The organism is Alkalimonas mucilaginosa (genome assembly GCF_036327005.1).
In the GTDB taxonomy this organism is placed as follows: Bacteria; Pseudomonadota; Gammaproteobacteria; order Enterobacterales; family Alteromonadaceae; genus Alkalimonas; species Alkalimonas mucilaginosa.
In genome coordinates this window covers 1-57,671 of the sequence record NZ_JAUGZK010000001.1, presented here as the reverse complement: position 1 = coordinate 57,671, position 57,671 = coordinate 1, and the positions used below count along the sequence as shown (strand labels likewise).

Here is a 57,671-nt window from a genome sequence, read left to right as displayed (position 1 = left end):
TGCAGGTGGCGTCGGTTGAACAGTTCCGTGACAGCATGAACGCTAAAAACACCGTTTGGCAGGAAATCTCCGATGGTCAGGACATCCTGCAGATTGGTAATTTTCAGCTACAAAGCCGGGCTTATGTCGGTCGCTTTAACTTTAAAGGCAACGATCAACAAAAGTTTATCGGCGACTTATCCGGTGGTGAGCGCAACCGGGTGCATTTGGCCAAGCTACTGCGCGCTGGCGGCAACATGCTGCTGCTGGATGAACCCACCAACGATTTGGACGTGGAAACCCTGCGGGCTTTGGAAAACGCCTTACTGGACTTCCCGGGCTGCGCCATGGTGATCTCGCACGATCGTTGGTTCCTCGATCGTATCGCCACCCATATCCTGGATTACCGCGATGAAGGTCAGGTCAATTTCTTTGAAGGTAACTACTCGGATTACGAAGCCTGGATGAAAGAAACGCTGGGTGCTCAGGCACTGGAGCCGCACCGCATCAAGTACAAGAAGATCTAAGCCATCGCAGGCACAACAGCCACGCTTTACTCCGGGCGTGGCTGTTTTTTTTCCAACGCTTTCATAATATCACGCCAGCTGACAATACCCAGCGGCCGGTTAAAGCTATCGACCACCGGAATGCAAGAGACCCGCTCGCTGTTGAACAGCCTTACTGCATCCATCACCTCAGCACCAACCGACAGACTCACAGGCTGGCGATGCATCACCTGATGCACCCGCTTCTTCAGGGTGGCCAGATCCTTCGTCGTCTCAGCGGCAGTGCCCAGATTAGGGCTTAAGGCTTTAAACAAATCCCGATCAGAGATCACCCCCAGCAACTGTTGCTTTTCCACCACCAATAAGTGATGAAACTTGACCTGATCAAAGATTTCTTTCACCACTTCCAGGGTATCATCCGGCTCGACACTGACCGGGTTGCGGCTCATCAATTGGGTAATAGCTGTCATTAGCGAGGTCCCTGTAACACTATCTAGCCTAAGTGTATGATCATTTGCCGGAAAGACAAAAGCCGCAGCACTACCAATAAAGGAGTAACTGCGGCTTTTCGCAAGCCACGACAACTTACTTCAAAACGGTCGCAACTGACTTGGCAAAATAATCGATGTTGCTGTGGTTCAGGCCAGCAATACTGACCCGACTGGAACCCACCATGTAAATACTGAACTCATCCCGCAAGCGGTCGATTTGTGCTTTATTAATACCCAGGAAGCTAAACATACCATGCTGGCGGGTAATAAAACCGAAATCCTGTGCAATGCCTTCGGCTTTAAATTTATCCACAATCAACTGACGATAATCATTAATACGATTGCGCATCTCCGCCAGTTCCTGATGCCATAAACCGGTCAGCTCTGAGCTGTCTAAGATCGCACCAACAATAATGGCCCCATGTGCCGGTGGCATGGAGTAAATACTCCGCACCACACTCAGCAGCACAGAGCGGGCCGTTTCGGCGGCTTTGCTGTGCTCGGCTAACAAGGTGCAGGCACCAATGCGCTCACGATACAACCCAAAGTTTTTCGAGCATGAGCTGCACAAAATCAACTCTGGCACTGCAGCGGCCAGATGGCGCAGGCCAGCGGCATCTTCATCCAGACCAACGCCAAAGCCCTGATAGGCCATGTCCACCAGCGGGGTAAAACCGCGCTCTTTAGCAAGGGCAGTAAACCGCTGCCACTGTGCAAAGGTTAGATCCAAACCACTTGGATTATGGCAACAGGCATGCACCAGCACCACATCACCAGGTTGCACATGCGCCAACTCAGCAAACATCTGCTCTTCCAGGAGCTCTTTGCTGCTGTAATCGTAATAGCTGTATTCTTTCACCTGCAGGCCTGCAGCCTGAAACAACGAAATATGATTAGCCCAGGTCGGTGTGGTCACCCAAATGGTGGCGGCGGGGTTGGCACGCTTAATAAATTCCGCAGCTACCCGCAAGGCACCGGTCCCACCCGGAGTGTGGGCAGTAGTCAGACGCCCTGCCAGCAAGGCGGGATGATCATTGCCAAATGCCAGTTTTTCGATGTGCTGGTTAAAGTTCATATCGCCAGCCATACCAATGTAGGTTTTGCTGTCTTCTTTGGCCAGGCGCAAGGCTTCGGCTTTTTTGACACACTTGAGCACAGCCGTATGGCCTTGCTCATCTTTGTACACCCCAACCCCCAAATCAATTTTATTTGGATTTGGATCCTGCTGATACGCAGCCATCAGGCCAAGAATTGGATCTGTTGCCACCGGCTGTAACTGAGAAAACATAGCGCTCACCTGTTTTAATCACTGCATGGTTGATCTGCTGCAGGCAAATAAGCTGGTACCATCAGACAGACAGCAACCAACAAAGCCAGCACAGCAGGGTTAAAGACGTTTTTTTGAAATGCTTCGGCATCGATAATGCCAACTATTCTGCCTGAATGGTCAAACAGAGGCAAACAGGCTTCCGCCTGCACTTTCGGATCGCAGGTGTAATAATCCCCCCCACGCGCCAGATACTCGGGAATGTCATTAATCACCCGCCCAAGACCTGTTATTCCGACCGTGCTGTTGTTACTCATCCGGGCAAACTCGGCCGTTAATGGGAACTCAGGCCGGGATGGTGCCCCATAGTATGCGAGCTTAACCAGAACGGGTTGTCCTTCAGGGTTCTTTCTTGCCTGATAAATGCCAAACCATTCCATACCGGTACGCGCTTCAAAGGCCTGACAAAATAACTGCAATTGGGACAAGCGCTGCTCGTTCTGGGCAGTACGCCCATTCAGGATCAATGATAAATCATAAGGTTCATCAGCTAACTGACCGAATAAAGAGCAGGCTCCTCCCTCGCCAAGTTCCGGTATTAGATACTGCCAGCAAGCCTCGGGTAATGCAGACTCATCCAGGTAGTGTTCCAACCACAAAATTTCCCGCTGAATTTCCAGTTCATGGATCTCAAAAGTTTCAGCCAGACCACTCTGCAGTAAATACTGCGCCACCACTCCACTTCCACCAAACATTTTAGACATCCAGATTTCTAAAAAAGACACAGCCATTCTAGGCAAAAAATGGCAAAATGCCAACTGGATTTGCAGCACTGACCGCCACAGGAATCATCATGAATCGTAAAACCCTCTCCCTGGCCGATTGGCAACAGCAACAACAGAGTGATACGCCGAGGTCTGCCCCGGTCACGTCAACTTCTGAGAACCTGATTTACAGCACCGATGGAGGTAACCTGACGCAACCGAAACCAGCTAAAGCAGGCGGAGAGGCCTATGCCGATGGCAAAGTGCGCTTGCAACGACAAACCAAAAAGCGTGGCGGTAAAGCAGTGATTGTGGTTCGGGGGATAGCTAAATCGCACGATGAATTGACTGTTATTTGCAAAGCACTCAAACAATCCTGCGCCTGTGGCGGCACCGTCAAAGATGGCACCATTGAGTTACAAAATGACCAGCGTGAACGTGTAGAAGAGGCTTTGAAAAAGCTGGGCTATAGCACCCTTTGGGCCGGCGGCTAAGTCTTCGGGCAGGGTGTCGCTCGACACCCTGCCCGAGTGTTAATTACGGTATCGTTGCTGATAACGCTGATGCAGTTGCTTGTGGCGGTTATCCAGATCGACCTGGCGGCCGTCTATCCACATCTGCTCAACACTGTGTCCCAGATAATCAAAGATATCACCGTTGGACACAACCAGGCTGGCACTCTTACCCACCTCGATAGAACCCAGACGGTCAGCCACTCCGGCAATACGAGCGGCATCCAGCGTTAATGCTTTTAGTGCATCAGCCTGGCTCAGGCCATAGCGGGTGACATGGCCGCTGGCAAACACCAGATTGCGGGTGTCCCAGAAACCATCCAGGGAAAGTGCAAGCCGCACTCCGGCATCACGCAGAATTCCAGGTGCTGCAAAAGCTTGATCATAAGCTTCATCACCCCGGGTTGGCAAGCCAAAAGGAGCGGTGTAAATTACATCGACCTTGGCGGCCGCCAATTCATCCGCCATGCGCCAGCTGTCCCGACCTCCCACAATGACCAGCCGTGCCTGATACTGATTAGCCAGCAACATGGCCTGCCGAATTTGCCGTGGATCATCGGCATGCACAAACAGCGGCAGCTCGCCGGTGAAAAATGGCAACATCCGGTGCCAGCGTGAGTCCAGGCCATGATTCAAACCAGCCTGCTCCGCTATGAAATAAGCCTGAGCCTGTTCAAAGTAACGGTGCAACTGCTGCAACTGTTGTTGCTGTTGTTCCCGCTGCTTATCCGGACTTTGGCTGGCACGCCAACCGGTACGAATACTCATCGAAGGCCAGTTGATGTGCAAACCAACATCAGATTGCACCAAGGCATCCTGCCAGTTCCAGCCATCCAACTGCATCAAAGCAGAGCGACCGGTAATCATGGCACCGGAGGGATAAATCAGGCTATGACTGAAGCCATTGCTGCGAATGGTCGGGATCACCACAGAGTCGGCATTAAAAGCCACTTCTACCCGAAGATCCGGATTGGTATTGCTGGTTTCCCGATCATCTCTGGTCGCACGCACAGCTTCCACTTCAATCAAACCCAACTGGTTGATCAGCGCAATAAGCCCTGGATACAGATGTTTCCCGGTCAAATCGTGCAATTTGGCATTGGCTGGCACCTGCAATTGCAAACCAATAGCGGCGATCTTGCCATCGACCAGTAACACATCCTGCACCTTCGGCTCAGCATCAATGACCGTATGCACCAGCGCGTTTTGCAATAGGATCGGCTGTTGCTGTGATGTACCAGGAACCGGGTTAACCGCCAGTACCGGCAATGCTAATGACATTGCCAGCAAGCAACCACAAAGTTTAGAGAAAATTGTCTGCAGCTTCATTAGTGTGCTCCTGCTTGCTGGTGGTGGCCGTGGGAGTGACCATGCTGATGGTAACGCTGATGCCCAAAGCGGATTTGCAACCAGTCTTCATGATCATCGCAATGCCAGATAGGATCCTCATCTTTATATCCCTGACGGCTGCCCTGACGCGCGGACTCACCAGCGGTCAGTACTTTTTGGATCAGTTGCAGGCGCTCCTGCTCCAGCTGTTCACGAAGGGCCAGATCACTGGCGCGATCAAAGTAACGAGCTCCTTCAATCCAGGTTTGTTGCACCTGGCTATAAACAGACAGTGGATGACCATCCCACAGCACAAAGTCTGCCCGCTTACCGGCTTCAATAGAACCGACCTGATCGGCAATTTTTAACTGCATAGCCGGATTGATGGTGACCATTTTCAGGGCTTCGTGTTCATCCATGCCGCAGTACATCACGGACTTGGCAGCCTCTTGGTTCAGACGGCGCAACAAGCCCGGATCATCTGAATTCACACTGACATTCAGGCCTTGCTCATGCATCAAACAGGTATTGGTTGGAATGGCGTCGTTCACTTCCATTTTAAAGCCCCACCAATCGGCAAAGGATGACACAGAAGCCCCATGCGCTTTCATTTCACTGGCAACCTTGTAGCCCTCCAGAATATGCGTGAAGGTCTGAATACGGAAACCCATGTCTTCAGCCAGTTCCATCAGCATCAAAATTTCAGAGGCGACGTAAGAGTGGGTATGAATGTGGCGCTCACCATTGAGTATTTGTACCAGCGTATCCAACTGATAATCGCGTCGAGGTGGTGCTACCTGAGCCCTGTCACGCCGCGATAGGCGCTCATAAGCCTGCCATTTTGCCTGATACTCTTTGGCGGCCTGGAATTGATCGCGGATAAAGGTTTCCACCCCAACCCGGGTTTGAGGGTAGCGGCTACTAAATTGCGCTCCCCAGTTCGATTGTTTAACATTCTCACCCAGTGCAAATTTAATGCTGGGAGGTGCGCCTGAAAACTTCATGCCTTCGGCATCCTGGCCCCAACGTAAGCTTAGAATTTGTGCCTGACCGCCAATGGGGTTGGCACTACCGTGCAACAGCTGCACCGCAGTCACACCACCGGCTAAGCCACGGTAAATATTGATGTCATCGGGGTTCACCACATCGCCTAAACGTACCTCCGCGGTATTAGCATGCGAACCTTCGTTAACCCCCTGCGCTGTGGCAATATGGGAATGTTCATCAATAATACCTGGTGTTAAATGCATGCCTGTCGCATCAATCACACTGTACCCTCTGGGCGTCGACAAACCCTGGCCAATACGCTGAATACGACCATCCCGGATAATCACATCGGTTTCAGTTAACACACCGGCATCGGTAGCCGTCCAGACAGTGGCATTACGAATATGCAGGTTTTGCCGGGCTGGCAGCTCTGCCAAGCCAAAAGCACGATTTGGATAGGTAAGTTGTGACACCCGTGGAGCTGCCGCCAGCACCTCTTTGGCTTCCTTTTCCGCAAGCGGCTGCCGATTGGCGAGCACGGCACTGCGCGTACCATTGCCCTCAAGCCAATGCCCCGTTAACTGATTGTCGGATAGAGCACCACTGAACTGCATCACTTCGCTGCGTTGCAACAGATCGTTTAAAGCAACGCTGAACTGCAACTGGGCGCCTTGCTGCTGCAGATGTTCCAGCTTTACTTTGTTCTCCGCCAGGCTTAGCTCCCCCTGGTAAGCCCCGGAGCGACCAGTTAACGTTAACTCAACTGGCTGGCCAGCAAGTTGAAGCTGGTAGGTACCAGAGAAATCCGGTCCTGGTGCCAGATGTTGCACCGGCTGGCCTCGCAGCCAGGTCGCGACGATGGTCCCATCATCGAACACATTGCCCCGGCTCACTACGAAGTCCGCCTGATAACCAGGTTGCACCTTACCAAGCTGACTGCCAAGACCCAATAAATCAGCTGGTACTGTGGTTAAAGCCGCCAATGCTTGCTGCTCCGTTAAGCCGTACTGCATCGCCCGGCGTAAATTTGGCCAGAAATCGGCGGTTTTTGGCAGACCATGGCTGGTTAGAGCAAAGCGAATGCCAGCTTGTGCGACCGCAGCCGGGTTTGCTGGTGCCCGCTCCCAATGACGTAAATCGGCCAGATTCACGTCCAACTGAGCATCGACATAGTGTACATCCGGTGCTGCCGGGAAGCTAAGTGGCAACACCAGGGGCCGGTTACTGGCTTTGACCTGAGGCAAACGACTGTACTCATGGCCAGAACCCAGTAACACCACCTGGCCTAACTCAAACTCAGCGAATAAACCATGAGCCCGGAGCAAAGACTGCTCATCACTGGCTTCAAACAGCACTCCTTGCTGTGGCAAAGCTGCCAGGGCCGCCAGAGCAGCATTGTATTCAATCGGCTGGCTATGAAAACGCAGATCCGTTTTGCCATAAGCACTTTGGTACCAGTTGGCATCAGACAGAGTTTGCCGAATCAGCGCCATGCTGCCCATCAGTGATGAGGGATAACTCTGCGTAGAACTGCCTTTACTAAAAGACATAAACTGCTGGCCCCGGGCCTGCAAGATCACTTCGTTAGGCAAGCCTTCAGCCAGAGAGGCTACCACTGCCGTACCGCGGAAGATACCATCGTGCCGAGCCGCCTGAACGGTGGTAAAGCCCTGCTCGATCAGTGGTTTTGCTTGCTCACTATTAGGACGGAACTCATCAGCCCAGCGACGCTCAGCATGGATAGCAGCATTGCTGGCATTGCCACCTTGCCGCTCATTCTCATACTGAGGTGGCTCGCCAAAGCGAAAACCACCCGAAGCTTTCGCCTGTTCTACCCCATACTGGGTAAAAGGGTCGATAAAGCCGGCATAGACATAATGGCCGGTTAAGTCCTGCTGTTGGTATCCGGCGGGTACAGCACCACCGGAGCGCACGGACTCTATCACCCCATTCCGGATCAGGATGGTAGCATTGCTCAGGGTACGGCCAGGCTCTGTCACAACAGAAGCATTGGTCAAAGCAATCAGGTTGGGGGTTTTATCCCGAATACCCAATTGCGGGGTTGTTTGTGCGGCATAGAGGACAGGCGTCGCCAATGCAACGGCCACCATACCAACCCAGGGGAGTTGTCTCGTCATTGTTATGTTCCTGATGTTGGATCAATTTATTGTGAAGTCAAGCAGGCTAAGTTCTTGTTCAGCCAAAGGTATACTGAAATAATAACCTTGTACCAAAGTGCAGTTATGTTGCTTTAAAAACGTCAGCTGTTCGGCAGTTTCAACCCCTTCGGCGACCACCCGCAAATTCATTTGCTGTGCCATGGCAATAATGGCAGAAACAATATCCATATCATTGCGATCACCGGGGATATCCTGCACGAAAGAGCGATCAATTTTAAGCTCATCCACCGGAAAGCGTTTTAAATAACTCAGCGAGGAATAGCCTGTACCAAAATCGTCGATAGATAAAGAGACCCCCAGGCTTTTCAACTGATTTAACTGATGAATAGCCGCATCGGTATCCCCCATCAGCATGCTTTCAGTAATTTCGAAAATAATCCGGCGCGGCTCCACCCCGGTTCGCTGCAGTATACGTGCTATCGTTTCCGTTAACGTATTATCGCGAAACTGACGGGCAGACAAATTAATGGATAAGTCTACATCCAGGCCCCGGCTAAGCTGCCTGGCCAGAAAGCGGCATCCTTCCCACAATACCCATTCGCCAATACTGACAATCATACCAGTGCTCTCAGCGACCGGGATAAAGCGACCGGGCGGTACTAACGTCTGGTCTGGCAGCCGCCAACGGAGCAGTGCCTCGTACCCCACCACACTATTGGTTTGTAAATCAATTTTTGGTTGGTAGTGCAACAGAAACTGATGATCGCGTATGGCTTCACGCAGCTGATTTTCCAGCTCCAATCGATCTTTGGCCGCATCTTTTAGATCCTGACTGAAGAAGTGAAACGTATTTTTCCCGCGTGCTTTGGCTTCATACATAGCCAAATCAGCGTGTTTAAGCAACAGCTCTTCTTCCATCGCATCCTCAGGAGCCATAGTAATGCCAATACTGGCACTGATAGCTACCTCACGCGAGCCCAGCTTCACTGGCGCACTAAAGGAGTGTTGTAAGTTTTCTGCTATCAGTGCGGCCTGTTCGCGGTTTTCAATGCCACTTAAGATCACCGCAAACTCATCTCCACCCAAGCGGGCAATGGTGTCTTCTTCCCGTAAGCGGCCGATCAAGCGCTTCGCCACTTGCTGTAACAACTCATCACCGGCATCGTGACCAAGCGTATCATTGATTAACTTAAACTCATCCAAATCGAAGTACAGCAAAGCAAAGGCATAGTGACCACGCTGCGACATCGCCAAAGCCTTACGCAGTTGTTCTCGGAAATACCCCCGGTTCGCCAGCCCCGTTAGCACATCATAGTAAGCCAGCTGTTCCATCTTTTGCTGGCTTTCTTTGATAAAGGAAATATCCTGCAGAGCACAGACGTAATTAGTGACACTGCCTTTCTCGTCCCGGATTGGCGCTATTGCCATCGACATCCAATAATGCTGGGCCTGATGCGCTAACAAGATGTCACCACGCCAGTGATGGCGTGATAATATCGTTTGCTGAATATCCTCCCGGGCAAACTCCATCTCTGAGGCGATAAAATCAGTGATCAGCTTCCCTTCCGCCTCCGCAGGTTGCAGCAACAGTAAGTCTTCAAGAAAAGGGTTTAAGTATTCAATCTGCAATTGCGCATTGGTCAGCACAATACCAGAGCTGGAGAATGCGACTGCTTTCGTCAACTTTTTAGTGGAACGTTCGGCTTGTTCCTTTTCAGCAATGCGGGTATTTAAACCAGCCAACAATTCACTGATTTCATCGGACATCGCCTCTACGGCCCGATTAAGTACCCCTATTTCATCGCGGCTCTGATCCAGTTTTAATGTATGGTAGCCTCCGCGCCCCAGCCGTTGTACAGCTTCAGACAGCCGATTTAGCCGGGTCAGCACCAAACGATAAATAAAAAACTGCAACAACACTGCGACAAGCAATGCAATGAATACAAAAAGTACCATGACTTTGGAGTGAATGCTCTGAAGCACCTGAAAGACATCATCTTTTTCTCGATATACCGTTATAAACCAGTCCAATCGTTCAACGGAAGCTGCATGCAACAAATACCGCTCCGTACTGGCACTGGCAAACTGCTTGCGCTCTGGTTCTGCCAAAAACTGCTGCTTAAATGCAAGTAAATCAGGATCGGACAATGCCATGTCTTGCAGCAAAGTATTCATGCGAGCGTCCTGATCCGGTTGATGGCCCGGAGCCAGCAGTAAATTACCAGAGCGTTCAAACACCAACAATTTGTGCTGCCTGGCCAGCAATGCCACCAAGGCTAAATCGTCAAAGAGATCATCCAGCACATAGTCGGCCCCGGTAACCCCAACAAACACATCATCAATATAAACTGGGACAATCAGGCTGGTCATCCACCGCTGCCAAATGGCATCAAAATAAACCGGTGTCCAACGCGGGATCCTGGCAGGGTTGTGCTCGGGAGTGGCCAGGTTAAAAAAAACATCCTGATGGAAATTGTGTTCCGCATCAATCTCCAGTGCCCAATCGGCGGGTGAGATCCGAATAAAGTGATCGTAGCTAATAAAATAAAAATTAAAGAAATCTTGCCGCATCATGGTCGCAATGGCTTCCCAACTACCCGCCGTAGCGACAAACCAATGCTCTGCAGAAGTACCGACCTGCTGTCGGGATAAAAAAGCGCCGGAATCCGAGTACGGGTCCCTGACCCGGATGGCGCCATCATCCTGTGGCGCAGGCGCTGCGGCAGCAGGCGTATGTGCAGCCATTAATGACCGGCTAAAGAGCTGATTGGCAACCAGCGCTTTCTTTTCTTTTTGGCGAATGAGCTGCTCGATATGTTCTGCAGTACGATGCGCCAGCAGCGATAAGCTAGCCTGCTCTTGCTCCAACACTACAGCCCGCTGCAAATAAAGCACGCCCCAAAGTACCAGCCCCCCGGCACCTAAGGTACACAGAAAGACCAGCAGTGCCAGTTTCATACTCAATGAGCGTAGCCCGGTGGGTTTTTGGAAGTGCAGTTCTTTCACTACGAAGTGCCTGTGGTTGTTATCACTAATGGCCTAAACACTGGTTACGCTTTGAGCATACCATAAGATACTACACTTTTAGCGGCAAGTCCTTTAGTATGCCAACAGGACAAGACAACAGGAGTCACCATGAAAAAAAACCTGCTTTCAATTGCCTTACTCTGTTCTGGCGTAATGCTGAGCCAACCAGCTTTGGCCAATGCCTTTGAGAATGGCGAAGATGCTGTGACTTACCGTCAGGCAGCTTTCCAGATGATTCGATTTAATTTAGTCGATATCAATGAGATGTTTCGAGGCAATGTGCCTTACGATGTCGAGCGGGTACAGCGTAGAGCTGAAGCGCTGGCTACGTTAACGCAACTGCCTTGGGAAGCTTTTACTATCCCGGGAGCCGATCATGCCAGCGGCAAGGTTAAAGCCGCCTTGTGGCAAAACCTGGATGACTTTAATCAGCGCGGAGAGAAGTTTGCTGCCGATGCTGCAGCGCTGCATGAAGCTGCACAAGGTGGTGAGCGTCGGGCTATTCAAGGAGCCTTCCGTGAGTTTGCCAACAACTGCAAAGCTTGCCACGACAACTATCGGGCCGATTAAGCCTGGCTTGAGCAGCAGGGGCCTATGGCCCCTTTGACCTCTGCCCCTTTGATTAGTACGACAAGATCCGGATCAAGTCCGCCCCTTGCCACCAATAAAATGCCAGGCAAAAAAGCAAAACCAACCCAAAGAAGCTCCACCCCGTTTTCGGTGCCGGCACCTTCAGCTCGTCGGGAGCACTCAACTTGCCATGCAGCATCCCCATAATGACGTTATGATGACGCCAGCTATGCCAGATAGCAGCAACGATATGCACCAGCACTGCTATCAGTAAAATATCAATCCCAAGCTTGTGCCATCGGGTGGCCAAAGACACCATGTCGCTTGAGACATAACGCACCAGAGGGCCATCGGTAAAAATGTGATCGGTCGTCATCAGGCCCGAGACAAACTGTAACAACACCAATAGCAGCAAAGCGAAAATCATGTACGACGAAGCCGGGTTGTGCCCCATGACAGGTTCTGGCTGCCGTAAATAACGGATGGCTTTGAGCGGATTAGCCGCAAACTGGCTGAAACGGGCACTTTGGCTGCCATAAAATCCCCAACAAATTCGCGCCAACAATACTGCGGCCAGGGTATATGCCAGCAATTGGTGCCACTCCATCAATCCCTCGGTGCCGGTATACCAAAGCCCGGCCAACAGTGCTACTTGGCTCCAATGGAAAAAGCGCACCGCAGGATCCCACACTTTCTTCATAACCTTCATGCATAACTCCTGAATGTTACCCAATGGATTGCTAATTATGGCTGGATAGATACTCGCTAATGGCCACCCACTCAGTAAATGGGTTTGCAGCACAACCAACAACCTTGTGCCTGCGATTCTAGCATAAGCCATTAGTTGGCCACAGGATCACAAAAGAATATCAAACAAAGATACAACCGACAGCTATTTATTAGTTGACTTTAGCCATCCAGACTGATAAAAAAACCAGATGAAACGACGCACATTCAACACTTTCTTTTTTAGCTTCTTTACCACCCAATCCGGGAGGTAGTGTTGCGCGCGTGCTGAACACCTAAAACCTCCCACCATGGGAGGTTTTTTTTTGCCACCAAACACCGACACACTAATGCAACGAGGATGATCCGTGATGGAACTTACCGAAGTACGACAACAAATCCAACAGACTGATCAGGAGTTGCTGCAACTGCTGGCCAAACGACGCAAACTGGCTCTTGCGGTTGCTGAGGCAAAAATCAGCCAGAACAAACCCATTCGTGATCAACAGCGTGAGGAAGAGTTACTGCTGCGACTGATCGAGAGTGGCAAAACAATGGAGCTGGATGCACATTACGTCACCCGTTTATTTCATGTGATTATTGAAGACTCTGTACTGCAACAACAAGCCAAACTGCAGGGGGAGCTGCGGGGTATGCAAGGACCATCCGTCAAGGTTGCTTATCTGGGAGGTCAGGGTTCATACAGCTACTGGGCAACACAAAAATACTTTACCCGCCGTGCTGAGCAGATTATCGATATTGGCTGCGACAGCTTTAATGAGATCATCAAAGCGGTTGAAACCGGCCATGCCGATTATGCCGTACTACCGATAGAAAATACCTCTTCCGGCAGCATTAATGAGGTTTATGATCTGCTGCAACACACCCGTTTATCCATTGTTGGTGAGCTGACCCACCCGATAGATCACTGTGTACTGGGCCTGCCCGGCGCAGCCCTCAACCAAATCCGGCAAATCTGTGCTCACCCTCAGGTGATTGCTCAGTGCAGCCAGTTTTTGTTAGGCCTGACCAACATCAAGGTAGAGTATTGCGACAGCTCCTCCGATGCCTTTCAGCGGGTGCAGCAAAAACAGGACCCGACCATCGTAGCGATTGGTGGTGAAGCTGGTGGTAAAATCTATGGCCTGGAGGTACTGGCCCGGGATCTGGCCAATCAAAAAGACAATGTCAGTCGCTTTATCGTGGTCGCCCGTAAAGCCATCAGTGTGGCCAAGGCTATACCCGCCAAAACCACCTTTATTATGTTTACCGGCCAACAACCCGGTGCTTTGGTAGACGCCTTAACGGTATTAAAACGCCACGGCATCAGCATGGCTAAGTTAGAGTCACGGCCAATTCCGGGCAATCCATGGGAAGAAATGTTTTATGTCGATGTACTGGCCAATGCAGGCGACTACGCCATGACCCGGGCACTGGAAGAGCTAAACCGCATCACTAAATTTATTAAAGTACTTGGCTGCTACCCAAGTGAAGATATACAGCCAACTGAAGTACCGGCTTAGCACACAAAAAGAAGGCGCCACTCGGGCGCCTTCTATAAAACAGGGGGTGCCTACTTAGCTGTTAGCACGGGCACGAATGGATTCAATCACTGGCGAGCCAGAAAAGCCGTTGCTTTCTGCCCACTCAATATCACCAGAATTAGCAACCTGGCTGCCTGGTAACTGACGGATAATAAAGTCCGCAGTGTCGTTGGCATTGTGACGAATAGCATGACGCACCAGCGGCAAGCCATCACATACGATACCATCATAAACGTTGCGCAAGCGCAGACGGTGATCGCTAAGGGTTTTGCGTAAATCGTTACGGCTATCTGCTGCAACGTAGGAGCAAATAGACAGGGCAAGTTGTTGATCGGCCTGAGCCTGTGAGCTGAACACACCAGTGGCTGCAAGAACAGACGCTAAAGCTACAAATTTCAATTTCATTTTCTGGCTCCAAAAACAGTAATTAGTCAGAATCCATTCATCTTTGAATGGTGATTAGCTTGTGCTTGCGAAAGGTCGATATGACTACTGCTGTTTGCAGTTCACATTAAGGTCAGGACGACGCTTAATGGCAGCCCAGCTATCATGGGAAACGATGTTTCCTTTAGACCTGAAGCTTTGCGTGATCACCCTTTCGGATGTCTTGCCTTTCGAAGTGTGCACATAGTAACCAGTTCAAACGACTTTGGCAATAGCGTCATAAAAATTTCATCGTTTAAATAAGTGAACCGGTCGAACCGGTTAAAGACTTATTTGCTGGCCCTGTGAGGCTATCTCAACCTGGAGCCCGCGCTGGATCATTTCCTGCTGCAAGGCCTGTTGCGCTTTACTCTCACCGTGTACCAACCAGAATTTTGGCTGACCACCAATGGCCTCAGCCCACTGCAACAACTCACTTTGGCCAGCATGGGCAGAAAAGCCCCCTATGGTGTGGACTTTGGCTTTAACCACAATATCTTGGCCAAACAGCTTAATACGCTGCTCACCATCCACCAGCCGGCGTCCTAAAGTGCCTTGCGCCTGAAAGCCAACAAAAATCAGATGGTTCGAGTTCTTCCACAGATTGTGTTTGAAATGATGCACAATACGACCGCCATTGCACATCCCACTGCCAGCAATGATGATAGCCCCTTGTTTAAAGCGGTTAATGGCCATCGAGTCTTCCACTGTTTCCGATAGCTTCAGGATCGGTAAAAACGACGCCAGATCGCGCACGTTCTGCTGTTTTAAAACCCGGGTATCGTCAGGATCCATACTGTGGAAAAAGCGGTCGTAAATTTCAGTGATGCTAATGGCCATCGGACTGTCCAAAAACACAACTTTTTGTTTCAATTTACCCTGATGATACAACACCCCCAGGTAGTACAAGATTTCTTGCGAGCGGCCCAGTGCAAAAGCCGGAATATAAACATTACCGCCGGCCTCGTAGGCGGCATCCAGTGCCGCAGCAAACTCCGCGACGGTGTGCTCCACATCCTGATGATTGCGATCGCCATAGGTACTTTCCATCAGCACCACATCCGCATGCTCAATCTGCGCCGGATCGTGCATCAACACCGTAGCAGGATTTCCCAAATCACCGGAAAACACCAGATGCCGCATGCCTTGCCGGCCCTTCAACCAGAGCTGGACAATGGCCGAGCCCAGAATATGGCCTGCATCGTTAAACTCCAGCTCCATGCCGGGCATTGGTACCAACCGCTTGTTGTAGGGCTGAGGTTCGCATAAAGCCACTACCCGTTCAGCATCGCTTAACTGCATCACCGGCTGTATCTCTTTTTTTCCTGCCCTGGCTGCTCGTTTATTCTTCCATTCCAGATCTTTTAAATACAAATGTACTGAATCTTTTAACAACACAGGCAGTAACTCAGCGGTACCTTTGGTACAGTAAATTTTGCCATGAAAACCTTTGGCGACCAGCAAAGGCAATAAGCCACTGTGGTCAATATGAGCATGCGACAAAATCACCGCATCAATATCTTTGGGTCGGAACTGAAAACGGAATTTGTGCCACTCGCGTATCTGATCGCCCCCCTGCACCATACCGCAATCAAGCAGTATCTTTTTATCGTTTAATTCCAGTAAATAACAGGAGCCGGTGACTTGGCCAGCCCCTCCGATAAAGGTAAGTTGCGCATTAACTGGCATCGAGCTCTCCTATTTCTGTCGCTGTGCTCACGGCCTCTTGCTGCCGCTCATAGTATTGCTGGATCTGGGCAACCCCCAGCATGGCCTTGGTCAGGTGATGATCAAAACGACGCAGCTCAGCCAATCGTAACAACCACTCCCCCCCATGACCACTGTGCAAGGCTGCACTTAATTGCGCAGGGGCCACCAGTTGCTGTTTCTCCGCAGTACGCCAACGGCTAATCTCGCGATACAAGGCTGAAATCTGGCCTGTTCCGGCCGGTAAATCCAGCGCAGCTAACTGACGCCAGAATTCGGCTTCCAGCCGGATCCCGGCGCGATCATGTTCAAAGCGATGCTCCAGTTGCGGCAGCATTTGCAGCAAAAGCTCTACCCTCAGCTGGCTTTTCGCTAAAGCATTCAACAAATCGGACTCAGCAGATTGCAGCGGTTGTTGACCTAACTGGCTACTGAATCGGGCAATGGTGCGCTGCGACTGACGCAACTCATCCAATACCGACTGCTCCATCGGTTTATGATCCATACTGCCAGCCAAGCGACAAAACTGCTGCAACACATGCTGCTGCTCCATGGTCAATGTTTTAAGCGCCAGTGCCGGGATCGCCAGACTGGACTGATCCAACATCCGCAACCGATTGCTCGGCTCTCGACGAAAACGCCCATTTAACCACAACACCAGCCGGTCACTGATCGGCCACATCAGCAGTACCCCAAGCACGTTGAATAAGGTGTGAAACAAGGCCAGACTAAAAGCCGCATGGTGCACATCAAATAGCAACTGCTGCAACCACAATAACAACCACAGCAAAGGCTGCAGTAACATCAGCGCAACCACGGCAGTTATTACATTAAAAATCACATGCAACATCGCCAGCCGTTTGGCCTTGGCTGTTGCCGCCAGAGCAGAAAGAATAGCGGTCGAGGTAGTGCCCAGGTTAGAGCCAATGACAAAAGCAGCCCCCAGACTAAGGGGTACCACCCCACTGGCAACGGCGGTGATCACCAAAGCAATCACCGCCGCCGAAGCTTGCATCACAGTGGTTAGCAAAGCGCCAATCACCACAGCCAACAAGAGCCCAAGCCAACCAATATCTACCAACCAGCCAAATTCGATATTGACAAAAGCTGCATCAAAACTGTCTTTCAACAGGCCGATGCCCAAAAACATCAAACCAAAGCCGGCCAAGCCCTGGCCACTGCCTTGCCAGCTTCGCTGCTTAACAAAAGATTTCAGCAAAATACCAATGCCAATCAGCGGCAGGGCCAGCGCTTCTATTTTAAATTGCAGGCCAACCAAAGCAACGAACCAACCGGTAAAGGAAGTGCCCACATTGCTGCCATAAATCACATAAGCAGCATTGCGCAGTGATAGCAGGTTGGCGTTAACAAAACCAATGGTGGTGACAGTCACCGCAGTAGATGATTGCACCGCAACTGTGGCCCCCGTACCTATCAGCAAGCCATGCAACGGCTTGCCGGTCCAGCGTTGTAAGCCCGTCACCAGATTATTGCCAGCAGCTTTTTTCAGGCCGAGTGTCATCCACTCCATGCCAAGCAAAATAAGGCCCAGGGCGCCGAGCGCCATTAATCCATCGGTCATCATCTGGCTGCTAAAATTCCTCTACGGTAACACTGCGTCATTGTGACATAGTTCAATGCCAGTTAATCTTAGTTTAAATCAAAGCAGGTCGCACTTTTTACTGCACCGGACCGCTTAAAAAACAACCACTTATTCCGGAGGAATTATGTCCAACAACCACCACAATGCATTGCACCGGCGCCATTTCAACAGTGCACAAGACTCGGTGGATGCGATTAACCAATTGCAGGATCATGCATCCTATCGACTGGCTTTTGCGGATCATAGCTTTTTACTGCAGGATGAGCTACGCCATGTCCGATTGCAATTGGAGTATTTAAAACCACAGTTGGTGCTGGAGCAACACGGCATTGATGCCACCTTGGTTGTATTCGGTAGTGCCCGCTTCCTGGCTCCGGAAGCAGCCAAAGCAGCATTGGAGCAGGCAGAAATCGCGCTGGAGAAAATGCCGGAAGATCACCATCTTCAGCAGAAAGTTCAACAAGCTAAACGACATCTGGTAAATAGCCGCTATTATCAGGCATCGCGTGATTTTGCTTACCTGGTGGCAGAGCACAGTCAGCGTAAGCCAGAAGAAAAGTTAACCATTATCAGTGGTGGTGGCCCTGGTATTATGGAGGCTGCTAACCGAGGCGCAATGGAAGCAGGCAGTGCCAGCATTGGTCTGAACATTGTGCTACCGAAAGAGCAACACCCCAACCCTTACATTACACCAGAGTTTTGCTTTCAGTTTCACTACTTTGCTATTCGTAAAATGCACTTTTTACAGCGTGCCCGCGCTCTGGTGGCTTTTCCGGGCGGCTTTGGCACCCTGGATGAATTGTTTGAAACCCTGACCCTGCTACAAACCAAAAAAGCCGAAGCAGTGCCAGTGGTGTTGTACGATGAAACTTTTTGGCGACAACTGATCAATTTTGATCTGCTGGTAGAGACCGGGGTGATCAGTGCCAGTGATCTGGCACTAATCAGCTTTGTCGATACACCGCAACAAGCCTGGCAAGTGATCCGTGATTTTTATCAGTTGGCAAACATCTAAGCTTTGTGCAGCTAACTTCTGCCATCGGTTGCCTTTTGCAGCAATTGCCGGCTTTCATCCAGAAACTGACCAGCCAGTTCACCAAAGAAGGCTTTGCCTTTTGTGAACTCCGCCATCAGCGCCGCTTTATCGGCGCTTTGCACCAGGCCAAGTACCTGCGAAAAGCGCTGCAGATAACGCTCAAGCAATTCTGATGTTTGGGCTGACGACAGCATAATATCAGCATATAGCTCGGCATTTTGTGCAAACAAACGGCCGATCATGGCCAGCTCCAACCGGTAAATTGGCGAGCTAAGAGCCAGTAACTCACTGAGCTCTGCCTGCTCTTCCGCCAGATGAACACCATACACCAAAGAGGTAAAATGGCGCATGCCCTGGATCAACTGCATCCGCTCATCGTGCACGGCGGCACTTTGTTCGACCAGTTCCGCCCCCCACACCACCAGTTGCTGCCGCAACCAGTCGCTTTGCCCGGCAAAACGGCCATCACACACCACGATCACCTGCTTTACCAGATTGCTGACATCAGGACCAAACATCGGGTGCAGCCCAAGTACCGGGCCAGCATGCTTTGCCAGCATGCACGCCAAAGGTTGCTGTTTAATACTGGTAAGATCCGCCAACACACAATCATCCGGCAATTCAGGCAGTTGTGCAATCAACTGGCACGTCAGCGTAATGGGGGTTGCCATTAGCACCATCGCAGCATCCAGGCACAACTGTGACGCTTTGGGCCAGTCATTGGCTTCCAGCACCTCGACCTGATAGCCAGAACGCTGAAACAAACTGACAAAGCGGCTGCCAAGGGCTCCGGCACCACCGACCACCACCACTTTACCACCGCCTGGCCGGCAACAGACAAAGCTGTGTTCCTGTGTTTGGTAAGACTCGCGCATCACCCGGCGCAGTACATCCTCGATCAACTCTGGCGATAAAGCATGCTGCTCTGCTTGCGCCCGCCGGGCTTGCAATAAAGCCTGCTCACGCGCGGGCATATAAACGGGTAAGCCAAACTGCTGTTTCACCCGTCCGACCTCGGCAGTAACCTTGGCACGCCGAGCCAGCAGTTGTACCAACTCAGTATCTATGGCATCAATCTGCTGGCGCAAAGGCGTTAGTGCCTGTTGCTCCGGTGTTTGACTCATGCAGCTGCCACCTGAGTTTGCATGCGCAGATGACAGTCTGCCAGAAGCTCGGCCGTGGTCTGCCAGTCAATGCAGGCGTCTGTTACGGAAACCCCATACAAAGGCGCTTTACCATCCACAATATCCTGACGACCGGCATGCAGATGACTTTCCAGCATAATGCCAATAATGGCCGCATTGCCAGCCTGTCGCTGGGCAATCACATCTTTGGCAATCAGGCCCTGCCGATTATGGTCTTTATTGGAGTTGCCATGGCTGCAATCCACCACAATGGCAGTGGCCAAATCCAGTTTATTCAACGCCGCCACTGCCTCAGCCATGCTGGCTGCATCGTAATTGGGCTTCTTACCGCCGCGCAGAATAATATGGCCATCCGGGTTACCCTGAGTTTCTACCAGTGCTACTTCTCCATTTTGGTTCATACCAATAAAGCGATGTGGGCTGGCTGCCGATTGCAAGGCATTTAATGCAATGCTCAGGTTGCCATCGGTGCCATTTTTAAAGCCAACCGGCATCGACAAACCACTGGCCATTTCGCGGTGCGTCTGGGACTCTACTGTGCGGGCACCAATGGCGGCCCAGCAAATCAGATCCGACATGTACTGCGGGCTGATAGGATCCAGTGCTTCAGTTGCCGTTGGCAGCTCCATATCCACCAGTTTGAGCAACAAATCACGTCCCCAGGTCAGGCCGGTTTCCAGATCAAACGAATCATTCAAATGGGGATCATTGATAAAACCTTTCCAACCTACCGTAGTACGCGGCTTTTCAAAGTACACCCGCATCACAATGTAGAGGCTATCGCTGTAACGCAGTTGCAGCTCTTTTAAACGCTCAGCGTACTCCAGTGCAGACACCGGATCATGAATCGAGCAAGGCCCCGTCACCACCAGCAAGCGGGGATCCCGGCCATGAATAATATCGGCAATGGTCTGCCGCGATTGCTGTACAAACAAAGCCCCTTGCTCGGATAGCGGTAAAGCCTGTTTCAAGACATTGGGGGGACTTAAAGGTTTTTCTGCGGTAATGCGCAGATCGTCAACTCGGGTTGTCATCTCAGTAGCTCCTGGGAAAGCACCCTTAAGTGTATGGCAGACTCGACCATGTTGCCGTCTGATCGGAGCAGGCGACGCCAGCCGTAAACTTAAAGATACATTATGTACTTAATTAATTACAGAAAGTCAGTGTAACCAGATGGAAAGGCACTTTCAACCCCTGCAAAGCCATTATTTGCAAGGCACAAGCAGAATGAGCGCATCATGAATATTGTATTCTTTTATGTACAGCAGAGGAGGGAGGGAAAGTGGCTATTAGCGCAATTCCGCGCTAAGTTGCTGATAGGCCAAACGGATCTGCACAAAGTGCTCAGCATCACCACCGCGATCCGGATGATGCTTTAATGCCAAAATACGATATTGCCGTTTTAACACTGCTAACTGGCAGGGCCAGCTAAGCTGCAGTAGCTCGCAGGCCTGCTGATGACTTAACTGCGGTGTAACTACCGTCCTACTGGCAAACTGTTGCCAGAAATCATCCAGTTGCTGCGCCAGAGTGACCGCATCCATCCGGTAAAAGTTTTGCCAATCCAGATAATACTGTGCACGGCCTTGATCCTGGGCCGATAGCTGCTGGCCCTGATAGGGTAAAAGTTCAGCTTTGGCCAGACCAATATCCAGCCAGGCTACCTCTTCGGCCAGCCATTGCTGCTGAATGCAATACAACAGGTGCTGCAGCACGAAATGGCGCTGAAACAGTGCATACTGCGGATCCGAAGGTGCATTGGTCAGCTGCAGACCCAGGCGCTGCAACAACTGCTGTTCAGTCACCATGCCACTGCTTTGCAACAGAATGGTTTCCAGTTGTCCTTGCAGTAACTGTAACTGTGGGGTAGGAAGTGGTGCTTGCATAGTACGTACAGTGCCAGAGCCCTGCTGCCTGTGCAAGTCTGATAAACAAAAAAGGCCAGCCCTTGCAGGGCCAGCCTTTCTTTGATGCAGCAAAAAGTGCTTAGTTAAGCTTTTCGCGGATACGCGCTGATTTACCTGAACGATCGCGTAAGTAGTACAGTTTGGCACGACGTACCGCACCGCGACGCTTAACAGTGATGCTCTCAACCAATGGGCTGTGTGTCTGGAACACACGCTCTACCCCTTCGCCGTTCGATACTTTACGAACAGTGAAAGAAGAGTGCAGGCCGCGGTTGCGCTTGGCAATCACTACACCTTCGTAGGCCTGAAGACGGGTTTTCTCGCCTTCTTTCACACGTACCTGAACCACCACGGTATCACCCGGGGCAAACGCAGGCACGTCTTGCTTCAGTTGCTCATCTTCAAGCTGCTTGATGATGTTTTGGCTTACTTTGCTCATAACAATCTCTCGTTACCTGGAATTAACTGTCTTTCTGCTGCAGCGCCTGGTGTTCCTGTTGGAACTCAGCCAGTAACTGTCGCTGCTCCTCAGTCAGAGCCAGGGAATTTAACATATCTGGCCGTCGTAACCAGGTCCTGCCAAGGGCCTGTTTCAGACGCCAGCGTCTGATTTTGTCGTGGTGACCACTCAGCAAAACCGGTGGTACCTCTTTGTTTGCGAACACTTCGGGCCGGGTATAGTGTGGACAATCCAACAAACCGGATACAAACGAATCCTGCTCTGCCGATAAATCATGCCCAAGCACGCCAGGTACCAATCGCGACACTGCATCAATCAATGTCATGGCCGGTAACTCGCCCCCGCTTAACACGTAATCACCAATTGACCATTCTTCGTCAATTTCGGTTTCTATTACGCGCTCATCAATGCCTTCGTAGCGCCCTGCGACCAACAGCAGCTTGCTGTGTTGCGCCAACTCCTGCACCCCTTGCTGATCTAACTTCCGGCCTTGCGGCGAAAGGTAGATGGTGTGCACCTTGCCCCCTGCAGCTGCCTGGGCAGCGCGGATTGCGTCGGTGAGTGGCTGTACCATCATCAACATGCCGGGTCCGCCACCATAAGGACGGTCATCGACAGTGCGGTGTTTGTCCGTGGTAAAATCCCGCGGATTCCAGCACTGCACATCAATCAGCCCCTGGCGCAAAGCCCGCCCGGTCACCCCATACTGCGTTATTGCCTGAAACATCTCCGGGAACAGGGATACTACCCCAACCCAAAGCTTGCATGATTCCTGCATTAAAACGCGGGATCCCAGTCGACGACAATACGTCGCTCAGTCAGGTTCACTTCTTTTATTACCGTATTGGTGATAAAAGGCAGCAACCGTTCTTTCTTGCCAAATGCATCGGTGCGGTTGGCTTTCACCACCAGCACATCGTTGGAACCGGTTTCCATCATGTCGCTGACTTCACCTAAGTGATAGCCGGCTTCATTCACCACCGCCAGACCCATCAGGTCTTTCCAGTAGTAATCACCCTCGCCAAGCGCGGGCAATACACTGGTTGGTACGGCGATATCGGCATTGACCAGACGCTGAGCCTGATCGCGGTCCGAAACTCCTTCCAGCTTGGCAATCAAACCATTGCTATGGCGTTTCCAGCTGGTGACCTGCATTTGTTGTGGACGCCCCTGAACACTGACTACCCAGGGTGTATAATCAAAAATCCCTTCCGGGAAATCTGTATAGCTGTTCACTTTTAGCCAGCCGTTAATGCCGTACACAGCACCAAATTTGCCAACCAAAATCAGTTCATCATTCGAACTCAAGCGACAACTCCACAGATCAGGCTAAATTAAGCAGCAGCTTTTTTAGCAGTTTTTACCAGGTTTGCAACACGCTCACTCAAAGATGCACCTTGTGCAACCCAGTGATTCACGCGCTCCAGGTCCAGACGCAGTTTTTCTTCCGTGCCGCTGGCGATTGGGTTAAAGAAACCAACACGCTCAATAAAACGGCCATCACGGGAAAAACGGCTGTCCGCAACCACAACTTGGTAAAAAGGACGCTTTTTCGCGCCACCACGTTGTAAACGAATAGTTACCATACCGTCCTCTAAGTTTTTCGTTCAGGTTTTAAAAAATAACAGCACCTCCGACGGTTCGGAGGGCTGGTGCATTGTACGGATTTTTGCCCCGATTGCAAGGCATTTCGCGGCTTATCGGGGTGGCAGCATCCCTGGTGGTAACTTGCCGCCAAGGCCGCGCATCATCTTCATCATGCCGCCCTTACCCGACATCTGCTTCATCATCTTCTGCATCTGGGTAAATTGCTTCAGCATCTTATTGACGTCCTGCACCTGAGTGCCGGAACCTGCGGCAATGCGTTTTTTGCGGGAGCCTTTAATTAAATCCGGAAACTGGCGCTCTTTTGGTGTCATTGAATTGATGATAGCTTCCATCCGGATAAACTGTTTATCGTCCATCTGGCCGGCGACATTGGCTGGCAGGTTTTTCATGCCCGGCAATTTATCCATCATCGACATCATGCCGCCCATATTGCGCATCTGGCCCAGCTGATCACGAAAGTCTTCCAGGCTAAAGCCTTTGCCTTTCATCATCTTCTGCGCCACTTTGGCCGCTTTGTCTTTATCGACTTTTTGCTCGATTTCCTCAATCAGGCTCAGTACATCGCCCATACCAAGGATACGGGACGCCACCCGATCCGGATGGAAAGGCTCAAGCGCATCCACTTTCTCGCCCATACCGATGAACTTAATCGGCTTGCCGGTAATATGACGAATGGATAAGGCTGCTCCGCCACGGGCATCACCATCGGCCTTGGTTAAGATCACTCCGGTCAATGGCAAGGCATCATTAAAGGCTTTGGCTGTATTAGCCGCATCCTGACCGGTCATGGCATCAACCACAAACAGGGTTTCAATGGGCTTCACCGCCGCATGCAGTGTTTGGATTTCCTGCATCATCGCATCATCGACGTGCAAGCGACCGGCGGTATCGACCAACAGCACATCAAACTGACGGGTGCGGGCATGAGCAATAGCGGCATTAACAATAGCGACCGGTTGCTGCGATACATCGCTTGGGAAAAACTCTACCCCAACCTCTTTGGCCAGAGTCTCCAACTGCTTAATCGCTGCTGGCCGGTAAACGTCGGCACTGACTACCAGGACTTTTTTCTTTTTGCGCTGCGTTAAAAAACGCGCCAGCTTACCGACCGAGGTGGTTTTACCTGCACCTTGCAAGCCAGCCATCAAGACCACGGCAGGGGGCTGGGTGTTGAGCGCCAACTCTTCATTGGCTTCACCCATGGCCTCTTCCAACGCCTTGCGCACAATCTTGATAAACTCCTGACCAGGCGTCAGGCTTTTGCTCACTTCCAGGCCAACGGCTTTTTCTTTCACCTGAGCGACAAAATCGCGTACCACTGGCAAAGCCACATCGGCCTCCAGTAACGCCATCCGTACTTCACGCAGTGTCTCTTTGATGTTCTCTTCGGTCAGGCGTCCGCGGCCACTGATGTTCTTCAGTGTTCGGGTCAGACGCTCCGATAAATTCTCAAACATGGTATTCACCCATCACTATCAGTATGCTGCCAGTATACCTGAGTCGATTGCCGGCGTCAGCCACAGAGCTATTTAGGCATTGGTATTCCATCTCAGTTGCAATACAATGGCTATCCAACTGTAATTCAGGGAAAGTTTTGCATGCACACGCTGTTGTTGCCATTGGTTGCCATGCTGGCTTATGCGCTGGCAGCAGGCACTGTTCTTGGCCGTTTATTTCACCCGGCGGGGCCACTGCTTCGGCTCACTTTTAGTGCGGCTTGTGTCGGCCTGGTGTTGCATGCTATTGCCTTGTCCGGTGTTTTATTTACCCCGGCAGGCCAGAACTTCAGCCTGCTAAATGTCAGCTCTTTGGTCAGTTGGCTGATCACGGTGGCAGTCACAGTGACCGCACTGCGCTCGCCTTTGATACTGTTATTACCGGTGGTGTATGGCTGCGCCGCCCTGGTGCAACTTAGTGTGTTAATGATACCTCAGGGCACACAAATTCTGCAGATTGAGCACAATCCGCTTTTGCTGCTGCATATACTGGTTGCCTTTATCGCTTACGTTATTCTGATCCTGGCAACCTTGTACAGTGTGCAAGTCAGCTACATCAGCTATAAACTAAAACACAAAGCGCTGAGCATGCACTCGCAACTACCACCACTGATGCAAGCCGAAGTACTGCAGTTCCGGTTGTTGCTGGTTGGTACTTTGCTGCTTGGCATTACCCTGCTTAGCGGTGCGCTCTTTACCAGCGACTGGCTTGGCAAACACAACCTGCACAAAAATGTGCTGAGCCTGATAGCCTTTGTGCTGTTTGCTCTGCTTAGCTGGGGCCATGCCCGCCTTGGCTGGCGCGGTAAAACAGCCATCAGCCTGACTCTGCTTGGCAGCCTGCTGTTAACACTGGCTTACTTTGGCAGTCGCTTTGTACGCGAAGTGCTGCTAAGTGGCGCGCTCTGATGTTTTACATCTGCTTGCTACACGTACATACTATGCATTCCATTCCCTTTAGGCCACACAGGTAACCCTCTTTTGGACGCGATAGCTACCAGTACCTTATTTATTATTCTTGGTGTACTTATTTTTATCTCCGCGTACTTTTCGGGCTCTGAAACCGGCATGATGTCGGTAAACCCATACCGCTTGAAGCATCTGGCGAATGAAAAAAACAAAGGCGCGCTGCGTGTCAGTCAGTTGCTAAAGCGTCCTGATCGGCTGATTGGCTTGATCCTGATTGGCAATAACCTGGTGAATATTGCTGCTTCTGCCATCGCTACCATCATTGGCTTGCGGTTGTTTGGGGATATCGGTATCGCCATTGCCACCTTTGGTTTGACGCTGGTGATCCTGGTGTTTGCTGAAGTCACCCCCAAAACCTTGGCCGCACTGCACCCGGAGCGGGTCGCTTTTCCCAGCTCGGTTATTTTAAAGCCCCTGCTGAAAGTGCTGTACCCCATCGTTTGGCTGGTCAATCAAATTACCAACAACTTCCTGAAGCTGTTTGGCGTCAGCGCGGAGCAGCATCAAGGCAACAGCTTAAGCGCGGAAGAGTTACGCACTGTGGTACATGAAGCTGGTGCCCTGATCCCGGAGAAGCATCAAAGCATGTTGGTTGGCGTGCTGGATTTGGAGCATGCGACAGTTGAAGACATCATGATCCCGCGTAATGAAATCAGCGGCCTGGATGTCAGCGACGACTGGAAACAACTGGTACGTCAGTTGGCCAATTCACCGCACAGCCGCCTGTTGCTGTACAGAGATACCATTGATGATGCCCTCGGCTTTTTGAATACCCGGGATCTGGTGCGTCCTCTGCTGAAAAAACAGCTGACCAAAGCCACCTTGCTGCGTGCGGTGCGAGATATTTACTATATTCCGGAAGGTACTCCGCTCAGTACACAATTGTTAAAGTTCCAGGCGTCAAAAGAACGTATTGGCCTGGTGGTGGATGAGTACGGTGATATTCAGGGTCTGGTAACTCTGGAAGACATTCTGGAAGAAGTGGTGGGTGATTTCACGACCGATGTCGTTGAAGACAACCATGAAGAAATCATTGCTCAGCCGGACGGTACTGTACTGGTAGAAGGCGGTATTAACTTGCGCGACTTAAACCGCGAACTGCAACTCAGCTTCCCCACCGATGGGCCCAAAACACTGAATGGCCTGGTGCTGGAGTATTTGGAAGAAATTCCACAAGGAAGCCTGAGCCTTAAACTAGCCGGTTACAAAATGGAAATCGTCGAGGTGCAGGATAATATGATCAAAACCATTCGTTTGTTCCCGCTATCGAAAAAACGGCGTGACCACTAGCCACAGCCCGGCTGGTCCCGGGCTGCATTGGCTCGAATCAAAAACCGATTAAACGACGGAACCAGCCCCGCTGTAACTCTTTTTCACAGCTGGACAATTGCGTAGCATACATCTGAGCCCGATCATCCACCCGCCGTGCCACGGAAATCAGCCAGGTTTTATTGCGATAGGTGCCGCGCTGAAACCCACCCCAGCCATCGTGGTAATTCAGGTACTGATTGTAGGCATCCCATTTAGACACGCCATTAATACGATGGGTTTTATCAATGTACCACCCCATAAAATCCATAGCATCGGAAAAGTTGCTGCGGCTGGCAAAACGGCGGTTGGTTTCCCGCTGGTAATCAGCCCAGGTTTCGGTTTTGGCCTGTGAATAACCATAGGCCGAGCTGGCACGACCATAGGGGATAAAGCCTAAAAAATAGCGCATCGGTGGCCGGGCATTATGACGGAAGCTGCTTTCCTGAAACATCATGCTCATTGGCACATGAATAGGTACCCCCCATTTATCGCGGGTATTGGCAGCAGCCTTGTACCAGGAACGATGTTCTTTAAAGATATCGCAAATATTGCTGCTATTTTGTGGCGGGGGCGTACTGCAGCCGGATAACAACACCACTGAAAAAAATACACCACCAATTAAAAAATTATTCGTCTTCATATGAACTTTATAGATCCATTCGCTTCTAACAAAGTGCAAGGACGCAAATCAAGTTTTACGTTTCCCTGGATTTCAATCCTGTATCGCGGTCACCCCTCTCCTGGTGACCGCTTTTTTTAGCTGCTGCTTTGTAAAGAGCATGGCTTAGGCGCAAAGTAATCCTGCAGATAAGCTTCAAAACTTAACGTATCCGCCGCTTCCACCTCAGCTTGCTTTTGATGCGATTGTACTGCCATCGCAATCAATGCTTGCTCGTCGAAGTACTGGTAGCCTCGTTGCAACAGTTGCTGACGATACTGCTCCGCCATAGCCAGCGCAAAGGGGCCATTGTCTTGTTGTGCTGCCAGTAATTGCTTAAGTAAACGGCCTGAATAGGTATTGGCCGGGTCCAGCAGGCTTAGGTAAAAAGCTTTAATCGTGTCCTGATAGCAGCTGCCTCCATGGGCTTGATCCAACCAAGCCGCCACCGCGGATAAATCGGCAAAAATTTCTTCCGCCCAATCCAGCATTAAACGTGGTGCACCGTGCTGCATCAACTCCAGGTTTTGTCGCCTGCCATCCGTCACCACTTTCTTCAGGTTCTGCTCGGTCACCAGTTGATCTTCATGACTTAGCTTGGGGCTTTCCTGCAGTAGGCAATAGCACAAAAACACATCCAAAAAGCGCATTTGTTCCGCACTAACCCCAACAGAGCTAAACGGATTGACATCCAGAGCCCGCACTTCAATGTATTCGACCCCGCGCGCTGCCAGGGCGCAGGTAGGTCGCTCGCCACTTTCCGTAGTGCGCTTAGGTCGGATGGTGGAATAAAATTCGTTTTCTATCTGCAAAATATTGCTGTTGAGCTGTTGATATCCCTGCTCTGCATTGCAAGGAATAGCAGCATACTCATCCGAAGGCAGGGTAATGGCCTGATGCAAGCCTGCGATGTATTCATCCAGCGAGTTGTAGGTGACTTTCAGGCGCGATTGGGCACTGTTGGTATAACCTAAATCACTCATGCGCAGCGATGTCGCGTAAGGCAAATACAAGGTGCCTTTACCCAGTTTTTCAAATGGGTATTTGCTGTTCCTGCCCTGGATAAAAGAACTGCACAAGGCCGGTGAAGCCCCAAATAGATACACAATCAACCAGGCCATGCGTTTGTAGTTTCGCACCAATGCCAGATACTGCTCAGAGATAAAAGCTTGATCGGCGGTACTCTGGCCAAAAATAGTCGCCAAGTGCGGCCAAAAGCCAGCCGGAAACGAGAAGTTAAAGTGCACCCCGCTGATGGCCTGCATCATGCTGCCATATCGACGTTTTAAGCCCTGACGATAGAGCGTTTTCATCCGGCCAACATTGGAGCTACCATACTGCGCCAGTTGGATCTCATCTTCATGGCCAATATAGCATGGCATACTCAATGGCCATAAACGCTCCTGCCCTAACTGCTTCAGGGTGAACGTATGCACATCCGACAATTGTGCCAGCGTCGTATCGATATCGGTTGAAACCGGGGTAATAAACTCAAGCAGTGTTTCAGAAAAATCGGTGGTAATCATCGGGTGGGTTAAAGCCGAACCGAGCGCCTCTTGATGTGCTGTATCCGCCAAACGGCCATCCGGCTTGATCCGTAAAGTCTCCCGCTCCAACCCCCGCCGGATCCCGACAATACTGTTTAGATGCTCTGCAGCTGAAAGTGCTGCCAGACGTTGCTTAAGAAGTGAACTCAAAAGACACCCTTCCTTACTTGAAGGCCCGTATTACTGAGCGACAGCCTGTTACCTGTCGCTCACTCTACTTTGGAAATACTACGGCAACAAGGCTGTAGAGCTTTTTTCCGGCTATTTTTGCTCCAAATCAGTGCCTTCTCCAGTCACTGTGTTATCTACCGGAGCTGCATCTGTATCATCCGCCTCTGGCGGTGCAACGTCGCCCACTACATGCTCCAGCTTCAGCTTATTAACACTTCGAATCGTGGTAATAGGCCCCGAGCAGGCATACAGCAAGAAGATGATCAGTAGCATTTCTGCCGGCCGTGCAGCAATTACTACGAAAATCAGTACTACCAATAAAATAGTGACAAAGGAAACCTTATCCCGCCAGTTCACATCTTTAAAGGAGTGGTAGCGGAAGTTACTCACCATCAGCAAGCCGGACAAAATTGTCAGTATTCCCAGCAGATACCCAAAGTCATGGCCATCTAATTCATAATAGGCTCCGGTCCACACCATGCCGGCCATCAATGCCGCCGAAGCGGGGCTGGCCAGCCCCTGAAAAAAACGACCGTCCGTCACCGACAGGTTGGCATTAAAACGCGCCAGCCGCAGCGCCGCGCAGGCAACAAATAAAAATGCCGCCAACCAACCAAACTTACCAGTATCTGACAGCGCCCAATTGTACATCACCATAGCGGGTGCCATGCCAAAAGACAGCATATCGGCCATGCTGTCGTACTGTGCTCCAAATTCACTCTGGGTATTGGTAAGGCGCGCCACCCGGCCATCCAGGCCATCAAAAATCATCGCTACAAAAATAGCGATAGCTGCCGCGTCAAAGTGGCCATTCATGGATGAAATAATGGCGTAAAAGCCAGAGAACAAACCTCCGGTAGTTAGCAGGTTTGGTAATAAATAGATGCCCTTACGAGGCTGAGATTCTGTTTTGCCAGCTTCAGTCATAGATTCAATGCGCCAAAATAAACCATCAGGTTGATGCGGCTTAATGTATCACGGATCGGAAAAACGCAAAAGAAAAGCTGATTGCGACCTGACGAAAGCTGCCACTGGCTGTATGAACGTTATCAAAGCATTCAGCATCAACCACCAACAATGCCCACGCTGGGGTGGGCATTGGGTGAACGATAAAAAGCCTAAAGTCAGTGTTAGTGGATCACAAAGTCGTCACCATCAACATCAATCTGCACTGTGGCACCTGGAGCAATCTCACCTTTGAGTAAGGCTTGTGCCAATGGGTTTTCCAGGTAGTGTTGGATAGCTCGCTTCAGCGGCCTTGCACCGTATACCGGATCAAAGCCGGCCGCCGCCAGTTTATCCAGAGCCGCTTCACTGACTTCCAACTGATAATCACGCTCTTCCAGGCGCTGACGTAACCGCTGCAACTGGATAGTCGCAATCGACTTGATCTGGGCATGACCCAATGGATGGAACACCACAGTTTCATCAACCCGGTTTAAAAATTCAGGCCTGAAGTGCTTGCCGAGCACATCCATCAACATGGTTTTCATGTCCTGATAGCTCGACTCACTGCTGTACTCCTGGATCAAATCCGAGCCTAAGTTCGAGGTCATAATGATCACGCTGTTTTTAAAATCGACCGTGCGGCCCTGACCATCGGTCAAACGACCATCGTCCAACACCTGCAGCAGGATGTTGAACACATCCGGATGGGCTTTTTCCACTTCATCCAGCAGGATCACCGAATAAGGCTTGCGCCTGACGGCTTCGGTCAGATAGCCGCCTTCCTCATAACCGACATAGCCTGGAGGCGCACCGACCAGGCGCGATACCGCGTGTTTTTCCATAAACTCCGACATATCAATCCGCACCATCGCATCCGGACTATCAAACAAAAAGGTGGCCAATGACTTGGTCAGTTCAGTTTTACCAACCCCGGTCGGCCCTAAAAACAGGAAAGAGCCAATGGGACGGTTCGGATCGGATAAGCCAGCACGCGAACGACGTATCGCATTAGCAACGGCTGCTACAGCTTCCTGTTGCCCGACCACATTCTTGTGCAGCGCATCTTCCATCTGTAACAACTTATCCCGCTCGCCTTCCAGCATCTTGCTGACCGGAATGCCGGTGGCTTTCGACAGCACATCCGCAATCTCTTGCTCAGTCACCCGGTTACGCAGCAACTGCATATCCTGCATTTCGGCCTGGCTAGCTAAATCCAGTTGCTTCTCCAATGCCGGAATACGCCCATACTGCAACTCGGACATTCGCTGCAAATCGCCGGCCCGGCGGGCTACTTCCAGATCCAGCCGCACCTGCTCCAACTCGGCTTTAATGGTCTGAGTTCCCTGCAAAGCTGCTTTTTCAGCCTCCCAGATTTCATCCAGTCCCTGGTATTCCTGCTCCAGTTGAGCAATTTGTTCCTGTATCGCATCACGACGCTTTTTGCTGCCATCATCCACTTCTTTGCTGAGTGCATTGTCTTCCAGCTTCAATTGAATAATGCGCCGCTCCAGCCTATCCATTTCTTCAGGCTTGGAGTCCATCTGCATCCGAATGCTGGACGCCGCTTCATCAATCAAATCGATGGCTTTATCCGGCAACTGGCGGTCATTGACGTAGCGATGTGATAAGGTGGCCGCAGCTACGATGGCCGGATCGGTAATTTCCACCGCATGGTGCAGCTCATAGCGCTCTTTTAAGCCCCGCAAAATGGCAATGGTGTCTTCGACCGTAGGCTCTTCCACCAAAACTTTTTGAAAGCGCCGTTCCAGCGCCGCATCTTTTTCAATGTATTTGCGGTACTCATCCAGGGTAGTAGCACCCAGGCAATGCAGCTCCCCACGCGCCAGCGCCGGCTTTAACATATTACCGGCATCCATGGCGCCATCGGCTTTTCCTGCGCCGACCATAGTATGAATTTCATCGATAAACAAAATGACCTGGCCTTCTTCTTTGGCCAGCTCATTCAGCACTGCTTTTAGCCGCTCTTCAAATTCCCCGCGGTACTTGGCACCAGCCAACAGTGCGCCCAAATCCAGTGCCAACACCCGTTTATCCAGCAAACCTGCCGGTACTTCTTTGTTGATGATTCGCAGCGCCAACCCTTCGACAATGGCGGTTTTTCCCACACCAGGCTCACCAATCAATACCGGGTTGTTTTTAGTGCGGCGTTGCAGTACCTGAATGCAGCGGCGAATTTCTTCATCCCTGCCAATCACAGGATCCAGCTTACCGGCTTCGGCCCTGGCCGTTAAATCGACAGTGTACTTACTCAGTGCCTGCCGGGTATCTTCAGCATTGGGATCGTCCACTTGCTGACCAGCACGCATCTGGTCAATGGCTTTAGCCAGTGCTTCATTGGTCACCCCTTGCTCTCGCAGGATCTGACCCAAAGCGCCCTTATCCTCGGTGGCAGCCAGAACAAACAACTCGCTGGAAATGTATTGATCTTTGCGCTTTTGCGCCAGCTTGTCGCACAGGTTGAGCAAGGTGCCCATCGATGCGGATAACTGTACATCACCACCGGTGCCTTCCACCGTTGGCAAGCGCTCTATGGCCTGCGTCACTTTCAGCCGCAGTTCGTTAAAATTAATTCCAAGCTTATTCAGCAATTCGCGTACGGTGCTGCCATCCTGATTCAGCAACGCATGCATCAGATGCACCGGCTCAATAAACTGATGATCGCGGCCAAGTGCCAGCGATTGCGCATCGGCAATGGCCTGTTGGAACTTGCTGGTCAAACGATCTAATCGCATGATGTTCTCCAATCAAAACTGTAACAAAAGTTATAGCTTATATTGGGAAAGGCTGGGCAGTTTTCAAGCAGCAAGTGTCAAATAATTGACTAAAATCAACGTTAGGGCTGCAACCAAATACAGCTGGCCATCCGGCCAGTCTGGCCATCACGGCGGTAGGAGTAAAACAATTCGGCTTGCGAGTAAGTGCAGTAGTTGCCGCCGTATATCGCCTGCACCCCAGCGCGTTGCAAACGCAGCCGGGCCAGTTGGTACAAATCAGCCAGCCACTTGTGTTCACCCTGTTGGACAAAGGCACTGGCTGCAGCTGCATCACTGGCGTTAAATTGCTGTACGACTTCACTGCCGACCTCAAAGGCCGAAGGCCCAATGGCAGGCCCAAGCCAGGCCATGATCTCAGCGCCAGCCGCAAACTGGGCTAAGGTCCTTTCCAACACACCAGCAGCCAGGCCGCGCCAGCCAGCGTGGACGGCTGCCACCTGACTGCCGCTGGCATCACAGAGCAGCACCGGCAAGCAATCAGCCGTCATCACCGTACAGACCTGGCCTGCGTGCTCACTAAAAGCCGCATCGGCAATCACCGCCCCCTGATTGCTCAGAGGCAACACAGCAACCTCAGTGCCATGCACCTGTTCCAGCCAAAGCGGTGGCTGAGGCATAGCAGCGGCTGCGGCCAACATCTGGCGATTAACTGTCACTGCAGCCGGTGCATCGTCCACATGGCTACCCAGGTTCAAGCCGCTAAAACAGCCAACCGACACACCGCCCAAACGGGTACTGCTGATGGCCTTCACCCTGGCAGGTGCCGGCCAGTCCGGTTGAATCAGTTGCAACTCAGGCATCGTCCATGCCATGTTCCTGCGTATCAGCCCGCAGGGTCTCGACCAGTAAGCGCATATCCTCCGGGATCGGTGCCTGCCATTCCATCGGCTCACCGCTGATAGGATGCTCCAGTTTCAGCAGGGCGGCATGCAGCGCCTGACGCTGAAAGCGTTGCAATACCTGGCGAAACTGCTCGCTGGCACCGCGCGGCGGCCTGGGCCGGCCACCATAGACAGGATCGCCAACCAAAGGATGATGCAACGATTGCATATGGACCCGAATTTGGTGAGTGCGACCGGTTTCCAGCCGCAGCCGCAAGCGGGTGTGGGCCCGAAAACGTTCCATCACCCGGTAATGAGTAACAGCCGGCTTGCCGCCTTCATCAATCGCCATCAGGGTGCGTTGGGTTTGATGGCGCCCTATAGGGGCATCGACGGTCCCCCCACCAGTTAAGGTGCCATGACAGACGGCTTCGTACTCACGGGTAATCAGGCGCTGTTGCATGGCTGAAACCAAAGCCGTTTGCGCCGGTACCGTTTTAGCCACCACCATCACACCGGAAGTGTCTTTATCCAGCCGGTGAATAATACCTGCCCTTGGCACTTCCACGATATCCGGCACATGGTGCAGCAAAGCGTTCAGCAAGGTGCCGGCTTGATTGCCAGCACCGGGATGAACTACCAAACCGGCCGGCTTGTTGATTACCAGGATATCATCGTCTTCGTAAAGGATAACCAGGTCAATAGCCTCGGCTTCGTGCTGCACTTCTTCCTGCAGCTCTGCATCCACGGCCAGTTGCTCACCACCCAGCAATTTATGTCTGGGTTTGGTTTCTACCGCACCATCAATTTGGACCTGGCCGGCCTGGATCCAGTTTTTTATCCGCGAGCGGGAATAATCGGGGAACAATTCGGCCAGTACCTGATCTAACCGCTTACCGTAAAGATGGTCAGGTACGATTTCTGTCAATTTGATCTGTTTTGTCATAGCGGAAGCAGGTATCCTGTGTGCATTCCCGAAGGCTCTGGGTTAGAATCGGGTTTCTCTGGAGCATATTTTAACGGTTTTACCACCAACTGGACAGCCAAAGGCTGACGGAGATATGAATTTAACCATGAACAGCAAGTTTTCTACTATTTTCTGGGTAATTTTACTGACCCTGACACTTAGCGCCTGTGCTGGCAAACGCAAGCAAGAGCCTGTATCGGTAACTCAAAATGCCCAAGTCATGTACGACGAGGCCAAACGTGTACTGGATTCAGGTTTATACAACCGCGCCATCGAGCTGCTTCAGGCTGTTGAGAACCGTTACCCCTTTGGCCCTATGGCCCGTCAGGTGCAGTTGGATATCATCTATGCTTACTACCAGGCCAACAACTTACCGCAAGCCATCGCCAACATCGATCGTTTTATTCGGCTGAATCCAAACCATCCGGATCTGGATTATGTGTATTACATGCGCGGTCTTACCAACCTGAAGGCAGATGAGAACGCCTTTCAGTCGTTCTTTGGCATTGACCAGGCCGACCGTGACCTTGCCAGTACCCGTCAGGCTTTTGATGACTTCCGCATCCTGATTACCAGTTACCCGGACAGCAAGTACAGTGCAGATGCCCGTATCCGTATGCAGCATATCCGCGAAACACTGGCCCGCCATGAGCTGCTGGTTGCCGATTACTACATGCGCCGCGGTGCTTATTTGGCTGCCGCCAACCGTGGCAAATACATTGTGGAGTACTTCCGCGAATCGCCTCAGGTAGAACAAGCATTGGAATTGATGGTGCAAGGCTACGATAGACTAGGTTTAGAAAAGTTACGGGATGATGCCTACGAAGTGCTGAAACTGAACTTCCCAAACAACAGAACCCGCATCTAAGCCGAAGCTTACCGCTCAAAAAAATACCGCCTGTTGGCGGTATTTTTTATACATCAATCCAAAGCATCCAGCGCTTCCGATAAACGGCCGATGCCAGTTACTTGCATGCCCTCAATCGGTTCTTTCGGGCAATTGGCTTTGGGCACAATAGCTCGCTTAAAGCCATGCTTGGCAGCTTCGCGCAGTCGCTCCTGACCGCTTGGCACCGGCCGGATTTCGCCGGATAACCCCACTTCACCAAATACAACCAAATCAGGCGGTAAGGGTTTGTTGCGAAAGCTGGAGACCAATGCCAGCAAGGTGGCTAAATCGGCACTGGTTTCCTGCACCCGGATACCACCCACCACATTGACAAACACATCCTGATCGGCCATCTGCAAGCCGGCATGGCGATGCATCACCGCCAACAGCATGGCGATGCGATTTTGCTCCATCCCCACGGTTACCCGGCGAGGATTGTTCAGCGGCGAGTGGTCCACCAGCGCCTGAATTTCCACCAGCAAAGGCCGGGTCCCTTCCCACAGCACCATCACGATGCTACCGGACTGGACATCCTCGCTCCGACTTAAGAAAATAGCAGACGGGTTTTTCACTTCTTTCATGCCCTGGCCGGTCATGGCAAAAACCCCCAACTCATTTACGGCCCCAAAGCGATTCTTATGGCCACGCAGCGTGCGGTAACGACTGTCGGCATCACCATCCAGTAAAATAGAGCAATCGATGCAATGTTCCAGCACTTTCGGACCTGCCAGGCTGCCATCTTTGGTCACATGCCCCACCATAATCACCGCTATGTTGTGCTGCTTGGCAAAACGGGTCAGGTAAGCGGCACTTTCCCGTACCTGCGACACGCTGCCGGGGGCCGACTGGATCTCGGCCATCTGCATCACCTGAATGGAGTCAATCACCATAATCCGCGGCTTTTCCTGTTGGGCCAGGTGGCAAATGCTTTCCACATTGGTTTCCGCCAGCATCCGCAGTTTGCCGGTTGGCAAACCAAGCCGGTTGGCGCGAAGCGCGACCTGTTGCAGCGACTCTTCCCCGGTGACATAGAGTGCATTGCCCTGCTCCGCCAGACCACACATCATTTGCAGCAACAGGGTGCTTTTCCCTGCCCCCGGGCTACCGCCAATCAACACCGCCGAACCTGGCACGATGCCACCACCCAGCACCCGATCCAACTCCAGAAAGCCAGAGCTAAAGCGTGGTACATCCTGTAAATCCACTTCATCCAGCCGCAACACCTTCGCAGCTGTCGCTCCGGCATAACCGCCAAAGCGGCTGCTTTTGTCTTTCGCCGGGCCAAGTCTCACCTCAGTGATGGTATTCCAGGCTCCGCATTCGCTGCACTGTCCCTGCCAGCGCATAAAGTCGGCCCCACAGTCGTTGCAGACGTAAGCCGTTTTATTTTTTGCCATTTCATTCCTCAACGGGTATGGATATTGCATTTCATGTCGCAACCACGTAGCGTACTGTCATTATACCGGCAGTTGCACAACATGTTGACGCTGAACTCTGTGAGATTATGACAGCCCCAGACCTGCAAGAACACCTTAGCATCATAGAGCGACTAAAAAGCTCAGTACAAACATCTGATTTTGATCAGATGTTTGCCGTGCTAACCAGTGAACTGCCTAAATCCAAGCAATTCCTGCTCAAAATGGAGCTAAAACGGCTTTCTCAGCCTTGTGACTTTTATATCGATTTGCGTGGTCATGTCGATGGCACAGTGCATACCTATGAGTATGAAGGAAAAACGCACTACATGGATGACAATGCCGTGGAGGTATTCGAACAAGGCATCCGCGACTATGGCCGCTTTACGTTGGGTGTGTACGAAGATGTGATGAACACCGACAACAATTACCGGGTGATGCATCGTAAAGAAACAGAAGCACGAATCAAGCAGGTACTAAGTAATGAGCAAGGGCTGAGCGATGCGGAGCTTACAACCGAGCCAGTCACCCGTCATCTGGCCCGCTCGGTACAATTTGGCAGCTACCTGAACCGCAGTGAAGAGCGGATGAACTACAGCATCACTGTAGAAATCGTGCTGGGTAATGGCAAAAAATACAGTGCCCAAACCACAGATATATCTGTACAAGGCTGCAAGCTGAAGCTGGCGCGACAGATAAAGTTAGCCGAAAACGACCAGCTTGGGATCTTCTTCCGTGAACTGGAACAGGAGTACACCCTGGATCGCAACAACCCGATCCATTACCAGATTGTTGAAATAAGCCTGCTCGATCAAAAAACCCAACAATTGCGTGTCAAAAGGCTTGAGCAAAGCAGTCAGCAAGAACAAGAATTTACCCATTTTATCGATCGCTTTATCCGGGCGAACAAAAGACGCTACAAGCTAAATTTGGACAATGCCCTGGATGCCGTGATTGTGAAAGGCTACGAGCAGTTTTATGTACCGAGAACCAGCAGCCTGCCAGTTTTTATCTCTGTACGACAAGGCAAGTCGCATCCGCAGTGCGCCTTAACCACCGAAAACAACCGCGCCAGCTTTCATTATTTTCAGGATGAGCTGCAACGTTCCGTTCTACCACAAGTGCTTAGTGCCAAACGACTGAAACAACTGCTGCAATTACCGGAAGGTCAGCGGCAAACGCTACTGTATTGCTTTACCCACGCCTCCAAAGGAAAATTGTATTTTTACAGTGCAACCGAGGCAGAGCTCGCCACTGAAAACGGGTTAAGCGCTCTGTTTCTTGGTTTTGGCGCCAGTAAAAAAAGCTGGAAAGTATTTCAGCTTAGCTTTTTAAATACCAGTTCGGAATACAGCCAACTCCACTTCCAATTACCTGGGGATACCTCCGCGGACACCAAAGCCAAGAATACCCAACTTTTGGATGCCTATTTAACGCCCTTGCGCTTTATTGTTAGCCTGACCGATATCAGCACCGATAGCAGCAGTTCCTGGTACCAGCAATTGAGCTATGACAAAAGTGCTGTTCGAGCGCTGAATCAGTTTGCCCATGCCAAATTAAACCAGTTGCCGTTTTGCGAAGCCATACCCGTTAAGTACGTCAATCTGCGCTCAGAAGACCGCTACTTGTACAAAACCACGGTACAGCTGCAAAACGCTCAAGAACAGAAGTTACCTGACGCTTTTAGCCGGGACTTTTCACCCAATGGCATGCAGGTAGAAACCATGTTGCCCACTCAGTTAAAGCGTGGCGACTTGGTCCGCTTGAACCTGCCCGAGTTGCAAAAAATCAGCAACAAGTTTCAGCTTAAGCAACTGCTGTATGAAGTCATGGCGGTCAGCAAAAGCGGAACCATTATGAATCTGAAAGTAGTAGAAAATGATGATGGCCATCAGGGCAAAGCATTTTTCCAACTTCTTATCCAAAATAACCGCAGCAAGCTGACGGTAGCCGAAGAGCAGGTAAAGCACCCGGGGCTGGCACCAGCCCTGCGCAATATGTTTATCAAGGCCTTGAATAGTTTTCCATTTTATTTACACCGCAAGGGTATTCGCTATGAAATGAAAGCAATAGCTCAAGGAGGGCAACCAAACAGCCTGCACCTGCTGCTGGCACAATTAAGCACGGAACCAGAGCACTTAAATATTGAGCCACTGCTTAAACACAATGCGGTCAACTTGGCCTTCGCCAGCCAACTAAAACAAATGAAACGCCAGGATCCACCAAAAAATTACGAGCTGTATTTGAAAGTTACGCCCAAGGCGGATACCAAACCTGAATTAAGTTGCCATTACGATTATGAGTTTAACAACGAACCGGAAAAGAAAGCCTTCATCGCTCAGTTAATTGCTGATGAAGCCGTACTGTTTTGTTATCGCATCTGGCTGTCGCGTACCGGCCGGCCCGACAGCGACTTCATCGCTCAGGAGCTGAATTACATTAGCCAATACGCTATTCATAAAGCCAAACTGCTGGAGGAAGAACTATGGAGCGTAGTCGGTGTTGGCGAACTGGTTGATATTACCGATGAGTTATTATTGCGATTGGATATTCCGCCAGCACAGCGCCAACAACAAAGCAGCTTGCGCACCAAGGTACTTACTTCGGCTTCAGACTAACCAACCAGTCGGCTAATGTGGGAAAGTGATCCTGCACCGCCAAAGGGTGCGTCAGCATGCTGATATGATCGTAATCGGCAAGGGCACCTGACGCTTTGCTCAAATGAGTAAAGCGAGCCTGCTGCTGATTAGTTTCCGCCATAAAAGCTTTCACATCATCCGGATGCCCCAATACCCGATCTTTTTCTGCCACAAAATGCCAAAGTTCTGGCCAAGTCGTGTTTTGGGACGCGGTTTTATAATCAAAACCATCGCTGCAATCGACAAAGGCATCCTGCTCTATCCAGCGGATGCAATCGAGCAAGAACTGTTTAGGCTCATCATCAGCACCAAAACGCCAGCGTTTGGCCGGGAAATAACCGTGCCTTTCTGCCAGCCAGGGGGCCAATCGATTCCACATCCAGTCGATTTTTAATTTTTTTTCAAAACTTTGCACCCGGATGCGACGTTTGCTGCCAAAACAGACTTTGGATTGCACCAGCGGCAACAGCTCTGGATGGCGACTTAAACTGGCCGCCGCCAGCACCCCACCCCAGGAGTGCGCGATCAGATGCAGCGGCTGCTGATTCGCTTCAGCAACATGGCGCACTAACGCCGGAATATCCTGACAGATTAACTGCTGTTGGCTGTGATCGAAGCCACTGGAGCTGTGTGGTAAGGAGCGACCCCGGCCAGCATAATCGGCACAGTAGACCGCAAACCCCTGATCGGCCAGATAGCAGCCCAGGCCTTTACCGGATTGGGTGTAGAAAATCCGGCTATTGCCAATGGCTCCATGCAGCATCAGTACAGTGCCAATTGGCTGCTGCAACGGCAACAAGCGGCGGATATGCAACTGATAGCCTTTCACCGGTAAAAAGTACGAATGCTGTTGATGCTTCATCAGACAAGTTAGTCCAGCAAATACAGCAGCTGCAGCAAAGAGCCATGGCGAATCGCCGCTTTGGCTTTGGCCTGTACCAGTGGCTTGGCATGAAAGGCCACGCCCAGTCCCGCTTCTGCCAACATTGGCAAATCATTGGCACCATCACCAATTGCCACTGTTTGATGCTTTGCCAGATGGTACTGACAGGCCAACTGCCCTAACACCCTGGCTTTGGTGCTGGCATCGACAATAGCACCCTGCACTTCACCAGTTAGTTTGCCATCCACTATCGCCAGCTCATTGGCAAAGGTCGCCGACAAGCCCAGTTGCTGTTCCAGCGCCTTGGTAAAATAGGTAAAGCCACCGGAGGCGATGGCCACATGCCAGTTGTAACGCTTGAGCTGCGCAACCAGTTCGGCCAGCCCAGGCATCAGCGGCAGCTCTGCCAACACCTCGGCCAGAATAGTGGCATCGGCGCCTTTCAGTGCCGCCACCCGCTCACGCAAGCTGGCAGCAAAATCCAGTTCGCCACGCATGGCTCGGGCAGTCACTTTAGCGACTTCATCACCAACACCGGCTTTGCGGGCAATTTCATCAATGCATTCAATTTCAATGGCGGTCGAGTCCATATCCATTAGCAATAACCCTGGCTTATTCAGGCTGGGCGCTTGCTCCAGATACACCAGTTCCAGCGCTTGCGCCTGCGCCCATTGCCGCACTTCCTGCTGCTCATGCAGTGCTAACAGCGTTGGTAGTTGCAGCAACAGGGCTGGTGCTAAATCCGGGTGTGGCTGATACAAACGAAGCGCCAGCACCTGTTGCGCCAGCGTCGGGCAGCTGGCAAAAAGCGCCGGCAACTGGGCAAACGTCAGGCTGCCGCCAAAAATCCGCAGACTGGCCTTAGGTGTAAAGTCACTGAGTTGCGGCTGCAGCGATGCGGTGGGCCAGTTGGCAACCGGCGAGCTGGTTTGGATACTAAGCTCACCGTGCTGCAGACACAGCAAAGCCTTTTCATGTTCAGAGCAACAATCGGAGAGGTTCTTCGATGGCCAGTCAGCGGCCTGAAATTGATAGCAATGCGACACGACAATACCGGGGTTGGTTGCGGTTTTTCTATTCTACTCATAAAAGCTACCGGCTGTCAGTGCTTTCGCCGGGCCTTTCGGTCGCACTTTTACCAAACATGCCCGCAAAAGCAGTTGGCGCTGCCATCATTTTACGTTTATTGTAAGGCGATTTTAATTTTTTAACTTTTTTTACTTTTTAAGCCATAGACAAAGTTTGGATCAAGTCGCAAACCTGCCAACAAGCCAATGAGCTATCCGCACTTGGCTTTGTCACTGCGGCTGATTGCTACCCTGACCTCGCTGCTGTCGGTCTGGGACATTATTCGTCAACCCGCGCTCTATGCGCTAAGAGGTCGTTAACATGAAGAACACCCTATTCGGGCTACTACTAGCCCTCACCCTAAGCAGTTTTCAAACACTGGCCGATAGCCCGCCAGTGACCAGCACTGAGTTGACAGAGCCCGCACAATTTACCGGTGCATGGTACGGTTACATCACCATGCCCAACACCGAATTGCTGCTGATTGTCACACTGGAGCACAGTGACAACCACTGGTCCGGCACCTTTATGCTACCAAGCCAAAGTGCAACCGGCACGCCACTGGAGAACTTTAGCGTCAGCGACAACCAGCTTGCTTTTAGTACCCCCAGTGGCAGCCGTTTTGAAGGGCAACTGGACGACAATCAACGCCTTCAGGGCACTTTTACCCAGGGCACGGTGCAGCGTGCAGTGAACCTGGGCCGTGAGGTCATCGATCCCAATGCCACCTTCACCCTGACGAGCCGTTGGGGTAACATTGATGTTGAAACCTTTGCCTCTGGCCTGGTCCGTCCCTGGGGGCTGGACTTTTTGGACAATGACCGCATTCTGGTGACGGAGCTACCGGGCCGATTGCGCATTGTCGAAGCGGATGGCAGCTTGGGCGCCCCGATTGCTGGGGTACCGGCCGTTAACCAGATCAACCCGGCAGGTTTATTCGATGTGGTGCTGGCGCCCGATTTTGCCACATCGCAGCGGATTTACCTGAGCTGGGCCAAACCCGATGCGGCCGGCAGCAATGCCGCCAGCACCTCGATAGCCCACGCCCGCCTGGCCGACGGTGCCTTGCACGATTTCACCGAAATCTTCAGTGCCTACCCGAAAGTACCGGGCTGGCACTACGGCGGCCGGATGGTGTTTTCGGCCGATGGCCAGTATCTGTTTCTTGGCCTGGGCGATCGCGGCGATCAATTGATGCAATCGCAAGAGCTGGGGAGCCACACCGGAACCCTGATTCGGATTCATCCAGACGGCTCCGTACCGGCTGACAACCCCTTTATCCACACCGCCGGTGCCTTGCCAGAAATCTACTCGTACGGCCATCGTAATATTCAGGGCCTTGGCATCCAGCCAGGAACCAACCGGTTGTGGGCGACAGAGCATGGCCCTCAGGGGGGCGATGAAGTCAATACACCTGAGCCCGGTAAGAACTACGGCTGGCCTATTATCACCCATGGCGAAGAATACGGTGGCGGCGAAATTCCGCTGGCAGTTGGCTTTAAAAAAGAGGGCATGGAACAGCCGGTCTGGCACTGGACGCCATCGATTGGCGTGTCTGGCATGACCTTTTACCAGGGCGAGTCATTTCCCGCCTGGCAGGGCAATATTCTGGCCGTTGGTCTGCGTGACCGCAATGTCGCACGACTCGAGATCGATGGTGACAGAGTCATCCATCAGGAGAATTTGCAACTGAAAGACCGCATTCGTGAAGTCAAAGTCGGGCCGGATGGTTTCGTTTACCTGCTGACCGACGAGCAGGGAAATGGCAAAATACTGCGTTTACGACCCGCACAACCACAAGGATAACCCGATGTTTGTTACCTTAGTTGCCCTCCATGTGGCAGCCGCCGTCTCCACCCCGCTGGCAGCACAAACTGCTGCCGAAAGCGCCGAAATAGAGCGTCTGGTCATCACGGCTACCCGTACCGCCCGCCCCTGGCTGGAAACTCCCGCTGCGGTGGAGCGTGTCGATGTTAAGAGCCTGACACCCGGCATGCGCACCGATGCCGCAGAATTGCTGGAAGGCATGGCAGGCCTTCAGGTCGACACCCGCTTTAACTTTGCCCAGGATACCCGCATTACCTTACGTGGCTTTGGTGCCCGCGCCGCCTTTGGCGTGCGCGGCGTGCGACTGCGACTGGATGGCATTCCCCTGTCGATGCCAGATGGTCAGGCACAAACCTCCAGTATTTTGCTGGATGAACCGAGCAGCGTCGAAGTGTTGCGGGGCCCACTGGCAGCCATTCATGGCAACTCGGCCGGTGGGGTGATTGATCTGCAAAGCAGCCGGCCGCTGCAAAGCACGGTGTCGGCCAACCTCAGTACTGGCAGTGCCGGGCGCGAGCGCCAGCATCTGCGCGCCGTTTATGCCGATGAGCGCCAAAGCTTTAGCGGCGACTATGCCCGCTTTCGTACCGATGGCGACCGGCCAAGCAGTGCGGTAAAACGCGATCAATGGGCACTGCGCTGGTACCGGGATCTTGGCAAGCAGGCGGAGCTGATTCTACGGCTGGATGACAACGATGCCCCTCTACTGCAAGACCCTCTGGCTTTAAGCCCAGAGCAGTGGCGGGAAAACCCCAGACAAACCGCACCCCAGGCAGCCACCTTCGGCACCCGTAAAAGCATTCGCCATCGTCAGCAGTCGCTGACCTTGCGGGCTCGCGACTTCAGTACGCTGTACTGGTTGGCCGACTGGCAGTTGTCAGCTTGGCATGGCAAGCGGGAAATTGAGCAGTATCTGGCCTTCCCTGGTACCGCCATCAGTTCATCCGGGGCCGTTATTGATTTAAGCCGCTCTTTTTATGGCACCAATCTTAGCAGTACCGTGCAACCTTTAGCCGACACACCCTGGCAACTGACGCTGGCACTGGAGCAAGAGCAGCAAAAAGACGAGCGGCTTGGCTTTGTTAATGACTTTGGTAGCCGTGGCGAGCTGCGCCGCGATGAAACAGGCCGGGTCAACAGCCGTGATGCCACCCTCATCAGCGACTGGCAGTTCCATCCGCGCTGGGGCTGGGTCACAGGTGCCCGCTTGAGCCGCATCGACTTTACCGTGGCCGATCGCTTTATTGTGCCCGGCAACCCGGATGACAGTGGCGAGGTTCGTTATCAGGAAAATGCCTGGAGCTCGGCGCTAAACTTTGCAGTGCGTGATGATCTCAGCCTGTTTGCCGGCACCGGTGTTGGCTTTGAAACGCCTACCTTAACCGAAATGGCATATCGTAATGAGGGCTCAGGCCTGAATACTGAGCTTAATGCCGCCAAAGTGCGCCAGCATGAGCTTGGCCTGAAGCTGCAACGCGAGCGCTGGTTGCTGCAGAGCGCTGTCTTTGTGATTGATACCGACGATGATTTGCTGGTGGATCAAAGCATCGATGGCCGCACCACTTACCGCAATGCCACCAACACCAAACGTCAGGGCTTTGAGCTAAGTAGCCGCTTCACCCTAAGCGAAACGCTCAGCTGGCGCGCCAGTTACAGCTGGCTGGATGCCAGCTTTGGTCAAAGTGAAGCAGATGCCAATAGTGGCAATCGCTTGCCCGGTTTAGCCCGCAGCAACTTTTTTCAGCAGTGGCAATGGCAACCTGTCAGTAGCGGTACCTTACAACCGCTGAGTCTGCGCCTGAACCATCAGTACCGATCGAGCGTGCCGGTCGATGATGCCAACAGCATCGTTGCACCAGGCGCGCATTTGTGGGGACTGGCGGCACAGACGGAGTGGCAATGGGGCCACACCTGGCTGGATGCCTGGCTACGGCTGGATAACCTGACCAACAAAGACTATGTCGGTTCGGTGGTGGTGAACCAGGGCAATGGCCGCTCGTTCGAGCCAGCGCCAGGCCGGCTGTGGATGGCAGGCATCACCCTGCGCTGGTAGGATCTAACCGGAGTACCTGTTGAGTATTGTGCCAGAGCGCCTCGGCCAGTTGTTCTGGCGGCTCTGGCCGTAACTGGCAAAAGTGTTGAAACACCAGCGCCAACTGGGCCGGTGTATTAGTCTGCCCCTGAAAGCCGGCCAGTGGCATGGCCGGCGCATCGGTTTCCAGCACAAAGGCACTTAGCGGCAACTGCTCTACCGCACGCCTGGTTTTGGCCGCGCGTTCATAACTGATAGTACCGCCAATGCCCAGCTTAAAGCCACAATCAATAAAAGCCTGGCCCTGCTCCGGGCTGCCGGAAAAGGCATGCAAAATGCCGCCATCCGCAAAGTTTTCCCGCTTAATTGCCGCCAGCAGATGCGGTTGGGATTTGCGGTGATGCAAAATAACCGGCTTATTCAGCCGGGCAGCCAGCGCCAGTTGGGCTTCGAACAGCTGCTGTTGCATGGAAAAGGTCTCGGGCGCAAGCGCGAAATCGAGGCCGATTTCGCCAATCGCACAGATTGCGTCCTGCTGCTCACGCAGCATGGTCTCCAGTTCTGTCACCACCTGTAGGCTGTGCTGCGCGGCCCACCAAGGGTGAATACCGAGTGCAATCTGCCAATCTGGCTGCTGCTGACGCAGTTGAAGTAACGGCTGCCAATCTGGCTGCTGCTGACGCAGTTGAAGTAACGGCTGCCAGGCTGCCTGCTCTACCGCTGGGATCAGCAGCGCTGCTACCCCAACGGCCTGAGCCGCTTGCCAGTGAGCGTCCATCTGAGGAGCCAGCTCTGGCAGGTTCAGATGGCAGTGACTGTCGAACAGCCTTAAGGACATAGCCGGTCAATCGACCAACGGCTATCGTCCTGTTGGCGGTACATAAAGCGGTCATGCAACCGGTGCTCGCCGCCTTGCCAGAACTCAATCTGATGCGGTCGCACCAAAAAACCGCCCCAAAACGAGGGCAGTGGCACTTCGCCGTGCTCAAATTTGTGTTTGATCTCGGCAAACTTTTGCATCAAGGCCTGCCGGGTCGAAACCGGCCGGCTTTGCTCGGAGGCCCAGGCCGCTAACTGGCTTTCTTTGGGCCGGGATAAAAAGTACTTCATCACCTGCGTATTAGAAACCCGTTCAGCCGTGCCATAAACAATCACCTGACGCTCCAGCGGATGCCAGGGAAAGTGCAAACTGACTTTGGGGTTGGCTGCCAGCTCAGTCGCTTTGCGGCTGCCCAGATTGGTGTAGAACACAAAGCCATCGGCACTGACATCCTTTAACAGCACCAGCCGCTGCGACGGCTGACCACTGGCATCCACCGTCGCCACGCACATGGCGGTCGGATCCGGCAGCTCGGCAGCAATGGCATCTTTTAGCCACAGCTCGAACTGCTGAATGGGATCAGCATGCAGCTTATCCAGATCGAGTTTGTCTTTGCTATAACTGCGCCTGATGGCATCAATCTTCATTACATCCGCTCCATCACCTCAATGCCCAGCAAGTACAGCCCCTGGCGTAACATGCGGGCGGTTAAAATACTCAACATTAAACGGCTGGCTTTGAGCTCTGGTTCAATGCCGTCTTTGAGGATAGGGCAAGCTTCGTAAAAGCTCATAAAGAGACTGGCCAATTCATACAGGTAGTTGCACAGCAGATTGGGCTGGGCATCTTTCATCACCTGCTGCAAGGTTTCTTCGAAGCGCAGCAGTTTGACTGCCAGTTGCAGCTCCTGCGGCTGTTGCAGCACAATCGCAGCCTGGAAGTCATCGCTAAGTTCTGCTTTGCGCAAGATGCTGCGCACCCGGGTGTAGGCGTACTGCAGATAAGGGGCGGTGGCCCCGTCAAAGCTCAGCATCGCATCCCAGCTAAAAACATAATCGCTGGTACGGTTCTTCGACAGATCGGCAAATTTCACCGCACCAATGCCCACTTTGGCTGCCACTTCCGCCTGCTCGGCAGCGCTTAGCTCGGTTGCTTTCTCCGCCACCAAAGCTCCGGCCCGGCTGATGGCCTCATCCAGCAACTCGGCCAGCTTGACGGTACCACCGGTGCGGGTTTTAAAGGGTTTGCCGTCTTCACCCATCATGGTGCCAAACGGGCAATGATGGTAAGCGGTATCGTCACGCAGCAAACCGGCTTTACGGGCGGTCAGCTCCACCTGCTTAAAATGCAGGCCCTGACGGGCATCGGTAAAGATAATGATGCGATCGGCCTTTAATTGCTGGCTGCGGTACTGGCAGGCCGCTAGATCGGTGGTGGAGTACAAGAAGCCACCACCGGTTTTTTGAATAATAAAGGGGGATGGATTGCCGTCTTTATCGGCCAGCTCCTGCAAAAACACCACCAAAGCGCCCTGATCTTCCACCGCCAGGCCACTGGCTTTGAGCTGTTCGACAATGCCGTGCAGCATCGGGTTGTAGGCACTTTCCGGCTTGATGTCATCGTGCGTCAGAGTGACATTCAGTTTCTGATACACCTCATCGCTGTGCTTAATCGAGGTATCAATAAACAATTGCCACAGCTTCTGGCAATGGGCATCACCACTTTGCAGCTTCACCACATAGTCACGGGATTTATCGGCAAAGCCGTCTTCATCGTCAAAGCGCTTTTTCGCTTCACGGTAAAAGTTTTCCAAATCGGCCAGCGCCACCTGCTCCAGATCGATGCCAGCCGCCAGCTTGTCTTCCAGATGCGCAATCAACATGCCGAACTGGGTGCCCCAGTCACCCATATGGTTTTGCCGGATCACGGTATCGCCCCAGAATTCCAGGCAGCGCACCACCGCATCGCCAATGATGGTAGAGCGCAAATGGCCAACGTGCATTTCTTTCGCCAGATTGGGCGCGGAATAATCCACCACTACCCTCTGCGGGCTGGCATTAGGCGCCACGCCAAGACGTGGGTCCTGCGCGGCCTGCTGCAACTGGGCAGCCAGCCACTGTGGCTTTAAGCTGATATTGATAAAGCCTGGCCCGGCAATCTCGGCCTTGGCAGCAATATCGTCCAGCGCCAGCGCATCCAGCAATTGCTGGGCTAACTGACGCGGATTGGTTTTCAGCGCTTTGGCGGCGCTCATGGCACCATTGATTTGGTAATCACCAAACTCAGGCCGGGTGCTGACCGTGACGGCCGGGTTGGTATCGGCTGGCACGCCCAGGGCGGCAAAAGCTGCCTGCGTTTTTTCGGTCAATAATTGTTTAATATTCATTTGCTTGCCCTGTTAGTGCTCACGGGTTTTGGTGAACTGAATGTTCGGGTAACGCTCTATCGCCAGGTTCAGATTCACCATGGTCGGTGCGATGTAAGTCAGATTATCGCCGCCATCGAGCGCCAGGTTCTGGCTGGCTTTCTTTTTAAATTCTGCCATGGCTTTGCTGTCGTCGCTGTACACCCAGCGGGCAGTGGACACGTTGATGCTTTCGTACAAAGCATCGACGTTGTATTCGGATTTTAACCGGTGCACCACCACATCAAACTGCAGAATACCAACTGCACCAACAATCAGATCGTTGCTGTCGATGGGCCGAAACACCTGCACCGCCCCTTCTTCCGACAATTGCACCAGACCTTTGAGCAGTTGTTTTTGCTTAAGCGGATCGCGCAAACGAATGCGGCGGAACAGCTCCGGTGCAAAGTTTGGAATGCCGGTAAACTGCATGTCCTCGCCCACGGTGAAGGTATCGCCGATTTTAATGGTGCCATGGTTGTGCAGGCCAATGATGTCTCCAGGCCAGGCTTCTTCAACATGCTCGCGATCGCCGGCGACAAAGGTCAACGCATGCGACACTTGCACATCTTTGCCAAGCCGGACATGGCGCATTTTCATGCCTTTTTCATACTTGCCGGAGCAAATGCGTAAAAACGCCACCCGATCGCGGTGCTTCGGATCCATATTGGCCTGAATTTTAAAAACAAAGCCGCTAAAACCAGGTTCATTCGCTTGCACCAAGCGGGTATTCGTTGCCCGAGGCTGTGGCGTCGGCGCCCATTCGGTCAGGCCATCCAGCATATGATCGACACCGAAGTTACCAAGAGCGGTACCAAAGAACACCGGGGTCAGCTCGCCTTTTAAAAACAGTTCCTGATCGAAGGCATGGCTGGCGCCCTGCACCAATTCCAGCTCATCACGCAGCGTCTCAGCGAAAGAACCAATCGCCGCATCCAGCTCCGGGTTATTAATGCCGGCAATGATGCGCACGTCCTGAATGGTGTGACCCAGGCCCGATTTGTACAGGATGACTTCATCACGCAGCAGATGGTACACCCCTTTAAACTCCTTACCACAACCAATCGGCCAGGTAATGGGCGCGCAGGCAATATTCAGCACGCTTTCTACTTCATCCAGCAGATCAATCGGATCACGGATATCCCGATCCATTTTGTTCATAAAGGTCAGAATGGGCGTATCACGCAGCCTCGTCACTTCCATCAGTTTGATGGTTCGGTCCTCAACCCCTTTGGCAGCATCAATCACCATCAGACAGGAGTCCACCGCCGTCAGGGTACGGTAAGTATCTTCCGAGAAATCTTCGTGACCGGGTGTATCGAGCAGATTGACCAGGCAGTGGTTGTACGGAAACTGCATCACCGAGGTGGTCACCGAGATGCCCCGCTCTTTTTCCATCTCCATCCAGTCGGAGGTGGCAAACTGACCGGACTTTTTGCCTTTGACGGTACCGGCTTTTTGGATCAATTCTCCAAATAGCAACACCTTCTCGGTGATGGTGGTTTTACCGGCATCCGGGTGGCTGATAATAGCAAAGGTGCGCCGGCTGTTGATTTCCTGCTGTAACTGTTGGTTGCTCATTCAATACTCGTTGCGACAATAGCAAATAACGCAAAGGATCACGGGATCCGCTGCGATGCATAAAAAATTTGCCGCATTTTACCGCGAATGATGGATCGGGGGAAACCTTATTGTCGGCTTTCACTTAGCCAAACTGGGTCAGATAACGCACAACCTGCTGTTCCAGCCAGCTGGCCACCCGGCCCATGGCATAGCCCTGCTCGCAAATTAACTGATAGGATTGCCAGTTCAGCGCCCCCGGATGCTTCAGTACCCGCAGTTGCTCGTTTTTAAGTTGCTCCATAATCACCGGCTGGGGCAAACGGGACCAGCCGGCGCCACTAATCACTGCATCGCGAATCAGTTCAAACTGAGTCAGCGCCAGGTAGTTAGATGCACCCGATAGCTGCGGTACCAGCAAATCATCCTGCAAATAGGCGGTTGTTACCTGGGTGTACTGCTGCAAGTCATCATCATGCACTAAGGGCAAGCGGCAGAGTGCATGCTCAGGGCCGGTGACCATCATTACCCGAAGGCCGCCAAGCGGGCGAAACTGCAGGCTTTCGTGCGGTTCATTTTGCTGGGCCAAGCCAAACGCCAGATCGACCGATTGCCAGTCCACCAGCTCAGGCAGTTCTTGCGGCGGAGCCAGATAGACCGAAATACCGGTCAGCGGGAACTGCTGCTTTAAGGCCGTCATGGTTTCGCGCCAGAAGCGCTCCGGTAGCGCATCGTCCCGGGCAATGCGAAGTGTTGATTCAATGCCGCTGCGCTGCTGCTGACAACGCTGCTCGATTTGGCGAGCCGATTGCAGCAATCGGATGCAATCCGGTTTAATGGCCCAGGCAATAGGCGTGGCGGCCAGCTCATTGCCGGAGCGCTCAAATAAAGTTACCGCCAGCTCATCTTCAAAACTGCTGAGCACGCTGCTGATGGTGGTGCGACTGCGACCAAGCTGGCGGGCCGCGGCCGCTACCGAGCCCTCTTCCAGCACCACCAAAAATACTTCAGCCTGAATAACTTTCATCACAACCCCCATAGGCGACGAAAAATTCGTCGGCTAGCGATTATCTACTTTAATTTACTGTCACTTAGAATACCGCCAACAAAGCAGCTCAGCAAGGTTGGTTAATTATCAAACAAACCTTACTGACGAATACTTTGTCACTTTTTTGCCATAAATCGAGGTTTTTATGTTGTCGCTGAACATCCGTTCGGAGTCATCAATTCTTAAGTTCTCTGCTGCCGGTGCTGGTTTTTTCGCCCTGGTCGGCATAGGTTGGGGGCTCTGGGCCCATTCCATGGCCATCGTGTTTGACGGTAGTTATTCACTGGTCAGTTTAGGATTGTCTTTGTTGTCGTTGCTGGCACTTCGGGTTGCCAGCGCTCCTGCAGATAGCCGTTTTAACTTTGGCAGGCTGCAAGCTGAACCATTGTCCATTGCCGTAAAAGGCATGGTGATCCTGCTGGTGTGTGTAGTCTCTTTTGCTGCTGCGGTGATGGCAGTGTTAGATGGTGGTCGCCAAGTTGCAGCCGATAAAGCCATTTTCTTTGCTCTGCTCAGCGTTTTGGTTTGCTTCGCCATTTGGTGGCGATTGCGCCGGGCCAATCTTTCATTGCAGTCGGTACTGGTTGAAGCCGAACAAAACCAGTGGTGGATGGATGCCGTGTTAAGTCTGGCTGTATTGCTTGGTTTTATTCTGACCTGGAGCCTGCAATTTACCCCTTATGCTGGCTGGGCGTTGTATGCTGATCCGGTGATGGTAATTCTGGTATCCGGTTATTTTATTCAGGTGCCGCTGCGTATGTTGTGGCACTCTATCAATGAACTGCTGATGATAAGCCCTCCGCCAGAGCTGCGTAAGCAGGTTTATCGCGAGCTGGAAAGCCTGGGGATTTCACACCGCCAGTGCAAGATGGCCAAAAGCGGCAGCTACCTGCTGCTGGAGGTGCGCATAGGTATCAGTAGGATCGAGCAAATGCAGGGCTTGCAACAGCAATTGGAGCGTAAATTAGCTCACTTGCCGCTGGAGCCTGTCGTTTGGTTGGATTTTTATTGTCAGAGTACCCGTCCAAAGCAACAAACCGCCTAATCAACTCGATAAACCATATATCCCGGTGCTGGTCTGCTGAGCACACCGGGGTTTCCCTTTCCCCCCCGCTAAGGATACAATGCGCAGGTTTTGCCAATTGCTAAGCGAGGAAGAGTCATGCCTGATATCGTAGTGATGTTTTTTTTGTTGGGCTTGTTGGCAGGTATCCTGCGTTCTGATCTCACCATTCCTAAAGCCGCCTACGATACTCTTAGTTTGTTACTAATGCTGACCATAGGCCTAAAAGGTGGGATGGCCCTGCACGGCAATCTGAGCTGGCAGCTGGTACCGGAGCTTGGCAGTGTTATTCTGATTGGCGCCCTCTTCCCTTTAATCCTCTATCCGGTATTACGCAGCCTGGTACGTTTATCATCGGCCGACAGTGCCAGTTTTGCCGCTCATTATGGCTCGGCCAGTGCCGGTACCTTTGCCGTTGCCCTGGCCTATGCCGAAAGCATGCAGCTGACCATTGGCGCTGAAGTCACCCTCTATCTGGTGATGCTGGAGCTACCGGCCATTATGGTGGCGCTGGCTATTTACCGCTGGCGGCAAAGTGACGGGCCAAAAACCAGCCAAAGTGCACTCTGGCACGAAACCCTGACCAACCGTGGCGTGGTGTTACTGGCCGGTGGCGTACTGATTGGCTACATGTATGGTCCACAGCAGGGTTCCGCCGTCACTGAGCTCTTTACCAATGCCTTTAAAGGGGTGCTGGCGCTGTTCTTGCTGGAAATGGGCTTAACTGCTGCGGAAACATTGAACCGCATTTCACTGCGTTACTGGCGGGTGATTTGTTTTGCGCTGATTGCGCCGGTAGTACTGGCGGTCTGTGGTGTCTTTACCGGCATCTGGCTGGGCCTGCCGGATGGCTCCATTCTGATTTTAGCCAGTTTAACCGCCAGCGCATCCTACATTGCAGCGCCAGTGGCCATTCGCACTGCTATTCCTCAGGCAGATATCGGTTTGTCTTTGTTGGCAGCGCTCGGCATTACTTTCCCGCTGAATGTGCTGTTAGGCATTCCGCTCTACCTGCAACTAATAAACTGGCTGCATTAAGTCTGAGCTGAGCTGACGCTCAGCTGCAGTCCCATCACCAGGGCATCCTCAGTCCCTGAGCTGCCCTGGTAGTAGTTTTTGCGCCGGCCGGTTAATTCAAAACCAGCCGCCTGGTACAAAGCGATGGCAGCAGTATTGGATACCCGCACTTCCAGCCAGACCTGATGGCAGCCACGTTGTTTTGCCTGTTCTAGCATATGCTGCAATAAGGTTTTGCCATAGCCTTTGCCTTGCTCATCCGGTGCTACCACTATATTGAATAGCGTGGCTTCATCCAGCACCTGCTGCGCCAGATAGTAACCACACAGCTTACCTTCCACCCACAGCACGAAATTGAAATAATCCTGGCTCAGGCAACTTTCAAACAGACTTAGACTCCAGGGAGCAAAAGCAGCTTGTTGTTCAATGGATAGGATTTCTGGCAACTGGGCAGCCGCCAACGGCTTAATCATTCGCATCAAGATAATGACTTAAACAAGCCCAGAGTTGGCGTTTTAATGCCGACGATGTCAGGGAAGAAAGTTCCGGGCTGATGAGCTGATGCCCGCTCAGAGTACACTCGGTAGAACCTGGTAGTATCGACCAGTACAAAGAACCAAGTTGTAACCCTTGAGGAGTCGTATCCGGTTGTTGACGCAGCAGATAGACCACATCTTGCACCAATGGATGATTTTCTTGCGGACACAACAGTGTCGGCCCAGTAGCAGTATCGTCTACCACATCAGCAGGAGTGATTTCTGGCTCAGGTTGAAAACAGGGTTTGAGCTGTAACGGCTGGATGGCTAAAAGTTGTAACAGCTGACGCTGAGATGAATTAAGCACGGGATTCACCTGTGTCTGTGGCACTTAGTGTGCTCAGACCAAAGTGGCAGGGGCAGAGGGATTCGAACCCCCAACCGTCGGTTTTGGAGACCGCTGTTCTACCAATTGGAACTATGCCCCTACGTTTGGTCGCGCCATTATACAAAAGCCGACTGAAAGGTAAAGCAGAATTCATCCTATGCTCCTTTGATTGCATAGAAAACATACACGCTTTGCTAAAAAGAAGAAAGCCCGGCACACAACACCGGGCTTATCAGAGGGAGCAGCCGTTTAATCGGACGCTTTGCTTTGGCGATAACGTTCAAACCAATGGATCACATAAGCAGGTTTGGCCATCAGATTGCTTGGCCTGGCATGCAAGGCATGCGATGCGCCCGGGATCCGCACCATGGCGGTATCAATGCCACGCAGTTGCAGTGCCTGATAGTACTGTTCAGTCTCAGAGATCGGCGTGCGATAATCGGCATCACCGGTAAACAGCATGGTCGGCGTAGTGACATTGCCAACATAACTGATGGGCGAGTGCTTCAGGTAATGTTCAGGCATCTCCCAGGGCAGACCTGGGAACCAGTACTGAGTAAAGTAGTTGTACATATCGGCATTCAGCACAAAGCTGTACCAGTTGATGACCGGATTAATGGCAGCCGCAGCGGCAAAGCGATCGGTATGGCCAATGGTCCAGGTGGTCAGTACCCCACCACCACTGCCACCGGTAATAAAGAGCTCCTGCTCATTAATAAAACCTCGGGCAAGCACAGCGTCGACGCCATCCATCAGATCGTTGTAATCGTAGCTTGGGTAGTTGTGATGGATAAGGTTGGCAAAATCTTCGCCATAGCTGGTACTGCCCCTTGGGTTGGTATAAAGCACCACATAGCCCTGCGCTGCCATCAACTGCAACTCCATCGCAAACACCGGGCCATAAGCAGTGTGCGGGCCACCATGAATTTCCAGGATCAACGGGTATTGCTTGTTGGCATCAAAACCCGGTGGATACATCAGCCAGCCGTGGATTTTTTTGCCATCGACCGAAGACTCATACCAGATCTCCTCGACCTGGCCGATGGTGCGCTTAAACAGCAGATCGCGGTTCAGGTTGGTCAAGGTGCGGTTGGTACGTCGATGTTGCATCGCCAACTCGGATGGACGTTCGGTACTTGCCTGGGTATACGCAATCAACCCATTGTCTGCCACGCTGAACTGACCACCACTGTATGGCCGGCTGAAGCTGGTACCGCCCAAGTCAGTCACCAACACCGAACGATTCCCTCGCAGCGGCTGCTCAGCAACTTTGCCAAGCCCCAGATCATCGTACTGAATATAAAGCCCACGACTGTTGCTCTGCCATTGGAAGGCATTGATATGGCGATCCAAATCTTCGGTCAGGTTGCGGACATTGCTGCCATCTAAATTCATCACATACAGCCGGTTAGCCTGATGAGCCAGCTTTCTGTCTTCAAACCCAAGGAAAGCCAATTGACGACCATCCGGTGATAGCATCGGTTGGCTGGCAGGTCCTGCCGGATCGTAGATTTGTTCAATGCTGCGATCAGAAAGAGTTAAGCGATAGATGGCAGAGTTGACCGGCGTACGGTAAGCAGCTTCACGACGGTTGGCAGCAAAATACACCGCTTTGCCATCGGCTTGCCAACTCAAGTCACCACTGTGATTGTAATCACCCGTTGTCAATTGAATGGCAGAGCCACCTTCAGCGGCAATCAGGTAGTGATGACGATATCCGGATGGCAAATAACCGGCACCATCAGCACGGTACTGCATGCTGTCGATGTAAATCGGCGCTGGAGCCCAATTAGCAGTTGCAGGCTTGCCAGGCAAAGTCACTGGTGGTGGAGCTGACTTGGCAGTAAACATGTTAAAAGACAGCCAGTTACCGTCAGGAGACCAGGTCAGATTAGCCGGCGTATGCGGCAACTGACTGATTTGCACCGAGCGGCCGGAGTCCAGCCACAGCACATGGATTTGACCATCCTGCACATAAGCGATCCGCTTTTGATCCGGCGACCAGCGGGGTGAACTGGCATTGCTGTCGGTTTGGGTCAGCGGTTGCATGGCAGAACCATCGGCATTCATGATCCAAAGTGCCATCCGGCGGCGATCGGTTTGTCTGTCAAACCAATTCCGCACAAACACGATTTGATCGCCTTTGGCGTTGATCTGAGGATCAGTCACCAGTTCTAAATGAAATACATCATCGTATTTTAGCGGATTGACTTGTTGCGCTATTGCAGTAGCCGTCCACAGCAAAAGCAACGGCAAACAGAGTTGAAGGATTTTTTTCATAGTTCGTTTCCTGGACCTTGGGATCAGAAACATACTACTCCAGCTGGCAGCGCCGGGAATACAATTTGCGGTTAACTGGAGCAAGAACAAGATGGAGTCAATCGAAGTAAGACTGCATTTGTTACGAGCTACAGGCTGAGACACTCCTTCAGCCTCGCCACAACAACTACTCCGGGCATCCTGCCCTACGCACTTCGGGCCAGCTAAAGCTGTTCAAATGTGCTCCCGGCACATTTGTCGCTAACGCTCAAACATGTTGATGCCGATCTGAACGAGGCCTCAGCCTTCGCAGATAGCTGGGTGATGCACCGAACCGGCATGGCGACTAAAACGCCGGGAGCGTTTTAGGACTGCCGTAGGCAGGCCCGAAGGGCGAAACACAGGGAAGTGTTTCGCAATGCCACCTCGGTGGCAGGCATGGGTGAGTAGTACTTCCGCGCAGCGGATAAAGCAAAAAGCCCACTCAAC

At 52.1% G+C, this 57,671-nt stretch carries 49 protein-coding genes, 1 tRNA gene and 1 riboswitch (1 of these 51 running past the window's edge); of the genes, 13 read left to right on the top strand and 37 right to left on the bottom strand.

The genetic code is table 11. From position 1 onward, the window contains the following. Window positions 1–506, top strand: the 3' portion of a protein-coding gene (gene ettA, locus QWF21_RS00250) for an energy-dependent translational throttle protein EttA (RefSeq protein ID WP_330086030.1). 1,156 nt of this gene lie to the left of the window's left edge; the window shows 506 of its 1,662 coding nt (coding positions 1,157–1,662); its start codon lies off the left edge, out of view; the stop codon is at window positions 504–506. Window positions 507–532: 26 nt separating this feature from the next. Here the strand turns inward: ettA and QWF21_RS00245 are convergent, their stop codons facing one another. The 3 genes from QWF21_RS00245 to QWF21_RS00235 all read right to left on the bottom strand — a co-directional run bounded on the left by QWF21_RS00245 (window position 533) and on the right by QWF21_RS00235 (window position 2,998). After that, a complete protein-coding gene (locus tag QWF21_RS00245; protein WP_330086029.1) occupies window positions 533–955 on the bottom strand; it encodes a CBS domain-containing protein in 423 nt (140 codons plus the stop codon). A 115-nt stretch (window positions 956–1,070) separates the two neighbouring features. After that, window positions 1,071–2,264 carry an amino acid aminotransferase gene (locus QWF21_RS00240; protein ID WP_330086028.1) on the bottom strand — a complete coding sequence of 398 codons (1,194 nt, stop codon included), beginning with the start codon at window positions 2,262–2,264 and terminating at the stop codon, window positions 1,071–1,073. 14 nt (window positions 2,265–2,278) lie between these two features. Then, window positions 2,279–2,998, bottom strand: coding sequence for a GAF domain-containing protein (locus QWF21_RS00235; protein ID WP_407935248.1), 720 nt, complete (start codon window positions 2,996–2,998; stop codon window positions 2,279–2,281). Window positions 2,999–3,096: 98 nt separating this feature from the next. Between QWF21_RS00235 and QWF21_RS00230 the strand changes: the two genes are divergently transcribed. After that, entirely contained in the window at window positions 3,097–3,501 is a 405-nt protein-coding gene (locus QWF21_RS00230; RefSeq protein WP_330086026.1) for a translation initiation factor, read from the top strand. A 39-nt stretch (window positions 3,502–3,540) separates the two neighbouring features. Here QWF21_RS00230 and QWF21_RS00225 read toward each other — a convergent pair whose 3' ends face one another. From QWF21_RS00225 to QWF21_RS00215, 3 genes are read right to left on the bottom strand one after another with little or no spacing between them, the layout of a single operon-like run. Beyond that, window positions 3,541–4,848: an amidohydrolase family protein gene (locus QWF21_RS00225; protein WP_330086025.1), complete on the bottom strand. Its 1,308-nt coding sequence runs from the start codon at window positions 4,846–4,848 to the stop codon at window positions 3,541–3,543. Continuing rightward, complete coding sequence (locus tag QWF21_RS00220; RefSeq protein ID WP_330086024.1) at window positions 4,848–7,973, bottom strand: amidohydrolase family protein; 3,126 nt, start codon at window positions 7,971–7,973, stop codon at window positions 4,848–4,850. Before QWF21_RS00220 ends, QWF21_RS00225 begins: the two co-directional genes overlap by 1 nt. 21 nt (window positions 7,974–7,994) lie before the next feature. Next, on the bottom strand, window positions 7,995–10,961 hold the full coding sequence (locus QWF21_RS00215) for a bifunctional diguanylate cyclase/phosphodiesterase (protein ID WP_330086023.1): 2,967 nt from the start codon (window positions 10,959–10,961) through the stop codon (window positions 7,995–7,997). Between the two features lie 129 nt (window positions 10,962–11,090). Between QWF21_RS00215 and QWF21_RS00210 the strand changes: the two genes are divergently transcribed. Continuing rightward, window positions 11,091–11,552, top strand: a complete 462-nt coding sequence (locus QWF21_RS00210; RefSeq protein ID WP_330086022.1) for a c-type cytochrome — start codon at window positions 11,091–11,093, stop codon at window positions 11,550–11,552. 52 nt (window positions 11,553–11,604) lie between these two features. Here the strand turns inward: QWF21_RS00210 and QWF21_RS00205 are convergent, their stop codons facing one another. Further along, window positions 11,605–12,261 (bottom strand): cytochrome b/b6 domain-containing protein, encoded by a 657-nt coding sequence (locus QWF21_RS00205; RefSeq protein ID WP_330086021.1) that lies wholly within the window; start codon window positions 12,259–12,261, stop codon window positions 11,605–11,607. A gap of 388 nt (window positions 12,262–12,649) precedes the next feature. On the opposite strand from QWF21_RS00205, the gene QWF21_RS00200 reads away from it, so the two are divergent. Next, entirely contained in the window at window positions 12,650–13,801 is a 1,152-nt protein-coding gene (locus QWF21_RS00200) for a chorismate mutase (protein ID WP_330086395.1), read from the top strand. 54 nt (window positions 13,802–13,855) lie between these two features. On the opposite strand, the gene QWF21_RS00195 is transcribed toward QWF21_RS00200, so the two are convergent. The 3 genes from QWF21_RS00195 to QWF21_RS00185 all read right to left on the bottom strand — a co-directional run bounded on the left by QWF21_RS00195 (window position 13,856) and on the right by QWF21_RS00185 (window position 17,534). Further along, complete coding sequence (locus tag QWF21_RS00195; RefSeq protein ID WP_330086020.1) at window positions 13,856–14,227, bottom strand: DUF3718 domain-containing protein; 372 nt, start codon at window positions 14,225–14,227, stop codon at window positions 13,856–13,858. 126 nt (window positions 14,228–14,353) lie between these two features. Beyond that, window positions 14,354–14,444, bottom strand: a riboswitch (cyclic di-GMP riboswitch). 83 nt (window positions 14,445–14,527) lie between these two features. Continuing rightward, a complete protein-coding gene (locus QWF21_RS00190; RefSeq protein WP_330086019.1) occupies window positions 14,528–15,934 on the bottom strand; it encodes an MBL fold metallo-hydrolase in 1,407 nt (468 codons plus the stop codon). Next, on the bottom strand, window positions 15,924–17,534 hold the full coding sequence (locus QWF21_RS00185; RefSeq protein ID WP_330086018.1) for a Na/Pi cotransporter family protein: 1,611 nt from the start codon (window positions 17,532–17,534) through the stop codon (window positions 15,924–15,926). The genes QWF21_RS00190 and QWF21_RS00185 overlap by 11 nt, the downstream gene beginning before the upstream one ends. A gap of 145 nt (window positions 17,535–17,679) precedes the next feature. Between QWF21_RS00185 and QWF21_RS00180 the strand changes: the two genes are divergently transcribed. Further along, entirely contained in the window at window positions 17,680–18,570 is an 891-nt protein-coding gene (locus QWF21_RS00180) for an LOG family protein (protein ID WP_330086017.1), read from the top strand. 11 nt (window positions 18,571–18,581) lie between these two features. Here the strand turns inward: QWF21_RS00180 and tyrA are convergent, their stop codons facing one another. From tyrA to ffh, 8 genes are all read right to left on the bottom strand, one after another. Continuing rightward, window positions 18,582–19,715, bottom strand: a complete 1,134-nt coding sequence (gene tyrA / locus QWF21_RS00175) for a bifunctional chorismate mutase/prephenate dehydrogenase (RefSeq protein WP_330086016.1) — start codon at window positions 19,713–19,715, stop codon at window positions 18,582–18,584. Then, on the bottom strand, window positions 19,712–20,770 hold the full coding sequence (locus QWF21_RS00170; protein WP_330086015.1) for a 3-deoxy-7-phosphoheptulonate synthase: 1,059 nt from the start codon (window positions 20,768–20,770) through the stop codon (window positions 19,712–19,714). The genes tyrA and QWF21_RS00170 overlap by 4 nt, the downstream gene beginning before the upstream one ends. 255 nt (window positions 20,771–21,025) lie before the next feature. Next, a complete protein-coding gene (locus QWF21_RS00165) occupies window positions 21,026–21,622 on the bottom strand; it encodes a DNA-J related domain-containing protein (protein WP_330086014.1) in 597 nt (198 codons plus the stop codon). A 100-nt stretch (window positions 21,623–21,722) separates the two neighbouring features. Then, the gene (gene rplS / locus QWF21_RS00160; protein ID WP_330086013.1) at window positions 21,723–22,082 is read right to left on the bottom strand and encodes a 50S ribosomal protein L19; all 360 of its coding nucleotides are present in this window, start codon (window positions 22,080–22,082) and stop codon (window positions 21,723–21,725) included. Window positions 22,083–22,104: 22 nt separating this feature from the next. Next, complete coding sequence (gene trmD / locus QWF21_RS00155; protein ID WP_330086012.1) at window positions 22,105–22,881, bottom strand: tRNA (guanosine(37)-N1)-methyltransferase TrmD; 777 nt, start codon at window positions 22,879–22,881, stop codon at window positions 22,105–22,107. Next, window positions 22,881–23,411: a ribosome maturation factor RimM gene (rimM, locus tag QWF21_RS00150; protein WP_330086011.1), complete on the bottom strand. Its 531-nt coding sequence runs from the start codon at window positions 23,409–23,411 to the stop codon at window positions 22,881–22,883. The genes trmD and rimM overlap by 1 nt, the downstream gene beginning before the upstream one ends. A gap of 26 nt (window positions 23,412–23,437) precedes the next feature. Beyond that, on the bottom strand, window positions 23,438–23,689 hold the full coding sequence (gene rpsP, locus QWF21_RS00145; RefSeq protein WP_091337841.1) for a 30S ribosomal protein S16: 252 nt from the start codon (window positions 23,687–23,689) through the stop codon (window positions 23,438–23,440). 111 nt (window positions 23,690–23,800) lie between these two features. Continuing rightward, entirely contained in the window at window positions 23,801–25,168 is a 1,368-nt protein-coding gene (ffh, locus tag QWF21_RS00140) for a signal recognition particle protein (RefSeq protein WP_330086010.1), read from the bottom strand. A gap of 141 nt (window positions 25,169–25,309) precedes the next feature. On the opposite strand from ffh, the gene QWF21_RS00135 reads away from it, so the two are divergent. Both QWF21_RS00135 and QWF21_RS00130 read left to right on the top strand, forming a co-directional pair. Beyond that, window positions 25,310–26,116 (top strand): cytochrome C assembly family protein, encoded by an 807-nt coding sequence (locus QWF21_RS00135; protein WP_330086009.1) that lies wholly within the window; start codon window positions 25,310–25,312, stop codon window positions 26,114–26,116. Window positions 26,117–26,188: 72 nt separating this feature from the next. Next, window positions 26,189–27,466 carry an HlyC/CorC family transporter gene (locus QWF21_RS00130; protein WP_330086008.1) on the top strand — a complete coding sequence of 426 codons (1,278 nt, stop codon included), beginning with the start codon at window positions 26,189–26,191 and terminating at the stop codon, window positions 27,464–27,466. A 37-nt stretch (window positions 27,467–27,503) separates the two neighbouring features. Here QWF21_RS00130 and QWF21_RS00125 read toward each other — a convergent pair whose 3' ends face one another. From QWF21_RS00125 to rluD, 6 genes are all read right to left on the bottom strand, one after another. Further along, the gene (locus tag QWF21_RS00125; RefSeq protein ID WP_330086007.1) at window positions 27,504–28,127 is read right to left on the bottom strand and encodes a transglycosylase SLT domain-containing protein; all 624 of its coding nucleotides are present in this window, start codon (window positions 28,125–28,127) and stop codon (window positions 27,504–27,506) included. Between the two features lie 116 nt (window positions 28,128–28,243). Further along, on the bottom strand, window positions 28,244–29,842 hold the full coding sequence (gshA, locus tag QWF21_RS00120) for a glutamate--cysteine ligase (RefSeq protein WP_330086006.1): 1,599 nt from the start codon (window positions 29,840–29,842) through the stop codon (window positions 28,244–28,246). 111 nt (window positions 29,843–29,953) lie between these two features. Continuing rightward, on the bottom strand, window positions 29,954–30,790 hold the full coding sequence (pssA, locus tag QWF21_RS00115; protein ID WP_330086005.1) for a CDP-diacylglycerol--serine O-phosphatidyltransferase: 837 nt from the start codon (window positions 30,788–30,790) through the stop codon (window positions 29,954–29,956). Window positions 30,791–30,993: 203 nt separating this feature from the next. Continuing rightward, window positions 30,994–33,564 (bottom strand): ATP-dependent chaperone ClpB, encoded by a 2,571-nt coding sequence (gene clpB, locus QWF21_RS00110; protein WP_330086004.1) that lies wholly within the window; start codon window positions 33,562–33,564, stop codon window positions 30,994–30,996. Window positions 33,565–33,665: 101 nt separating this feature from the next. Further along, entirely contained in the window at window positions 33,666–34,397 is a 732-nt protein-coding gene (pgeF, locus tag QWF21_RS00105; RefSeq protein ID WP_330086394.1) for a peptidoglycan editing factor PgeF, read from the bottom strand. A 1-nt stretch (window position 34,398) separates the two neighbouring features. After that, entirely contained in the window at window positions 34,399–35,373 is a 975-nt protein-coding gene (gene rluD, locus QWF21_RS00100; RefSeq protein ID WP_330086003.1) for a 23S rRNA pseudouridine(1911/1915/1917) synthase RluD, read from the bottom strand. Window positions 35,374–35,488: 115 nt separating this feature from the next. Here rluD and QWF21_RS00095 point away from each other — a divergent pair, with 115 nt between their 5' ends. Then, window positions 35,489–36,262 (top strand): outer membrane protein assembly factor BamD, encoded by a 774-nt coding sequence (locus QWF21_RS00095; protein ID WP_330086002.1) that lies wholly within the window; start codon window positions 35,489–35,491, stop codon window positions 36,260–36,262. 53 nt (window positions 36,263–36,315) lie between these two features. Here the strand turns inward: QWF21_RS00095 and radA are convergent, their stop codons facing one another. After that, window positions 36,316–37,680 (bottom strand): DNA repair protein RadA, encoded by a 1,365-nt coding sequence (radA, locus tag QWF21_RS00090; RefSeq protein ID WP_330086001.1) that lies wholly within the window; start codon window positions 37,678–37,680, stop codon window positions 36,316–36,318. Window positions 37,681–37,787: 107 nt separating this feature from the next. On the opposite strand from radA, the gene QWF21_RS00085 reads away from it, so the two are divergent. Further along, a complete protein-coding gene (locus QWF21_RS00085; RefSeq protein ID WP_330086000.1) occupies window positions 37,788–40,316 on the top strand; it encodes a PilZ domain-containing protein in 2,529 nt (842 codons plus the stop codon). Here QWF21_RS00085 and QWF21_RS00080 read toward each other — a convergent pair. Next, window positions 40,297–41,199 (bottom strand): alpha/beta hydrolase family protein, encoded by a 903-nt coding sequence (locus QWF21_RS00080; RefSeq protein WP_330085999.1) that lies wholly within the window; start codon window positions 41,197–41,199, stop codon window positions 40,297–40,299. The two genes, QWF21_RS00085 and QWF21_RS00080, sit on opposite strands and share 20 nt — an antisense overlap. 8 nt (window positions 41,200–41,207) lie before the next feature. Then, the gene (serB, locus tag QWF21_RS00075) at window positions 41,208–42,176 is read right to left on the bottom strand and encodes a phosphoserine phosphatase SerB (RefSeq protein WP_407935247.1); all 969 of its coding nucleotides are present in this window, start codon (window positions 42,174–42,176) and stop codon (window positions 41,208–41,210) included. A gap of 433 nt (window positions 42,177–42,609) precedes the next feature. On the opposite strand from serB, the gene QWF21_RS00070 reads away from it, so the two are divergent. Together QWF21_RS00070 and QWF21_RS00065 are read left to right on the top strand one after the other, a co-directional pair. Further along, a complete protein-coding gene (locus tag QWF21_RS00070) occupies window positions 42,610–44,094 on the top strand; it encodes a PQQ-dependent sugar dehydrogenase (RefSeq protein ID WP_330085997.1) in 1,485 nt (494 codons plus the stop codon). Window positions 44,095–44,098: 4 nt separating this feature from the next. Beyond that, on the top strand, window positions 44,099–46,168 hold the full coding sequence (locus QWF21_RS00065) for a TonB-dependent receptor family protein (protein WP_330085996.1): 2,070 nt from the start codon (window positions 44,099–44,101) through the stop codon (window positions 46,166–46,168). On the opposite strand, the gene QWF21_RS00060 is transcribed toward QWF21_RS00065, so the two are convergent. The 5 genes from QWF21_RS00060 to QWF21_RS00040 form a co-directional block, all read right to left on the bottom strand. Then, window positions 46,152–46,985, bottom strand: coding sequence for a TatD family hydrolase (locus QWF21_RS00060; RefSeq protein WP_330085995.1), 834 nt, complete (start codon window positions 46,983–46,985; stop codon window positions 46,152–46,154). The genes QWF21_RS00065 and QWF21_RS00060 overlap by 17 nt on opposite strands. Further along, a complete protein-coding gene (pdxH, locus tag QWF21_RS00055) occupies window positions 46,976–47,614 on the bottom strand; it encodes a pyridoxamine 5'-phosphate oxidase (protein WP_330085994.1) in 639 nt (212 codons plus the stop codon). Before pdxH ends, QWF21_RS00060 begins: the two co-directional genes overlap by 10 nt. Beyond that, window positions 47,614–49,353, bottom strand: a complete 1,740-nt coding sequence (gene argS, locus QWF21_RS00050) for an arginine--tRNA ligase (protein ID WP_330085993.1) — start codon at window positions 49,351–49,353, stop codon at window positions 47,614–47,616. The genes pdxH and argS overlap by 1 nt, the downstream gene beginning before the upstream one ends. Window positions 49,354–49,365: 12 nt before the next feature. Beyond that, entirely contained in the window at window positions 49,366–50,952 is a 1,587-nt protein-coding gene (gene prfC / locus QWF21_RS00045) for a peptide chain release factor 3 (protein ID WP_330085992.1), read from the bottom strand. A gap of 124 nt (window positions 50,953–51,076) precedes the next feature. Next, window positions 51,077–51,958 carry a LysR family transcriptional regulator gene (locus QWF21_RS00040; RefSeq protein ID WP_091345504.1) on the bottom strand — a complete coding sequence of 294 codons (882 nt, stop codon included), beginning with the start codon at window positions 51,956–51,958 and terminating at the stop codon, window positions 51,077–51,079. A 166-nt stretch (window positions 51,959–52,124) separates the two neighbouring features. Here QWF21_RS00040 and QWF21_RS00035 point away from each other — a divergent pair, with 166 nt between their 5' ends. Then, window positions 52,125–53,024, top strand: a complete 900-nt coding sequence (locus QWF21_RS00035) for a cation diffusion facilitator family transporter (RefSeq protein ID WP_330085991.1) — start codon at window positions 52,125–52,127, stop codon at window positions 53,022–53,024. Window positions 53,025–53,141: 117 nt separating this feature from the next. After that, entirely contained in the window at window positions 53,142–54,080 is a 939-nt protein-coding gene (locus QWF21_RS00030) for a sodium-dependent bicarbonate transport family permease (RefSeq protein WP_330085990.1), read from the top strand. Here the strand turns inward: QWF21_RS00030 and rimI are convergent. The 5 genes from rimI to QWF21_RS00005 form a co-directional block, all read right to left on the bottom strand. Next, the gene (rimI, locus tag QWF21_RS00025) at window positions 54,077–54,532 is read right to left on the bottom strand and encodes a ribosomal protein S18-alanine N-acetyltransferase (RefSeq protein WP_330085989.1); all 456 of its coding nucleotides are present in this window, start codon (window positions 54,530–54,532) and stop codon (window positions 54,077–54,079) included. The genes QWF21_RS00030 and rimI overlap by 4 nt on opposite strands. Beyond that, window positions 54,525–54,902 (bottom strand): hypothetical protein, encoded by a 378-nt coding sequence (locus QWF21_RS00020; protein WP_330085988.1) that lies wholly within the window; start codon window positions 54,900–54,902, stop codon window positions 54,525–54,527. Before QWF21_RS00020 ends, rimI begins: the two co-directional genes overlap by 8 nt. A 44-nt stretch (window positions 54,903–54,946) precedes the next feature. Next, window positions 54,947–55,023, bottom strand: a tRNA-Trp gene (locus tag QWF21_RS00015). A gap of 149 nt (window positions 55,024–55,172) precedes the next feature. Then, entirely contained in the window at window positions 55,173–57,203 is a 2,031-nt protein-coding gene (locus QWF21_RS00010; RefSeq protein WP_330085987.1) for a S9 family peptidase, read from the bottom strand. Window positions 57,204–57,482: 279 nt separating this feature from the next. Further along, a partial coding sequence (locus QWF21_RS00005) for a hypothetical protein (RefSeq protein ID WP_330085986.1) occupies window positions 57,483–57,671 on the bottom strand: 189 nt, incomplete at its 5' end.

Excerpts from the sequence above, each read along its gene's own strand:
- QWF21_RS00245 (WP_330086029.1), bottom strand. The coding sequence starts at position 955 with ATGACAGCTATTACCCAATTGATGAGCCGCAACCCGGTCAGTGTCGAG.
- QWF21_RS00240 (WP_330086028.1), bottom strand. The coding sequence starts at position 2,264 with ATGTTTTCTCAGTTACAGCCGGTGGCAACAGATCCAATTCTTGGCCTG.
- QWF21_RS00235 (WP_407935248.1), bottom strand. The coding sequence starts at position 2,998 with ATGTTTGGTGGAAGTGGAGTGGTGGCGCAGTATTTACTGCAGAGTGGT.
- QWF21_RS00230 (WP_330086026.1), top strand. The coding sequence starts at position 3,097 with ATGAATCGTAAAACCCTCTCCCTGGCCGATTGGCAACAGCAACAACAG.
- QWF21_RS00225 (WP_330086025.1), bottom strand. The coding sequence starts at position 4,848 with ATGAAGCTGCAGACAATTTTCTCTAAACTTTGTGGTTGCTTGCTGGCA.
- QWF21_RS00220 (WP_330086024.1), bottom strand. The coding sequence starts at position 7,973 with ATGACGAGACAACTCCCCTGGGTTGGTATGGTGGCCGTTGCATTGGCG.
- QWF21_RS00210 (WP_330086022.1), top strand. The coding sequence starts at position 11,091 with ATGAAAAAAAACCTGCTTTCAATTGCCTTACTCTGTTCTGGCGTAATG.
- QWF21_RS00205 (WP_330086021.1), bottom strand. The coding sequence starts at position 12,261 with ATGAAGGTTATGAAGAAAGTGTGGGATCCTGCGGTGCGCTTTTTCCAT.
- QWF21_RS00200 (WP_330086395.1), top strand. The coding sequence starts at position 12,650 with ATGGAACTTACCGAAGTACGACAACAAATCCAACAGACTGATCAGGAG.
- QWF21_RS00195 (WP_330086020.1), bottom strand. The coding sequence starts at position 14,227 with ATGAAATTGAAATTTGTAGCTTTAGCGTCTGTTCTTGCAGCCACTGGT.
- QWF21_RS00190 (WP_330086019.1), bottom strand. The coding sequence starts at position 15,934 with ATGCCAGTTAATGCGCAACTTACCTTTATCGGAGGGGCTGGCCAAGTC.
- QWF21_RS00185 (WP_330086018.1), bottom strand. The coding sequence starts at position 17,534 with ATGACCGATGGATTAATGGCGCTCGGCGCCCTGGGCCTTATTTTGCTT.
- QWF21_RS00180 (WP_330086017.1), top strand. The coding sequence starts at position 17,680 with ATGTCCAACAACCACCACAATGCATTGCACCGGCGCCATTTCAACAGT.
- tyrA (WP_330086016.1), bottom strand. The coding sequence starts at position 19,715 with ATGAGTCAAACACCGGAGCAACAGGCACTAACGCCTTTGCGCCAGCAG.
- QWF21_RS00170 (WP_330086015.1), bottom strand. The coding sequence starts at position 20,770 with ATGACAACCCGAGTTGACGATCTGCGCATTACCGCAGAAAAACCTTTA.
- QWF21_RS00165 (WP_330086014.1), bottom strand. The coding sequence starts at position 21,622 with ATGCAAGCACCACTTCCTACCCCACAGTTACAGTTACTGCAAGGACAA.
- rplS (WP_330086013.1), bottom strand. The coding sequence starts at position 22,082 with ATGAGCAAAGTAAGCCAAAACATCATCAAGCAGCTTGAAGATGAGCAA.
- trmD (WP_330086012.1), bottom strand. The coding sequence starts at position 22,881 with ATGCAGGAATCATGCAAGCTTTGGGTTGGGGTAGTATCCCTGTTCCCG.
- rpsP (WP_091337841.1), bottom strand. The coding sequence starts at position 23,689 with ATGGTAACTATTCGTTTACAACGTGGTGGCGCGAAAAAGCGTCCTTTT.
- ffh (WP_330086010.1), bottom strand. The coding sequence starts at position 25,168 with ATGTTTGAGAATTTATCGGAGCGTCTGACCCGAACACTGAAGAACATC.
- QWF21_RS00135 (WP_330086009.1), top strand. The coding sequence starts at position 25,310 with ATGCACACGCTGTTGTTGCCATTGGTTGCCATGCTGGCTTATGCGCTG.
- QWF21_RS00125 (WP_330086007.1), bottom strand. The coding sequence starts at position 28,127 with ATGAAGACGAATAATTTTTTAATTGGTGGTGTATTTTTTTCAGTGGTG.
- pssA (WP_330086005.1), bottom strand. The coding sequence starts at position 30,790 with ATGACTGAAGCTGGCAAAACAGAATCTCAGCCTCGTAAGGGCATCTAT.
- clpB (WP_330086004.1), bottom strand. The coding sequence starts at position 33,564 with ATGCGATTAGATCGTTTGACCAGCAAGTTCCAACAGGCCATTGCCGAT.
- rluD (WP_330086003.1), bottom strand. The coding sequence starts at position 35,373 with ATGACAAAACAGATCAAATTGACAGAAATCGTACCTGACCATCTTTAC.
- QWF21_RS00095 (WP_330086002.1), top strand. The coding sequence starts at position 35,489 with ATGAATTTAACCATGAACAGCAAGTTTTCTACTATTTTCTGGGTAATT.
- radA (WP_330086001.1), bottom strand. The coding sequence starts at position 37,680 with ATGGCAAAAAATAAAACGGCTTACGTCTGCAACGACTGTGGGGCCGAC.
- QWF21_RS00085 (WP_330086000.1), top strand. The coding sequence starts at position 37,788 with ATGACAGCCCCAGACCTGCAAGAACACCTTAGCATCATAGAGCGACTA.
- QWF21_RS00080 (WP_330085999.1), bottom strand. The coding sequence starts at position 41,199 with ATGAAGCATCAACAGCATTCGTACTTTTTACCGGTGAAAGGCTATCAG.
- QWF21_RS00070 (WP_330085997.1), top strand. The coding sequence starts at position 42,610 with ATGAAGAACACCCTATTCGGGCTACTACTAGCCCTCACCCTAAGCAGT.
- QWF21_RS00065 (WP_330085996.1), top strand. The coding sequence starts at position 44,099 with ATGTTTGTTACCTTAGTTGCCCTCCATGTGGCAGCCGCCGTCTCCACC.
- QWF21_RS00060 (WP_330085995.1), bottom strand. The coding sequence starts at position 46,985 with ATGTCCTTAAGGCTGTTCGACAGTCACTGCCATCTGAACCTGCCAGAG.
- pdxH (WP_330085994.1), bottom strand. The coding sequence starts at position 47,614 with ATGAAGATTGATGCCATCAGGCGCAGTTATAGCAAAGACAAACTCGAT.
- argS (WP_330085993.1), bottom strand. The coding sequence starts at position 49,353 with ATGAATATTAAACAATTATTGACCGAAAAAACGCAGGCAGCTTTTGCC.
- prfC (WP_330085992.1), bottom strand. The coding sequence starts at position 50,952 with ATGAGCAACCAACAGTTACAGCAGGAAATCAACAGCCGGCGCACCTTT.
- QWF21_RS00040 (WP_091345504.1), bottom strand. The coding sequence starts at position 51,958 with ATGAAAGTTATTCAGGCTGAAGTATTTTTGGTGGTGCTGGAAGAGGGC.
- QWF21_RS00035 (WP_330085991.1), top strand. The coding sequence starts at position 52,125 with ATGTTGTCGCTGAACATCCGTTCGGAGTCATCAATTCTTAAGTTCTCT.
- QWF21_RS00030 (WP_330085990.1), top strand. The coding sequence starts at position 53,142 with ATGCCTGATATCGTAGTGATGTTTTTTTTGTTGGGCTTGTTGGCAGGT.
- rimI (WP_330085989.1), bottom strand. The coding sequence starts at position 54,532 with ATGATTAAGCCGTTGGCGGCTGCCCAGTTGCCAGAAATCCTATCCATT.
- QWF21_RS00010 (WP_330085987.1), bottom strand. The coding sequence starts at position 57,203 with ATGAAAAAAATCCTTCAACTCTGTTTGCCGTTGCTTTTGCTGTGGACG.